At 69.6% G+C, this 55436-nt stretch carries 53 protein-coding genes and 1 pseudogene (1 of these 54 running past the window's edge); 26 read left to right on the top strand and 28 right to left on the bottom strand.

Annotated features, from left to right (window positions below; genetic code table 11):
• Positions 1–580 carry the 3' portion of a putative glycolipid-binding domain-containing protein gene (locus tag DIE12_RS11100; protein WP_124521172.1) on the top strand. Its footprint begins 5 nt before the window's first position, so only the last 580 of its 585 coding nucleotides appear in the window; the start codon falls outside the window, past its left edge; its stop codon occupies positions 578–580.
• A 20-nt stretch (positions 581–600) separates the two neighbouring features.
• Here the strand turns inward: DIE12_RS11100 and DIE12_RS11095 are convergent, their stop codons facing one another.
• Positions 601–1593: a sulfonate ABC transporter substrate-binding protein gene (locus tag DIE12_RS11095; RefSeq protein ID WP_124488387.1), complete on the bottom strand. Its 993-nt coding sequence runs from the start codon at positions 1591–1593 to the stop codon at positions 601–603.
• A gap of 207 nt (positions 1594–1800) precedes the next feature.
• The gene (locus DIE12_RS11090; RefSeq protein ID WP_124488388.1) at positions 1801–2208 is read right to left on the bottom strand and encodes a DUF427 domain-containing protein; all 408 of its coding nucleotides are present in this window, start codon (positions 2206–2208) and stop codon (positions 1801–1803) included.
• 360 nt (positions 2209–2568) lie between these two features.
• Here DIE12_RS11090 and DIE12_RS11085 point away from each other — a divergent pair, with 360 nt between their 5' ends.
• Positions 2569–4230, top strand: coding sequence for an ABC transporter substrate-binding protein (locus tag DIE12_RS11085; protein ID WP_124521170.1), 1662 nt, complete (start codon positions 2569–2571; stop codon positions 4228–4230).
• Positions 4231–4272: 42 nt separating this feature from the next.
• Here the strand turns inward: DIE12_RS11085 and DIE12_RS11080 are convergent, their stop codons facing one another.
• The 6 genes from DIE12_RS11080 to DIE12_RS11055 all read right to left on the bottom strand — a co-directional run bounded on the left by DIE12_RS11080 (position 4273) and on the right by DIE12_RS11055 (position 10182).
• A complete protein-coding gene (locus tag DIE12_RS11080) occupies positions 4273–5220 on the bottom strand; it encodes a TauD/TfdA family dioxygenase (protein ID WP_124521168.1) in 948 nt (315 codons plus the stop codon).
• Positions 5221–5389: 169 nt separating this feature from the next.
• Positions 5390–6346 carry a TauD/TfdA family dioxygenase gene (locus DIE12_RS11075; protein ID WP_044843861.1) on the bottom strand — a complete coding sequence of 319 codons (957 nt, stop codon included), beginning with the start codon at positions 6344–6346 and terminating at the stop codon, positions 5390–5392.
• Between the two features lie 162 nt (positions 6347–6508).
• Positions 6509–7360 (bottom strand): ABC transporter ATP-binding protein, encoded by an 852-nt coding sequence (locus DIE12_RS11070; RefSeq protein ID WP_124488391.1) that lies wholly within the window; start codon positions 7358–7360, stop codon positions 6509–6511.
• 35 nt (positions 7361–7395) lie between these two features.
• A complete protein-coding gene (locus tag DIE12_RS11065; RefSeq protein ID WP_124521166.1) occupies positions 7396–8220 on the bottom strand; it encodes an ABC transporter permease in 825 nt (274 codons plus the stop codon).
• A gap of 24 nt (positions 8221–8244) precedes the next feature.
• Positions 8245–9084 carry an ABC transporter permease gene (locus tag DIE12_RS11060; protein ID WP_124521164.1) on the bottom strand — a complete coding sequence of 280 codons (840 nt, stop codon included), beginning with the start codon at positions 9082–9084 and terminating at the stop codon, positions 8245–8247.
• Positions 9085–9099: 15 nt separating this feature from the next.
• Positions 9100–10182 (bottom strand): ABC transporter substrate-binding protein, encoded by a 1083-nt coding sequence (locus DIE12_RS11055; RefSeq protein WP_124488394.1) that lies wholly within the window; start codon positions 10180–10182, stop codon positions 9100–9102.
• A 116-nt stretch (positions 10183–10298) separates the two neighbouring features.
• Here DIE12_RS11055 and DIE12_RS11050 point away from each other — a divergent pair, with 116 nt between their 5' ends.
• From DIE12_RS11050 to DIE12_RS10990, 13 genes are all read left to right on the top strand, one after another.
• Complete coding sequence (locus DIE12_RS11050) at positions 10299–10640, top strand: hypothetical protein (RefSeq protein WP_124521162.1); 342 nt, start codon at positions 10299–10301, stop codon at positions 10638–10640.
• Positions 10641–10991: 351 nt separating this feature from the next.
• Positions 10992–11174 carry a Flp family type IVb pilin gene (locus DIE12_RS11045; RefSeq protein WP_044843866.1) on the top strand — a complete coding sequence of 61 codons (183 nt, stop codon included), beginning with the start codon at positions 10992–10994 and terminating at the stop codon, positions 11172–11174.
• Positions 11175–11262: 88 nt separating this feature from the next.
• Positions 11263–11742, top strand: a complete 480-nt coding sequence (locus tag DIE12_RS11040; protein WP_124521160.1) for a prepilin peptidase — start codon at positions 11263–11265, stop codon at positions 11740–11742.
• A gap of 19 nt (positions 11743–11761) precedes the next feature.
• Complete coding sequence (gene cpaB, locus DIE12_RS11035) at positions 11762–12793, top strand: Flp pilus assembly protein CpaB (protein WP_124521158.1); 1032 nt, start codon at positions 11762–11764, stop codon at positions 12791–12793.
• Positions 12794–12846: 53 nt separating this feature from the next.
• Positions 12847–14226: a type II and III secretion system protein family protein gene (locus tag DIE12_RS11030; protein ID WP_124521156.1), complete on the top strand. Its 1380-nt coding sequence runs from the start codon at positions 12847–12849 to the stop codon at positions 14224–14226.
• Positions 14227–14240: 14 nt separating this feature from the next.
• The gene (locus tag DIE12_RS11025; protein ID WP_044843870.1) at positions 14241–14624 is read left to right on the top strand and encodes a CpaD family pilus assembly lipoprotein; all 384 of its coding nucleotides are present in this window, start codon (positions 14241–14243) and stop codon (positions 14622–14624) included.
• Positions 14625–14646: 22 nt separating this feature from the next.
• On the top strand, positions 14647–15870 hold the full coding sequence (locus tag DIE12_RS11020) for an AAA family ATPase (RefSeq protein ID WP_124521154.1): 1224 nt from the start codon (positions 14647–14649) through the stop codon (positions 15868–15870).
• Positions 15867–17279: a CpaF family protein gene (locus DIE12_RS11015; protein WP_124521152.1), complete on the top strand. Its 1413-nt coding sequence runs from the start codon at positions 15867–15869 to the stop codon at positions 17277–17279. The genes DIE12_RS11020 and DIE12_RS11015 overlap by 4 nt, the downstream gene beginning before the upstream one ends.
• On the top strand, positions 17276–18253 hold the full coding sequence (locus DIE12_RS11010; RefSeq protein WP_124488401.1) for a type II secretion system F family protein: 978 nt from the start codon (positions 17276–17278) through the stop codon (positions 18251–18253). Before DIE12_RS11015 ends, DIE12_RS11010 begins: the two co-directional genes overlap by 4 nt.
• Complete coding sequence (locus DIE12_RS11005; RefSeq protein ID WP_124521150.1) at positions 18250–19194, top strand: type II secretion system F family protein; 945 nt, start codon at positions 18250–18252, stop codon at positions 19192–19194. The genes DIE12_RS11010 and DIE12_RS11005 overlap by 4 nt, the downstream gene beginning before the upstream one ends.
• Positions 19191–20048, top strand: a complete 858-nt coding sequence (locus DIE12_RS11000) for a lipopolysaccharide assembly protein LapB (RefSeq protein ID WP_124521148.1) — start codon at positions 19191–19193, stop codon at positions 20046–20048. Before DIE12_RS11005 ends, DIE12_RS11000 begins: the two co-directional genes overlap by 4 nt.
• Positions 20045–20473, top strand: coding sequence for a TadE/TadG family type IV pilus assembly protein (locus DIE12_RS10995; RefSeq protein WP_044843875.1), 429 nt, complete (start codon positions 20045–20047; stop codon positions 20471–20473). The genes DIE12_RS11000 and DIE12_RS10995 overlap by 4 nt, the downstream gene beginning before the upstream one ends.
• A complete protein-coding gene (locus tag DIE12_RS10990; RefSeq protein WP_124521146.1) occupies positions 20466–21506 on the top strand; it encodes a TadG family pilus assembly protein in 1041 nt (346 codons plus the stop codon). Before DIE12_RS10995 ends, DIE12_RS10990 begins: the two co-directional genes overlap by 8 nt.
• Here DIE12_RS10990 and DIE12_RS10985 read toward each other — a convergent pair.
• Both DIE12_RS10985 and DIE12_RS10980 read right to left on the bottom strand, forming a co-directional pair.
• Positions 21470–22732: a glycosyltransferase family 87 protein gene (locus DIE12_RS10985; RefSeq protein WP_260429011.1), complete on the bottom strand. Its 1263-nt coding sequence runs from the start codon at positions 22730–22732 to the stop codon at positions 21470–21472. The two genes, DIE12_RS10990 and DIE12_RS10985, sit on opposite strands and share 37 nt — an antisense overlap.
• A 16-nt stretch (positions 22733–22748) precedes the next feature.
• Positions 22749–23825 (bottom strand): glycosyltransferase family 2 protein, encoded by a 1077-nt coding sequence (locus DIE12_RS10980; protein WP_124521144.1) that lies wholly within the window; start codon positions 23823–23825, stop codon positions 22749–22751.
• A gap of 289 nt (positions 23826–24114) precedes the next feature.
• Here DIE12_RS10980 and DIE12_RS10975 point away from each other — a divergent pair, with 289 nt between their 5' ends.
• Entirely contained in the window at positions 24115–24489 is a 375-nt protein-coding gene (locus DIE12_RS10975; RefSeq protein ID WP_044843879.1) for a phage protein NinX family protein, read from the top strand.
• A 30-nt stretch (positions 24490–24519) separates the two neighbouring features.
• On the opposite strand, the gene DIE12_RS10970 is transcribed toward DIE12_RS10975, so the two are convergent.
• Positions 24520–25509, bottom strand: a complete 990-nt coding sequence (locus DIE12_RS10970; RefSeq protein WP_124488406.1) for an ABC transporter substrate-binding protein — start codon at positions 25507–25509, stop codon at positions 24520–24522.
• A 131-nt stretch (positions 25510–25640) separates the two neighbouring features.
• On the bottom strand, positions 25641–26519 hold the full coding sequence (locus DIE12_RS10965; protein ID WP_124521142.1) for a LysR family transcriptional regulator: 879 nt from the start codon (positions 26517–26519) through the stop codon (positions 25641–25643).
• Positions 26520–26619: 100 nt separating this feature from the next.
• Between DIE12_RS10965 and DIE12_RS10960 the strand changes: the two genes are divergently transcribed.
• On the top strand, positions 26620–28188 hold the full coding sequence (locus tag DIE12_RS10960) for an MFS transporter (RefSeq protein WP_124521140.1): 1569 nt from the start codon (positions 26620–26622) through the stop codon (positions 28186–28188).
• Between the two features lie 90 nt (positions 28189–28278).
• Here the strand turns inward: DIE12_RS10960 and DIE12_RS10955 are convergent, their stop codons facing one another.
• From DIE12_RS10955 to DIE12_RS10945, 3 genes are read right to left on the bottom strand one after another with little or no spacing between them, the layout of a single operon-like run.
• On the bottom strand, positions 28279–29451 hold the full coding sequence (locus DIE12_RS10955; RefSeq protein WP_124521138.1) for a LysR family transcriptional regulator: 1173 nt from the start codon (positions 29449–29451) through the stop codon (positions 28279–28281).
• Between the two features lie 24 nt (positions 29452–29475).
• Positions 29476–30204: an aspartate/glutamate racemase family protein gene (locus DIE12_RS10950; RefSeq protein ID WP_124521136.1), complete on the bottom strand. Its 729-nt coding sequence runs from the start codon at positions 30202–30204 to the stop codon at positions 29476–29478.
• A gap of 22 nt (positions 30205–30226) precedes the next feature.
• Positions 30227–31759: an NCS1 family nucleobase:cation symporter-1 gene (locus DIE12_RS10945; protein ID WP_124521134.1), complete on the bottom strand. Its 1533-nt coding sequence runs from the start codon at positions 31757–31759 to the stop codon at positions 30227–30229.
• A gap of 255 nt (positions 31760–32014) precedes the next feature.
• Between DIE12_RS10945 and DIE12_RS10935 the strand changes: the two genes are divergently transcribed.
• Together DIE12_RS10935 and DIE12_RS10930 are read left to right on the top strand one after the other, a co-directional pair.
• Positions 32015–32287 carry a hypothetical protein gene (locus DIE12_RS10935; protein ID WP_124551202.1) on the top strand — a complete coding sequence of 91 codons (273 nt, stop codon included), beginning with the start codon at positions 32015–32017 and terminating at the stop codon, positions 32285–32287.
• Positions 32288–32480: 193 nt separating this feature from the next.
• On the top strand, positions 32481–33047 hold the full coding sequence (locus DIE12_RS10930; protein ID WP_124521130.1) for a DUF3005 domain-containing protein: 567 nt from the start codon (positions 32481–32483) through the stop codon (positions 33045–33047).
• 60 nt (positions 33048–33107) lie between these two features.
• Here the strand turns inward: DIE12_RS10930 and DIE12_RS10925 are convergent, their stop codons facing one another.
• Both DIE12_RS10925 and DIE12_RS10920 read right to left on the bottom strand, forming a co-directional pair.
• Positions 33108–33872: a DUF4397 domain-containing protein gene (locus tag DIE12_RS10925; RefSeq protein WP_124521128.1), complete on the bottom strand. Its 765-nt coding sequence runs from the start codon at positions 33870–33872 to the stop codon at positions 33108–33110.
• A gap of 454 nt (positions 33873–34326) precedes the next feature.
• Positions 34327–35634 (bottom strand): MFS transporter, encoded by a 1308-nt coding sequence (locus DIE12_RS10920; protein ID WP_124521126.1) that lies wholly within the window; start codon positions 35632–35634, stop codon positions 34327–34329.
• A 535-nt stretch (positions 35635–36169) separates the two neighbouring features.
• On the opposite strand from DIE12_RS10920, the gene DIE12_RS10915 reads away from it, so the two are divergent.
• Positions 36170–36616: a MarR family winged helix-turn-helix transcriptional regulator gene (locus DIE12_RS10915; protein WP_124488416.1), complete on the top strand. Its 447-nt coding sequence runs from the start codon at positions 36170–36172 to the stop codon at positions 36614–36616.
• A 36-nt stretch (positions 36617–36652) separates the two neighbouring features.
• Here DIE12_RS10915 and DIE12_RS10910 read toward each other — a convergent pair whose 3' ends face one another.
• The 5 genes from DIE12_RS10910 to DIE12_RS10890 all read right to left on the bottom strand — a co-directional run bounded on the left by DIE12_RS10910 (position 36653) and on the right by DIE12_RS10890 (position 42518).
• Positions 36653–38935: a molybdopterin cofactor-binding domain-containing protein gene (locus DIE12_RS10910; protein ID WP_124521124.1), complete on the bottom strand. Its 2283-nt coding sequence runs from the start codon at positions 38933–38935 to the stop codon at positions 36653–36655.
• Positions 38936–39160: 225 nt separating this feature from the next.
• Entirely contained in the window at positions 39161–39808 is a 648-nt protein-coding gene (locus DIE12_RS10905; RefSeq protein ID WP_044843890.1) for an isochorismatase family protein, read from the bottom strand.
• A 19-nt stretch (positions 39809–39827) separates the two neighbouring features.
• Complete coding sequence (locus DIE12_RS10900; protein WP_124521122.1) at positions 39828–40868, bottom strand: 2,5-dihydroxypyridine 5,6-dioxygenase; 1041 nt, start codon at positions 40866–40868, stop codon at positions 39828–39830.
• Between the two features lie 40 nt (positions 40869–40908).
• The gene (locus tag DIE12_RS10895) at positions 40909–41739 is read right to left on the bottom strand and encodes an alpha/beta fold hydrolase (RefSeq protein WP_124488419.1); all 831 of its coding nucleotides are present in this window, start codon (positions 41737–41739) and stop codon (positions 40909–40911) included.
• A 26-nt stretch (positions 41740–41765) separates the two neighbouring features.
• Positions 41766–42518, bottom strand: a complete 753-nt coding sequence (locus DIE12_RS10890; RefSeq protein WP_044843893.1) for an Asp/Glu racemase — start codon at positions 42516–42518, stop codon at positions 41766–41768.
• Between the two features lie 298 nt (positions 42519–42816).
• Here DIE12_RS10890 and DIE12_RS10885 point away from each other — a divergent pair, with 298 nt between their 5' ends.
• The 4 genes from DIE12_RS10885 to DIE12_RS10870 all read left to right on the top strand — a co-directional run bounded on the left by DIE12_RS10885 (position 42817) and on the right by DIE12_RS10870 (position 47693).
• Positions 42817–43980, top strand: a complete 1164-nt coding sequence (locus DIE12_RS10885) for an FAD-dependent monooxygenase (RefSeq protein ID WP_044843894.1) — start codon at positions 42817–42819, stop codon at positions 43978–43980.
• 183 nt (positions 43981–44163) lie between these two features.
• Positions 44164–44670: a (2Fe-2S)-binding protein gene (locus tag DIE12_RS10880; RefSeq protein WP_044843895.1), complete on the top strand. Its 507-nt coding sequence runs from the start codon at positions 44164–44166 to the stop codon at positions 44668–44670.
• A complete protein-coding gene (locus DIE12_RS10875) occupies positions 44660–47119 on the top strand; it encodes a c-type cytochrome (RefSeq protein ID WP_124521119.1) in 2460 nt (819 codons plus the stop codon). The genes DIE12_RS10880 and DIE12_RS10875 overlap by 11 nt, the downstream gene beginning before the upstream one ends.
• A gap of 241 nt (positions 47120–47360) precedes the next feature.
• Positions 47361–47693: a hypothetical protein gene (locus tag DIE12_RS10870; RefSeq protein ID WP_044843897.1), complete on the top strand. Its 333-nt coding sequence runs from the start codon at positions 47361–47363 to the stop codon at positions 47691–47693.
• Between the two features lie 106 nt (positions 47694–47799).
• Here the strand turns inward: DIE12_RS10870 and mmsB are convergent, their stop codons facing one another.
• The 3 genes from mmsB to DIE12_RS10855 all read right to left on the bottom strand — a co-directional run bounded on the left by mmsB (position 47800) and on the right by DIE12_RS10855 (position 51675).
• Complete coding sequence (gene mmsB, locus DIE12_RS10865) at positions 47800–48690, bottom strand: 3-hydroxyisobutyrate dehydrogenase (protein ID WP_124521117.1); 891 nt, start codon at positions 48688–48690, stop codon at positions 47800–47802.
• 16 nt (positions 48691–48706) lie between these two features.
• On the bottom strand, positions 48707–50233 hold the full coding sequence (locus DIE12_RS10860; RefSeq protein WP_124521115.1) for a CoA-acylating methylmalonate-semialdehyde dehydrogenase: 1527 nt from the start codon (positions 50231–50233) through the stop codon (positions 48707–48709).
• 122 nt (positions 50234–50355) lie between these two features.
• Positions 50356–51675 carry an MFS transporter gene (locus DIE12_RS10855; RefSeq protein WP_044843900.1) on the bottom strand — a complete coding sequence of 440 codons (1320 nt, stop codon included), beginning with the start codon at positions 51673–51675 and terminating at the stop codon, positions 50356–50358.
• Between the two features lie 156 nt (positions 51676–51831).
• Between DIE12_RS10855 and DIE12_RS10850 the strand changes: the two genes are divergently transcribed.
• On the top strand, positions 51832–52791 hold the full coding sequence (locus tag DIE12_RS10850) for a LysR family transcriptional regulator (RefSeq protein ID WP_124521113.1): 960 nt from the start codon (positions 51832–51834) through the stop codon (positions 52789–52791).
• Positions 52792–52936: 145 nt separating this feature from the next.
• On the opposite strand, the gene DIE12_RS10845 is transcribed toward DIE12_RS10850, so the two are convergent.
• Both DIE12_RS10845 and DIE12_RS10840 read right to left on the bottom strand, forming a co-directional pair.
• Positions 52937–53845 (bottom strand): hypothetical protein, encoded by a 909-nt coding sequence (locus DIE12_RS10845; RefSeq protein ID WP_124521111.1) that lies wholly within the window; start codon positions 53843–53845, stop codon positions 52937–52939.
• A gap of 47 nt (positions 53846–53892) precedes the next feature.
• Positions 53893–54615 carry a haloacid dehalogenase type II gene (locus tag DIE12_RS10840; RefSeq protein ID WP_124488427.1) on the bottom strand — a complete coding sequence of 241 codons (723 nt, stop codon included), beginning with the start codon at positions 54613–54615 and terminating at the stop codon, positions 53893–53895.
• 321 nt (positions 54616–54936) lie between these two features.
• Between DIE12_RS10840 and DIE12_RS10835 the strand changes: the two genes are divergently transcribed.
• The gene (locus tag DIE12_RS10835; RefSeq protein WP_124521109.1) at positions 54937–55164 is read left to right on the top strand and encodes a hypothetical protein; all 228 of its coding nucleotides are present in this window, start codon (positions 54937–54939) and stop codon (positions 55162–55164) included.
• A gap of 122 nt (positions 55165–55286) precedes the next feature.
• Here DIE12_RS10835 and DIE12_RS10830 read toward each other — a convergent pair.
• Positions 55287–55436 (bottom strand): annotated as a pseudogene (locus DIE12_RS10830) (hydrolase); the annotation flags it as partial.

Below are 55436 nucleotides of genomic sequence, written 5' to 3'. Positions count from 1 at the left end.
ACAACGGGACGAAGCGGCGCGCACGCGCTGCGTCGCATGGCAGATCGCGCAGACCTGGCAGGCGGCCGAATGGTGCCGGCTCGCCGAGACGCGTGCGGGCATCGACCTGTCGGGAGCAGTGGCGGGCGCGCTCGACGGCACGCCGTTTCGCGTCGACTATGCGATCGTATGCGGCGCCGACTGGCTGACGCGCTCGGTGCGCGTGACATACTGGCTCGGCGCAGCGCCGCCCCGGCAACTCGCGATCGAATGCGACGCGGGGCACTGGACGATCGACGGTGACGCAGCGCCGGCCCTCGCGGGCGCGACCGACATCGATCTCGGCTTCAGTCCGTCGACCAATACGCTGCCGATCCGGCGTCTCGGGCTGGCGGTCGGCGCATCGGCCGTCATTCGTACCGCGTGGCTGCGTTTTCCGTCGTTCGAGATCGTGCGCGGCGAGCAGCGCTATGCGCGCACGGCGGAGCACGTGTACCGCTACGAGAGCGGCGCGTATGCGGCCGATATCGCGGTCGACGACGCGGGTCTCGTCACCGATTACGACGAATGGCGGCGGATCGGCGCGACGCGTTCGCCGTAACGCGTCGCGGCAGCGGTGCGTCAGCGCGCGTTGGCGACGGTCACCTTGCCGGGAATCAGCTTCAGCGTGCTGAACGCGTCGGCGATGCCCTGCTGGTACGCCAGCGTCGCATCGGTGACGGGCTGCACGCCGTAGCCGGCACGCTTGAGCGCGACTTCGAGCGTCGGCGCATCGAGGCCGACGAGCGGCGACAGTTGCGCGGCGACTTCCGGAACATGGTCGCGCCCCCAGCGATCGACCGCGTCGACTTCCTCGAGCAGCGTGCGCAGCACCTGCGGCTGCGCGGCCGCATACTTGCGGGCGGCGAGGTAGTACTGCGTGTTGCGCACGAGCCCGTCGCCGTCCGCGATCACGCGTGCGCCGAGCTGCCGTTCGGCCGCGGCCAGGTACGGATCCCAGATCACCCACGCGTCGACGTTGCGCTGCACGAACGCGGCGCGCGCGTCGGCGGGCGTCAGGTAGATCGGCTGGATGTCGGCATACGTGAGGCCCGCATGCTCCAGCGCCTTCACGAGCAGGTAGTGGACGTTCGAACCCTTGTTGAACGCGACCTTCTTGCCGCGCAGCTGCGCGACGGTGCGGATCGGCGAATCGGGCAGCACGACGATCGCCTCGCCGTGCGGCGCGGGCGGTTCGTTGCCGATATAGACGAAATCGACGCCCGCGGCCTGCGCGAAGATCGGCGGCGTTTCGCCGACCGTGCCGACGTCGATCGCGCCGGCGTTCAGCCCCTCGAGCAATTGCGGACCGGCCGGGAATTCGAGCCACTGGACCGCCACGCCCTGGCTTGCGAGCCGCTTCTCGAGCGTGCCGCGCGCCTTGAGTATGACGAAGTTGCCGTATTTCTGGAAACCGATGCGCAGCCGCTTGTCGCTGCCCTGAGCCAGTGCAGGCATGCCCGCGAGCGGGCCGAGCGCGAGCCCGGCCAGTCCGGCGGCCGCGCCGTGCAGCCACTGGCGGCGGCGCGGGTTTGCCGGGGTCGTTTCAAGATCTGCGTGCGGTAGGTCGTTCATCGAGGCGTCCTGCTGGCGGGTTCACGGGTCGCGCGGGCTGTCGGCGCGACCGGCACGGGACGCAGCCGGATGCGGTCGATGCGCGCGGCCGGCCGCGCCCGCGCCGGATGGACGACGATACGGCCGCGCGGGCTGGCGGCCAACCAACGAATCCGCATATGCAAATCAGCGGGCGGACAATACGTGAACGCCGGCGCGGCGCCGCGCTCAATCGGTGCCGAGCGGGCTTTCCTCGATCGCGTCGACGCGATCCGGATAGAACGCGAGGTGCGCGCGGATCGATTCGACGGCCGGGTTCGGATGCTCGTACGTCCACACCGCGTTGGTCGAGCGTGCGCCGCCGGCGGGAATCGAGTAGTACGCGCAATCGCCCTTGTACGGGCAGTACGTCGCATGGTCGGTGCGTTGCAGCAGCGCCATGTCGGCATCCTCGCGCGGAACGTACAGCACGGCCGGATAGCTGGCTTCGCGCAGCGCGAGCGCACGGCGCGTATCGGCGACGATCTTGCCGGCCACCTTGACCACGACGCGCGACGGGTGCGGTTCGATCGTGATCGGATGATCGGGGCCCGGCGACTTCACGGGACGAGAGGGCGTAGCGGGGTTGAGCGACATCGTGGGTCCTCCAGGAAGGGGCGGCGCGCCGGCAGGCACGCCGCGCCGGAACGCGTGCGCCGGGCGTATCCCCGCGCACCGCTGCCGGCGTTGACCAACCGATACGATGCGCCCATTCCGGAGAACCTGCAGGGGGCCGGAAGGATGGACCGCGAACGGCGTCGATGCGCGACGCGGGGCGGGCCGCTGCAGCGGCATTCGCACGCATGTCCACGGTGCTCGCGCGGACGTTTCCATGCGGTGGCAGCGGGATGCATCCGCGGCGATAAGCAACGCGGAATTAATTGGTAAGCGATCGGCGGGCGGCGCGCGAAGATCGGCGGTCGTCATTCGCATGACAGTCCTTCCCTGACCGCCACCATGAAGATTCCATTCGTTTCATCGGCCGCGCATCGTGCGCGGCACACCTCCGTTGCCGTTGCAGTGCTGCGCGGCGTGGCCGCATCGCTGCTGCTCGCCGGCACGGTCACGCACGCGTTCGCGGCGCCGGCCGGCAAGACGCTCGTGTACTGCACCGAAGGCAGCCCGGCCGGCTTCGATCCGGGCCAGCACACGACCAGCACCGATTTCGACGCGAGCACGTACACGGTCTACAACGGGCTCGTGCAGTTCAAGCGCGGCACGCTCGATCTCGTGCCGTCGCTCGCAACGAGCTGGGACGTGTCGCCCGACCAGCGCGTCTACACGTTCCACCTGCGGCGCGGCGTGAAGTTCCAGACGACCGCGTGGTTCACGCCGACGCGTCCGTTCCAGGCGGACGACGTCGTGTTCACGTTCCGCCGGATGCTCGATCCCGACGATCCGTTCCGCAAGGCCTACCCGGTCAGTTTCCCGTACTTCAGCGATCTCGGGTTCGACCGCAACATCGAGCGCATCGAAAAGCTCGACGACGATACGGTGCGCTTCGTGCTGAAGCAGCCCGACGTCGTGTTCGTGCGCAATCTCGCGATGGCGTTCGCGTCGATCCTGTCGGCCGAATATGCGTCGCAGTTGACGGCGCGCCATCGCGAAGCCGACATCAACCAGCTCCCGGTCGGCACGGGGCCGTTCCAGCTGCGCGCGTACCAGAAGGACGCCGTGATCCGCTACGACGCGAATCCCGACTACTGGAAGCCGGACGACGTGAAGCTCGCGCATCTCGTGTTCGCGATCACGCCCGATCCGGCCGCGCGCCTGCAGAAGCTCACGGCCGGCGAGTGCCAGGTGTCGGTGTTCCCGCGGCCGGCCGATCTCGAAACGGTGCGGCGGGATCCGAAGCTGACGCTGTTTTCGGGGACGGGCTTCAACGTCGGCTTCGTCGCGTACAACACGCAGCATCCGCCGCTCGATCGCGTCGACGTGCGGCGCGCGCTCGACATCGCGATCGACAAGACGGCGATCATCAAGACCGTGTTCAACGGCGATGCGACGATCGCGACGAACCCGATGCCGCCCGCGCAATGGTCGTACAACCCGCGCCTGAAGGATGCGCCGCGCGATCCTGCCGCCGCGAAGGCGCTGCTCGCGCAGGCGGGATTCCCGAACGGCTTCGACCTGACGCTGTGGGCGATGCCGGTGCAGCGCCCGTACAACCCGAACGCGCAGCTGATGGCGCAACTGATCCAGCAGGACTGGGCGAAGATCGGCGTGCGCGCGAAGATCGTCAGCTACGAGTGGGGCGAATACAACCGCCGCGCGAAACGCGACGGGCAGCACGACGCGATCCTGTATGGCTGGTCGGGCGACAACGGCGACCCCGACAACTGGCTCGGCACGCTGCTCGGCTGCGAGGCGGTGCACGGCAGCAATCTCGCGAAATGGTGCAACGCGGATTTCGAGCGGCTCGTCAGCGCGGCGCGCACGAACTCGGACGTCGCGAAACGCACGTCGCTCTACGAGCAGGCACAGGTCGTCTTCAAGGATCAGGTGCCGTTCACGCCGATCGCGACGTCGATCGTGTCGCTGCCGATCTCGAAGCGCGTGCACGGGCTGACGTTCTCGCCGCTCGGCGGGCACCGGTTCGACGGCGTGTGGCTGGATTGAGGCAGGAAGCCGGCGCGGGTGCGCCGGCTGTCGACACGGCGGTCAGTTCAGCGCGACCGCGGCCGCTGCCTCGACCGGCGAGCCCTCGAGCGCGACGGACGCCCGGCCGTCGGGGCCGACCGGCACGTCGCCGATGAGCGTCGTGCGGTAGAGCTGGCGATCGAAGTCGAGATCGAAGATGTCGACCGGCGCGAGATGCGCGGTCGCGCGGTTGTCCCAGAACGCGATGCTGCGCGGCTCCCACTTGAAGCGGATCGTGAATTCCGGCCGTGTCACGTGTTCCCACAGCAGTTCGAGCAGGGCCTGGCTCTCGCGCGGCGTGAGCCCGACGATCGACTTCAGGAAACTCGGGCTCACGTACAGCGCGCGTTCGCCGGTCTCCGGATGCACGCGCACCAGCGGATGCTCGGTCACGAGCGGGCGGCGCTCGACGGCTTCGTCGAATGCGCCGGTCGCGCGTGCACCGGGCGGCGGCGTGAAGCGATGGATGCCGCGCAAGCCGTCGACGAAGCCGCGCAGCGGTGCGGACAGCGTTTCATAGGCGCGCACGAGGTTGGTCCAGTGCGTGTCACCGCCGTACGGCGGAATCGTCACGCCGCGCAGGATCGACGCCCACGGCGGATTGACGGCGGCCGTCACGTCGGTGTGCCAGCCCGTCCACGGCCGGCGTACCGGCTCGCCTTCGAAGCGCGTCGCCTTGCGATGCTTCGCGATCGAATAGACGGCCGGATGACCGTCGACGTGGCCGAACACCGGGTGGCCGACGGTCGGCTCGCCGAACTGCGCGGAGAACGCGACATGCTGCTCGTGCGTGAGGAACTGCTCGCGGAAGAAGATCACGCGCCATTTCAGCAGTGCGGCGCGAATCGCGGCGATCTGCGGCGTGGTCAGCGGCTGGGTGAGGTCGATGCCGCGGATCTCCGCGCCGATGTGGGCGGACAGCGGGATCACGTCGACCGGCTCGGCGGCGGGTACGGGTAGGGCGCTCATGCGACGCTCCTGGCGGAAGTGAACGGGGCGGACGGACGGCGACATCGTTGCGCATGCAAGCGTCGGCCCGGTGGCGGGAAGGTCATGGTCGGATCCTCCGGTCGGGAAGGCGGGAATGCAGGGTGGCGCCGGCACGGTGGCGACCGAAGCCGCCACCGTGCGGGGAACGTCATTGCAGCGTCGCGCCGGGCCCCTTCAGCACGACGCTGCGGCGGCCGTCGATGCCGACCGGCACGTCGCCGTGAACGGTCGCGCGACGCACGACGCGGCGTGCATCGCCGTAGTCGTTGATCGCGTAGTGCTGCGTCGCGCGGTTGTCCCAGATCGCGACGTCGCCTTGCTGCCAGTTCCAGCGCACGGTGTTCTCGAGGCGCGTCACGTGTTCGTGCAGCACCTGCAGCAGATGGGCGGAATCCTGCGACGACAGCCCCTTGATTTTCTGCACGAAGTGTCCGAGCACGAGCGTGCGCTCGCCGGTCTCCGGATGCACGCGCACGACCGGATGTTCGGTTTCGTAGACGGTCGACGTGAACACTTCGCGGTAGCGCTTCAGTTGCGTGTCGTCGGCATGCACGTGCGTCGACGCGTAGTCGTACGCGTTCGTGTGCACCGCCCACAGCGTGTCGGCGAGCGCGCGCAGCGACTCGGGAAGATGCGTGTATGCGGCCGCCGTGTTGGCCCACACGGTGTCGCCGCCGAACGGCGGAATCACGACCGCGCGCAGGATCGACACCTTCGGGTACGCGTCGACGAACGTCACGTCGGTGTGCCACGAATTGGCGCGCGCGCCGTGCGCGGAATCGAGTTCGAGCAGGTGCGCGCTGCCGTCGACGGAGGGCACGGTCGGGTGGGCGACCGTCTCGCCGAAGCGGCGCGCGAAGGCTTCCTGCGCGGTGTCGTCGAGATGGCCCTGGTTGCGGAAGAACAGCACCTTGTGGCGCAGCAGCGCGGCCTGGATCGCGTCGAACGTCGCGTCGTCGAGCGTGCCCGACAGCCGGACACCGGCGATTTCGGCGCCGATCCGGCCGGCGACCTGGCGAAGCTGAAGCGGGACGGCGGCCGTGCGCGGCGCGGCGGCGTGCGAAGCATGCGATGACGGGTGAGCGGCGTGCTGGACTTCGGACATCGGGAGTCTCCTGGGTCGGGTCGATCGAGTCTCCATTCAAGCAGGGACCGCGCGGAACCGGAACCGATGAATCGTCACAACCTTAGTGCGCGCCGTGATGATCGATATGTGTCGGCATGCTGAGCGTTTCGGGCACGGCATCGGGCCCGCCGCGTGAGCGCATCACCACGCGAGCCGCCATGCGCCGATCCGGTGCGCATCGAGCGCCTCGTCACGGTTTGCCCGGCTGCCGCTGCCGCCGTTGCCGGGCGGTTCGAGATCGTCGAAATCGGCGAGCACCGCGTCGCGCAGCCGCGCGAATTCCGGCGAGTCGCGCCGGCGCGGGCGCGGCAACGCGACGTCGAGGATGCGCTCGATGCGTCCCGGACGCGGCGCCATCGTGACGACGCGATCGCCGAGATACACGGCTTCGTCGACGTCGTGCGTGACCAGCACCATCGTGATGCGTTCCTGTTCCCAGATGCGCAGCAGTTCGTTCTGCATCCGCGCGCGCGTCTGTGCATCGAGTGCGCCGAACGGTTCGTCGAGCAGCAGCACGCGCGGGCGATTCACGAGGCCGCGCGCGATCGCGACGCGTTGCGCCATGCCGCCCGACAGCTGGTTCGGGTACGCATGCTCGAAGCCGTTCAGCCCGACGAGCGCGATGTGCTCGGCTACCGCGCGCCGCCTGGCCGGCGCGTCGAGCGGCGCATTACGCAGTGCGGCCTCGATGTTCTGCGCAACCGTCAGCCACGGGAACAGCCGGTGATCCTGGAACACGATCCCGCGCTGCAGCGACGTGTCGCGCACCGTTTCGTCGCCGGCGCGGATTTCGCCCGCGTAGTCGGTATCGAGCCCGGCGATCAGGCGCAGCAAAGTCGACTTGCCGCAGCCGCTCGCGCCGACGATCGTGACGAACTCGCCGGCACGCACGTGCAGCGACACGTCGTCGAGCACGGCGAGCGATGCGCCGCGTTGCGCATAGCGTTTGCTCACGTGGAGGATATCGAGCGAATCGGAAGCGAGAGTCGTCATGGCGGAAAGGGAAGCAACGGGAAGGAAGAGGGCGATCAGCGGCGCAGCTCGCCGCGCCGGGCCAGCACCTTGCGCTCGATCGCACGCGCGACCGCGTTCAGCGCCCAGCCGGTCACGCCGACGACGATGATCCCGAACAGCACGAGATCCATCCGGAACTGCTCGCTGCCGTCGATCAGCGTGTTGCCGATCCCGGCGCCCGCGACGAGCAGGTACTCGGCGCCGAGCGTCGCGAGCCACGAGTAGATGAGGCCGAGATACAGCCCGGTGAAGATCGACGGCAGCGCGGCGGGCAGGATCACGTGGCGCACGAGCTGAAGCCGCGAATAACGCAGCGCGCGGGCCACGTCGACGTACGTGCGCGGTACCGCATGAATGCCGTCGCACGTATGCGCGGCGACCGGCAGCAGCGCGGCGAGCGACAGGAACACGACCTTGGCGACGTCGCCGAGGCCGAACCAGACGGAAATCAGCGGAATCCACGCGAACAGCGAGATCTGCTTGAACGTGTCGAAGCTCGGGCCGACCATGCGCGCGGCGACGCGCGACAGCCCGAGCGCGGTGCCGAGCAGCAGGCCGCCGGTCGCGCCGATCGCGAAGCCGCACGCTTCGCGCGCGAGCGATGCCGACAATGCACGTGCCAGCGCGCCGCTGGTCGTCTGGGTCCACGCTGTGTGCAGCACGTCGGCCGGGCCGACCAGCAGCCCGCTTTTGACGAGGTGCGCGGACGACACGGCCCACCAGAGCGCGAGCGTGGCGAGCGGCAGGACGAAACCGCGCCAGTCGGGCACGGGAAAGCGACGGGCGATCCTGACGGCGGGCGATGGGGCGTCCGATGCGGACGTGGCGTCAAGCGGCATAGGAGGAGAATCCTTGAATCGGGTTCAACCGCGGAATGCGGACGGCACGCCGCGGCGCAGCCGTGCTTCGAGCGCGTCGAGCAGCCGATTGATCGTGAGGCCGACCGCGCCGACCACGATCACCGCCGCCATCACGAGATCGAGCTGGAACAGCTGGCGCCCGTACACGATCAGGTAGCCGAGCCCTTCCGACGACGCGACGAGTTCGACGACGACGAGCGCGAGCCACGATTTCGTGAATGCGAGCCGCACGCCGGTCGCGAGCGTCGGAATCGCGGCCGGCAGCACGACGTGGACGATGCGCTGGCGGCGCGTATAGCCGAACACGCGCGCGGCTTCATCGAGCGCGGGCGGCGCGTGGCGGAACCCCTGCAGCGTGCTCATCGTCACGGGGACGAGCGCCGCATGCGCGATCAGCAGGTACTTCAGCGGCTCGCCGACGCCGACGAGCAGCAGCAGGAACGGCAGCCAGCCGAGCACGGGAATCTGCACGAGCGCATTGAAGCCGGGCAGCACGTAGGCTTCGAGCGTGCGCGACAGGCCGAGCGCCGCGCCGGTCGCGAAACCGAGCAGCGTGCCGGCCGCGAAGCCGACCAGCACGCGCTGCAGGCTGATCAGCGTGTGGCGCGCGAGATCGCCGCTGGCCGCGAGCTCGGCGAGCGAGTCGGCGACGTGTGCGGGCGGCGGCAGGATCTGCGGTGCGATCCAGCCGCGCGCGCTACCGATGGTCCACAACACGAACAGCAGCGCGGGCAGCGCCCACGGCGCGAGCAGCCACGCCACGCGCTTCGCGGCCGCCGCGCGGGACGGCGCGGCGCGCGCGTGCGGGTCGGACGACGGAATCGGGATCGCGGTGTCGCTCATCGGGGCGGGTCCGGGTTAGGAGAGGGGCTTGCCGGCCGCGTCGTAGCGCGGCCAGTAGTGCTCGAGGTGCTGCGCGCGCAACGCGTTGTCGAGGTACTTCGGCTCGAACCAGCCGTCGACGTCGACCGGCTGGCGGATCAGTTTCAGCTTCAGCGCGTCCTGGGCGACGGCCTTGTAGCGCGCGACGAGGAACGGATCGATCAGCGGCGACAGGCGGTCCTTCAGGCGCTGGTTCGCGTAGTCGGCCTGCCACGACGCATACGGCACGCCGCTTTTTTCCCACAGCCTGAACAGCGCATCGCGGTTCGCTTCGTCGGACGACCATTGCGCACCCTTGACCAGCGCGTTGACGACGCGTTGCACGATGTCCGGATGCGCGTGCTCGAAGTCGTCGAGCACGAGCAGGTGGGTCTGCCGCGTGTATTGCGGGCCGTCGTTCTGCGATTCGTAGATGATTTTCGCGAGGCCCGCGTCGCGCAGTTTGTACAACTGATAGTCGCCCACCGACGCGTCGATGCCCTTCGACGCGAGCGCGGCGAGCGAACTCGCGGAGTCGAGGTTGATCACGCGCAGGTCGCGTTCGCCGAGGCCGTTCTTCGCGAGCGCGTTGTCGGCGACGAGCTGCAGGTTCGTGCCGCGGAAGATCGACACGCGGCGGTCCTTCAGGTCGGTGATCGAGCGGATACCGGAGTCGGGCGGCACCGCGATCTTGACGCCCGAGCGCACGCTCGCGGCGAGCAGCAGGCGCGTCCTGATGCCGTTCGAGCGCGCGAGCACGGCCGGCAGGTCGCCCTGGTAGGCGAAGTCGAGCGCCTTGTTGGCGATCGCCTCGTTGACGGCCGGGCCCGCGCCCTTGAAGAACAGCCACTGCACCTTGATGCCGTCGGCCGCGAATTCCTTTTCGACGAGTTGCTGCAACTGCGCGGTGGCCGCGCTCGACCCGCCGAAGGTCGGCGGATCGCCGGTGCCCTGCTGCGCGACGCCGATGCGGATCGTGGCGGGCTTGTCGGCGTGCGCGGCGGCAGCGGGCAACGCAACGAGGGACGCGATCAGCAGCGATCGCAGCAGGCGCAGTGGAGACGGGAATCGGTCGATCATGGTGCGTTGGATGGTGAGGACTCGAAATCGGGCCGGCGGGTGTCGAACCATTCTGGAGGACGCCTCGGGCGCGGGACAAGCAACGATTTGAACTATGCTTATCGCCGCGTTTCGGGTTGGCAAATCATGCATGGCGCCGATTGGAAATGGCGAGGCGGGCGAGCGCGGCGTGCGGATCGCGCACGCCGATCGGCGGCGAATCGAGCGTCGGTGACAGCGGCGCCAATCCGGATCGGGCAATGCGATCGGGTGCGCAAAATTTTCCGGATCATGTCGGCGCGCACGAAAAAGATGCCGGGAAACGCACGCGCGGGTCCGTTTCAGGTTCGAACAGGAAAATCACGCGGCATATCGGAAAACTGAATAAAAATCATCGAATTGCAACGGCGTCGGCAACGATGCATCCCGGTATTAACATTCTTACTGCACGCCACGCCGGGCTTGTTGCATCATGCTGAAAAGCGGCAAATAGCATGCGCGAATTTCATCGCTGAAGTGCACCGCCCATAAATACACTCTGACGCTAAATAATTTGAAATCGCCAAAAAAATTGTCTATACCCTAGACGAATCAGTGTGAATTGCATTGTGCCAATGCAGCTATGCAACAAGCGCGCGGAGTAGCGGCGGATTCCATTGCCGACCACCGCGCGTTGCAGCGATCGAATGGATTCCGGGGGATGCGCATGGCCCGACGACAGGGCTGCCGCATGAGTCGTGAATGGGCGAAAACGCCGTGCGTGCCACCGAAGCAGCGCCGCTTCTTTTCACTCAACGGTCGATCACCGACCCCGTCACACGGAGGTTGTCATGCTGCAATACGTCAAGACCTTGCTGCGCGATGAACGCGGCGTCAGCTCGCTCGAGTACGCGGTTCTGGCCGGCATCGTCGTGGTCGCACTGGCGGCGGTCGGGGTGATCCTCAGCAGTACATCCGGCGGCTTGCCGGCCGTGTTCACCGCGCTGATCAACAAGGTCACGGCGCTGATCTGATCTCCTGAACCCGCGCGCCGCCGACGAACACACGGATCCGCAGCGGTACGACGTATCCAGCCGGGGCGCGCCGACGGACGGCTCTCCGATGCTCTTTCTCGTACAGTCGGCGGCGACGCTCGTGCTGGTGTCGCTCGCGACGCAGGATGTGTGCGCGCGGCACCTCTCCAATCGCGCGGTGCTGGCGTTCGCGATGCTGTATTTCGTTGCGGCGGCACTCGCGCGCGAAGGGCTCGCGCACCTCGCCGGTCACGTGGCGACCGCCGCGGCGATGCTGCTGCTGTTCGCCGGCCTGCGTCACGCGGGCTGGATCGCCGGCGGCGACGTGAAGCTCGCGGCGGCGGTATTCCTGTGGGCCGGCCCGGCGCTCGCGTTCCCGGTGTTGACGATCGTCGGTGCGAGCGGCGCCGCGTGCGGCGTCGCCGCGCTCGCGGCCGTCGCATGGCAGCGTCGCGCCGCGCCGGCGCGTACGATCGCGACGCGCGGTGTGCCGTACGGGATCGCGCTCGCGCTCGGCGGGGCGCTGGCCGTCTGGGCGCCGTTCCCTCACGCGGTTTCGCTTGCCTAGACCGGGGACGCACGCCGCCATGCCCAAACCTCTGCGAATGACCGTGCTGATCATCGCTGCCGCGATCGGCGCGTTCATCCTGCGCCAGCTGTATGTCGCCGCGTCGACGCCGCCGGTGCCCGGCGAAGCGGCCGAGGTGCGCGTGCGCGTCGCGGCGGCGGACCTGCCCGAAGGGCTGCTGCTGCGCGACAACGATCTCGCGTGGAAGCGCATGCCGCGCACGCAGGTGCCGGGCGGTGCGTTCGTCGAGTCGCAACCGGGCGCGGACCTGAAAGGCGCGCTGCTGCGCAATCGCGTCGACGCCGGCGCGCCGATCCGTGCGGACAACGTGATTCCGGGCGCCGCGCCGGATTTTCTCGCGGCCGCGCTGCAGCCCGGCATGCGCGCGATCTCGGTGCCGGTCGACGACGTGTCGGGCAACGCGGGGCTGATCCAGCCGGGCGACTTCGTCGACGTGGTGCTCACGCAGGAGATCGGCGGTTCCGCGACGTCGCCCGGCACGTTCGAAGCGGAGACGGTCGTGCGGCGTGCGCGCGTGCTCGCGGTCGGCTCGGAATTCCAGCGTGCGAAGACGCCTGCGAGTGCGCCGGACGTGCCGGCCCGCGCGCGCACGGTCACGCTCGAGGTCGCGCCGCGCACCGCGCAGGTCGTGCTGGTCGCGACGCGCCTCGGCTCGCTGTCGCTGTCGCTGCGCAGCTTCGCGACGAGCGATCGCCGGCAGGCGGCGGGCGGCGACGAAGCGGAGCCCGATACGCCGCCGGTGTGGGCCGGCGACGTGTCGCGCGCGGCGCGCCGTGCGCAGCCGGCGCAGCCGGCGAGAACGGACGCCGACACGCGGCCGGCGCCGCAGGGCAATACGGTCGTGATCTATCGCGGCTCGTCGGTCGACGACGGGTCGCGCGGCACCGGCACAGGCACGCCGGGCTTGCCGCCGCTGCCGTCCGGTTGGATGGGCACGCTGGTTGCACCGGCGGCGCCCGCGGCACCCCCGGGCGGCAATGTCGCCGCGGATGCGACGGCGCAGGTGCCACGGATCGCGGCGCCGCAGTGAGCAGTGACGATTCGGGCCGGCCGCCCGGCGGCCGGCATTTGACGGGAACACGCATGGTGCGCATGGTTCGTTGGATGGCTTTCTGGTGCCTGGCCTGCATCGTCGCGCCGGGCGTCGCACTCGCGCAGCGCGCGAGCGCGGCGGACGCCGGCGCGGCGTTGTCGATCGCGACCGGCAAGGGCGAGATGCTGTCGCTGGCCGAACCCGCGACCGCGATGTTCGTCGCGGACCCGAGCATCGCGGACATCCAGGTGCCGTCGCCGCGCACCGTGTTCGTGTTCGGCAAGAAGGCCGGCACCACCACGCTGATCGCGCTCGGCGCGAACCATCGGCCGATCCTGCGCCGCACGGTGATCGTGCAGGTCGACACCGCGTCGCTGCAGGCGGTGCTCGACAGCCGCTTTCCGCAATTGAAGCTGTCGGTGTCCGGCGCGCCGGGCTCGCTGATGGTGTCGGGCAAGGTGCCGAGCGCGGCCGACGCGGACGCCGTGATGCAGTCGCTCGCGCCTTACGTCAACGACAAGGAAAAGATCGTCAACCGGCTCACGCTGTCGCGCCCGATCCAGGTGAACCTGCGCGTGCGCGTGACCGAGGTGAGCCGCAACGTCACGCAGCAGCTCGGCATCAACTGGAGCTCGCTCGGCTCGGCCGGCAACTTCTTCGGCGGCTTGCTCAGCGGCCGCACGCTGTTCGATCCGACGACCAAGGTGTTCAACCTGTCGCCGACCGGTGCGTATTCGGTGCTCGGCGGCTTCCGCGCGGGGCGCTGGTCGATCGACGTCGTGCTCGACGCGCTCGATCAGGAAGGCCTGATCACGATGCTCGCGGAGCCGAATCTCACCGCGATGTCCGGGCAGACCGCGAGCTTTCTCGCCGGCGGCGAAATTCCGATTCCGGTCGCGCAGGCCGGCAACACCGGCGCGATCACGGTCGAGTTCAAGCCGTTCGGCGTGTCGCTCGACTTCACGCCGACCGTGCTCGCCGACAACCGGATCAGCCTGAAGGTGCGCCCGGAGGTGAGCGAGGTCGATTCGAACAACAGCGTGACGACCGGCAGCGTCAGGGTGCCGGGACTCTCGGTGCGGCGCGTCGAGACGACGGTCGAGCTGTCGAGCGGGCAGAGCTTCGCGATCGGCGGGCTGCTGCAGAGCCAGACGGCGGATACCGTGGCGCAGGTGCCGGGGCTCGGCCGGCTGCCGATCATCGGCCGGCTGTTTTCGTCGAAGAACTTCCAGGACAACAAGACCGAGGTCGTCGTGATCGTGACGCCGTACATCGTGCAGCCGACCGGCCCCGGCCAGCTCGAGCAGGCGCTCGACACCGTCGCGCGGCCGAGCAGCGATCTCGAGTTCGCGATCCAGCGCAATCTCGGGCTCGACCTGCTGACGGGCGATACGCCGCGCCTCGTCGGCGCCGCGGGCTTCGTGTACTGACCGGAGGAGCGCGCATGCGAGTTCGAACCATCGTCGCCGCCTTGCCGCCACTGGTGCTTGCGGGCTGCTTCTCGGCGCCGCCGCCGCTCAACCTGCCCGATGCGCGCGCGATCGGCTTCGACGGCGTGCACGCGGTGCCGCCCGACTGCGCGAAGCTGATGCAGCCGTCGCATCTCGTCGATGCGGGGTTCGGGCGGCCCGGCGTGCCGTTCGGCTGCGCGACCTACACGAATCTCGCGACGATGCTCGCGCGGCCGGAAGACCTGGTCGCGCCCGTGCCGTACGGCGGCGCCGATGCGCAAGTCGCCGCCGACGCGGTGCGCCGCTACGTCGAGGATCGCGTGAAGCAGCCGGCTCCGGACAAGACGCTGACGACGACCGGCTCGCCCGGCCACTGACCCGCTCCCGATGCCCATCGCGATGCCGCCCATGAACGTCCTCGATCGCCAGAATGCCAAGCGCGCCGCCGCAGCCGGTGCGGCGGATCTCATCGCGGTCGTGTCCGATGCCGGCAGCGAAGACGTGATTCGCCGCGTCGCCCAGGACTTGTCGATCACGCGCGCCCACGTGCAGCCGGGCAACTGCGACGACGCGATCCGGCTGCTGCAGCAGCACGAGCGCTCGCCGCGCCAGCTGATCGTCGACGTGTCGGATTCGGTGCTGCCGGTGTCCGACCTGATGCGCCTCGCCGACGTGTGCGATCCGTCCGTGAGGGTGGTCGCGATCGGCACGCAGAACGACGTCGGGCTGTTCCGCAACCTGCTCGGCATCGGTGTGCAGGACTACATCGTGAAGCCGCTGACCGTCGAGTTGATGCGGCGCGCGTTGACCGCGACGGAATCGGTCGTGCAGGTGCGCACCGGCAAGATCGTCAGCTTCGTCGGCGCGCGCGGCGGCGTCGGCACGACGACGGTCGCGGTGAGTCTCGCGCGCTGCCTGGCGGGCGAGAAGCGCCGCCGCGTGGCATACGTCGACCTGAACCTGCACGGCGGCGGCGCGAACTCGATGCTCGGGCTGTCGAGCAACAACGGGCTGATCGAACTGCTGAACATGGAACAGCGTCCCGACGACGCGTTGTTCGACCGCATGTTCGTCACGAAGGGCGACCGCCTGCACGTGCTCTCGGCCGAACTGGCGTATGGCGACGACGCGCCGCTGCGCGACGAGGCGATCGCGTCGCTCGTCGAGATGCTGAAGGACCGCTTCCATTACGTGCTGTTCGACGTGGGCAACCGCGCCGGCAAACTGTTCGAGGATGCGCTGACGGTGTCCGATCTCGTCTATATCGTCGCCGACCGCTCGGTGCATGCCGCGTACGAAGCCGCCCGGCTTGCGCGCTTCGTGAGGGAGCTGCCCGGCGAGCGGCTGCTGTCGATGATGCTGAACAACCCGCTCGAGCCGGTCAAGGGGCGCGTCGCGCCGGCCGACTTCGAGGACGCATTCGGCGGCGTGCGGCTGCGCGAGCTGCCGCACGAGCCGCAGACGCTCGCGGTCGCCGAGAACCTCGGCGAGCCGATCGAAGGCACGAAACGCCGCGGCTTCCTGGACGAGATCCGGCTGCTCGCGAACGGCATCACCGGCGAATCGATGGCCGTCGCGCAGCCGTGGTACGCGCGCTTCGTGAAATGGAGGAAAGGATCGTGACGTTCGGTACCCGCAAACGGTCGACGCCTGCGCCCGGGCCGGCGGCTTCTCCCGCCGCGCCGCCCGACGGCGCACCGGTGCCGGGCCCGGCAGCGAGCCAGGCGCCCGCATCCGCGCGCGGGCTTGCGGTGGCCGATACCCACGAGGCGCTGATTCGTTCCGGCAAGTTCGACGCGATTCGCACCGCGGTGTTCTCGTCGATGAACATGTCGGCGGCGCTGATGAAGACGCGCGACGAAGTGCGCGCGGGCATCGAGCAGGTGGCCGCGCACACGGTCGAGCGCGAGCGCCTGAAGATCACGGCGGGCGAGCAGGTGCTGATCGTCGACGCGATCCTGAACGACATGTTCGGCGTCGGGCCGATCGAGCCGCTGCTCGCCGACGACACCGTCTCCGACATCCTCGTGAACGGCCCCGACCAGGTGTACGTCGAGCGCGCGGGCCGGCTCGAACTCACGCCGCTGAAGTTTCGCGACAACGCGCACGTGACGAGCGTCGCGCAGCGGATCGCGGCGGCGGTCGGGCGCCGCGTCGACGAGAGCAGCCCGATGGTCGACGCGCGTCTTGCCGACGGCAGCCGCGTGAACGTGGTCCTGCCGCCGATCGCGATGCGCGGCGCGTCGATCTCGATCCGCAAGTTCGCGAAGCGCGACATCACGCTCGCGCGGATGGCGCATCAGGGCAACATCTCGCACGGGATGCTGCAGGTGCTGAAGATCGCGTGCGCGTGCCGGCTGAACATCGTGATCTCCGGCGGCACCGGTTCGGGCAAGACGACGCTGCTCAACGCGCTGTCGCAACACATCGAGGAGCACGAGCGGATCGTGACGATCGAGGATGCGGCCGAGCTGCAACTGCTGCAGCCGCACGTCGTCAGTCTCGAGACGCGGCCGGAGAATACGGAAGGGCTCGGCGGGATCTCGCAGCGCGACCTCGTGCGCAACGCGCTGCGGATGCGGCCCGACCGCATCATCCTCGGCGAAATCCGCGGCGCGGAAGCGTTCGACGTGCTGCAGGCGATGAATACCGGGCACGACGGCTCGATGACGACGATCCATGCGAACTCGCCGCGCGACGCGATCAGCCGGCTCGAAAGCATGGTGATGATGGCGAACGCGAACCTGCAGCTGCTGTCGATCCGCCGCCAGATCGCGAGCGCCGTGCACCTGTTCGTGCAGGTCGAGCGGATGCGCGACGGCGTGCGCCGCGTGACCCGGATCACCGAGATCGTCGGAATGGAAGGCGAGGTGGTGATCACGCAGGACCTGTTCGCGTTCCGCCAGGAAGGCGATACGACGCGGGACGTGGTGAAAGGCGTGTTCGAGGCGTCGTCGCTGCGGCCGGCGTTCGCGCCGCGCGCCGCGTACTACGGCGTCGAGGACGCGCTCACCGAGGTCTTCCGGCAATGAGCACCGCGGACCTGCTCGCGCTCGGCGCATTCGTCGTGATCCTCGCGGCGGGCCTCGCGCTGTCCGCGTGGCTGGACCGTGCGCGCCACACGCCGGAGCAGCGCATTCGCGAGCGGATGCGGCACCTTGCACCGTCGCTGGCGGGTCGGGAAGCCGGTGCGGCCGCGGCACCCGGCATCGCGCTGTTCAACCTGCCGCGGCGGCAAAGCCGCGCGCGCGCGTGGCTGCAGCGCTACGTGACGCGCGTGCGGGCGGTTGGCGGCGAACGCGGGATGCGGATCGTCGTCGCCGGCACGATTGCCGGCGCGATTGCCGCGATCGTGGTGGTGCAACTCGTCGCGTTGCCGCACGCGCTCCATCCGCTGATCTACGTCGGGCTGCCGCTGGTGGCGATGCGCGCCAGCTATCGCGCGCTGGTCGAGCGGTTCCGGCTGCGTTTTCTCGAAGCGTTCCCGGACGCGATCGACCTGATCGTGCGGGCGGTGCGCGCGGGCATTCCGGTCACGCAGGCGATCAGCACGGTGGGCGACAGCGCGGCGGAGCCGGTGCGCTCGACCTTCCGCTCGATGGGCGACAGCCTGCGCGTCGGCGCGGATCTGAAGGACGTGCTGACGCACGCGGCAGACCGGCTGATGATCGCGGATTTCTCGTTCTTCACCGTCTACCTGCTGCTGCAGCGCGAGACCGGCGGCAGCCTCGGCGAGACGCTCGACGAGCTGTCGAGCATCATCCGCACGCGCCGCGACATACGCCTGAAAACGCGCGCGTTGACCGCCGAGGGGCGGATCACGACGAAGATCATTTCGGCGGTGCCGTTCGTGATGATCGGCGCGCTGTTCCTCGTGAACCGCGCGTACGTGATGCTGCTGTTCGACACGCATGCCGGACGCGTGATGCTGACGATCGCCGCGGTGCTGCTGACGATCGGACTGCTGACGATTCACAAGATCTCGAAACTGGATACCGCGCGATGACGATGTCGATGCTGGCCGCCCGCGGCCTCGAACTGTTGCTGCTGCTCGCGTGCGTCGCGGCGGCGCTCGCGACGCCCGGCGGCGGCACGCGCCGGCGAATCGCGGAGCGCGTGCAGCAGGCGGCCGGGCAACGTCCGCTTTCGCTGGTGGCGGGGCGGCTGCAGCCGGGCGAGGTACGTCAGGACCTGACGCGGCGGCTCGCGCAACTCGGCGAGCGGTTGCCCGTGCTCGACCCGATGCAGCGTGTGAAGCTCGCGCTGCAGCTGACGCGCGCGGGCTTTCGCGAGCGGCGTGCGGTGTCGTCGATGATCGGCATCAAGCTGAGCTGCGGCGTGCTGCTCGCGGGCGTCGCGATCGTGTTCAGCCCGTACATTCCGCGCTTCGGCGAATACGTCGTGATCCGGGCGCTGGCGATGGTCGCCGCGTTCGTGATCGGCGTGATCGTGCCGGAATACGTGCTCGGCGCAATGATCCGGCGGCGCCGGCGGATCATCGCCGCGTGCTTTCCGGACGCCCTCGACCTGCTGGTGATCTGCACGATGGCCGGCAACAGCCTCGTATCGGGCGTGCGGCGCGTCGCGCGCGAACTCGAGCGCATCTGCCCGCCGCTCGCCGACGAGCTGACGGTATGCGCGGACGAGCTGACGCTGAGCGGCAACGTATCCGAAGCGCTCACGCATTTCGCGACGCGCGTCGACTTTGCGTCGGCGCGCTCGCTTGCCACGACGCTCACGCAATCGCAGCGCTTCGGCACGCCGATCACGCAGGCGCTGCGAACGCTGTCGCGCAGCGAGCGCACCGAGCAGATCGTCGCGCTCGAGGAGCAGGCCGCGAAGCTCGCGCCGAAGATCACGCTGCCGATGATGCTGTTCATCCTGCCGACGGTCGGCCTGATCGCGGCGGGCCCGGCGGCGATTCGCCTGCTCGAGGTGTTCAAATGACACGATCCGTGATCCGTGCGTTCGCATTCGCGGCGGTGTTGCCGGTGCTGGCCGGCGGCTGCGCGCCGGGCATCCAGACGCGGCCGGCGCTGTCGCACAAGAGCGACGACCCGCAGGCCGAACTGCGCATTGCCGACAGCGCGCTCGCCGGCGGCAACGTCGATCTCGCGTCGACGCTGTACGAGAAGGTGCTCGCCCGGCATCCCGATTCGCTCCCGGCGCGCCTCGGGCTGGGCGACGTCAGCTACCGCGCGGGCGATCTGGAGCGCGCGCGGATTCTCTACGAGCAGGCACGACAGCAGGCACCCGCGGAACCCGGGCCGCAGGTCGGGCTCGCGCGCGTCGCGTTGCGGCAGCGCCGGCTCGACGAGGCCGCCCAGCGCTACCGCGAGCTGCTGGCCGCGCAGCCGAACCTGCCGCTTGCGGCGGAAGGGCTCGGCACGGTGCTCGACCTGCAGGGCCGCCATGAAGACGCGCAGGCCGTATACCGCGATGCGCTGCGCGTGCATCCGGATGCGAAGGGCTTGCGCGTCGACCTCGGGCTGTCGCTCGTGCTGAGCAACCGGCCGCGCGAAGGCGTGAACGTGCTGCTCGACGTGGCCGGGCTACCCGATGCGCCGTGGCAGGCGCGCCAGAACCTCGCGTTCGCGTATGGCGTGCTCGGCAACACCGATTCGGCGAAGAAGCTGTTGTCGGCGGATCTGCCCGCATCGGCGGTGGCCGACAATTTGCGCGTCTACGAGGCAGTGCGCGCGCAGCTTGCGGCGCGCCCGGCGCCCGCCGCCGCACGACCGTCGACGGGGGCCGCGCTCGACCCGCACGCGCTGCCGCCCGCCGCGGGGGCGGCAAGATGACACGCCAGGCGATGGGCGTCCGTCACGCGCGCGGCGTCGTATCCCTCGAGTTCGTGCTGATGCTGCCGTTCCTGCTGATGGTGCTGATCGGCATCATCGACACGAGCCTGCTGCTGTGCGACAAGGCCGTCATCACGAACGCGAGCCGCGAGGCCGCGCGCGCGGGCGTCGTGCTGCGCGTGCCGATGCTGACCCCGACACAGATCGCCAACGTCGCATCGACCTACACGCAGAACAGCCTCATCACCGGCGGCACCGCGACGACGCCGACCATCACCGTGACGCAGGCGAACGGCACGACGGCCGGCACCGCGCTGACGGTCACGGTGACCTACACGTATTCGGGGCTGGTGCTGGGGTCGGCATTCAGCGCGCTCACCGGCCCGGTGACGATCTCGGCCAGCTCGGTGATGCTCTATGAATGACGCAGCCGGCACGCCATGCATCGGCGCCACGCGCGAGCGCGGCTCCGTCGCGCTGTTCTTCCTGCTGTTCCTGATTCCGCTGCTGTCGTTCGGCGCGCTGGCAATCGACATCGCGTGGGTGGCCACGGTGCGCAACCAGTTGCAGAACGCCGCCGACGCGGCCGCGCTCGCGGCGGCCGACGCGATGATGTCGCCCACGGGCGGCGCGCTGAACTGGTCGCAGGCCGCGCCGGCGGCGAACGGCGTGATCGCGCAGAATGCGGCGGCAGGCGCGCCGCTCGCGACCGGCACGGTGACGACCGGGTACTGGAACGTGACGCGCAACCCCGCATCGATGCAGCCGACGACCATCACGCCCGGCCAATACGACGTGCCGGCGGTTCAGGTCACCGTGTCGCGCGCGCCGGGCGTGAACGGCGGCTCGATTCCGCTGCTGCTCGGCGGGCTGCTCGGCATTCCGGGCGCGTCCGGCAGCGCGACCGCGATCGCGGTGCTCGCCGCGCCGGGCGGGGTGGCGGCGGGCGGGCTCTTTCCGGTCGCGATCGACCAGTGCGTGTACAACCAGTACTGGAACACGTTGACCAACCAGCCGCTGATCAATCCGCTGACCAACCTGCCGTACGAATTCTCGATCACGAACGGCCAGACCTACGGCACGCTGTGCATGGGCGGCCAGTGGACGTCGTTCCTGTCGACCGCGACCGACACGACGACGATGGGCGGCCTGATGGTGACCGGCAACCCGACGACGCTCAATATCGGCGACAGCATCTATCTCGCGACCGGCGTGAAGGCGACGCTCTACACGTCGGTGCCGGTCGGCACGACGGTCGTGCTGCCGGTCGTCACGCAGACGGCGAGCAGCACCTACGTGCCGATCGTCGCGTTCGCGGCGTTCCGTATCGACGTGTCGCTCGGCGGCACGTACAAGTACATCCAGGGGCACTTCGTCGCCGGCGTGAAGATGACCGGCGTCGCGACGGGCGTCGGGCCGTACTACGGCGTGTACGTGCCGCCGCGGCTCGCGTTGTGAGCATCGTGCCGCGCGCGGCGCAGCAGCACGAGCAGCGCGAAGAGCGTCACGGCCGGGCCGATCTGCGGCAGCAGCAGCCACGGGTTCAGGTATTCGGCGACCGGCAGCGCCCATATCAGCGCGATCGCGGCCTGTTCGCCGCGCAGCCAGCCGTCGCGCCAGCCGATCGACAGCATGCAGGCGATCGCGATGGCGAGCCACGCAAGTTCGTAGTGCCACACGTACGGGTTCGCCACGAGCGTCGCGACCGCCAGCACGGCGGCGCGCACGCGGGTATCGCGCGATTGCGTCCATGCGATGCACGCGGCGGCGATCGCGATTGCCGCAATACACGCTTGCGCGGCATAGGCGGCACCGAGCGGCACGCCCGCAAGCCGGAACGCCGCGAACGGCGTCGGCGACGCGAGCCAGAACACGACACCGTGTTCGAGGACGATCGATCGCGCGAGTCCGGTGCTCGCGACGAACAGGCGCAGCGACTCGATGCCGCAGACCAGGACGCTCAGCGCGACGAACGTGCCGGTGGCGAGCGCGGCCCATGCGATCGTGCGCCATGCGCGCACGGCGACCAGCACGAACGGGAACAGCAGCGCCATCTGCGGCTTGACCGACAGCAGGCCGATGCAGAGGCCCGCCCAGATCGGCCGCCGTTCGGCCCAGTGGACGGCCAGCGCCGCGCACGATGCGGTCAGGAACGCGTTTTGTCCGAGCGTCGCTGTGACGAACACGCAAGGCGCGGCGGCCAGCGCGAGCGGGCCGACGCGCGATGCGCCCGGAATCGTGCCGAGACGCGAAACGCGCCACGCGACGAGGCCGAGCACGACGACGCCGATCGTGACGAACACCGGGTAACCGAGCGCGAAGGGCAGTAGCGCCAGCGGGGTCACGAGCAGCAAATAGGTGGGCGGGTACAGCCACGGGGCGAAGACGTCGCGGCGAAGATGCGTGAACAGGCCGGTCGTCAGCCGCGAGAAGGCGGAGAAGTCGTACGCCTGCGCCGGCGAGCCGTGCAGCATCACGTACGAGGCCGACCAGAACACCGAGAAGTCGGCACCGGGGCGTGCCCCGATGCTCCCGGCCCCGTGACGAACGACGGTCGTCCAGATCGTGACGAACAGTGCGTCGAGCACGAGCATCAACACGCTGTACACGACGACGCGCCGCGGCGTGAGCCACGCGCGCACGGGCCGCTCCGCCGAGCGCATCGATTCGCGGGGAATGTCCAATTGCGGCGGTCCGGTTCTACTTGAACGACGCTTTGCGGGCGGCGGCGCCGGCGACCGCCGGCATCGCTGCCCTGCGGCGGGCCGCGGGCGCGCGCTTCAGCGGAAACTGCAGCAGCTTCGATGCCGGCTGGGCGGCGGCATCGCGCTCGGCACGGTAGCGCCGCCTCACGAGATAGACGGGGCGCTGCTTGGACTCGTGATAGATCCGACCGAGGTATTCGCCGATCACGCCGATACCGATCAACTGGATGCCGCCGACGAACAGCACGACGGAAATCAGCGACGGGTAGCCGTGCACCGGATTGCCGTACAGCAGCGTGCGCACCACGATGAAGGCGCCATACGCGAGGGACAGCATCGCGAACGTGAGACCGACGTAGGTCCACACGCGCAGCGGCACGGTGCTGAAGCTCGTGATGCCCTCGAGCGCGAAGTTCCAGCGTCGCCATCCGGAGAACTTCGAGCGGCCGCCGCTGCGCGGCGCACGCGTGTATTCGACGATAGCGGTGCGAAAGCCGACCCACGCGAACAGCCCCTTCATGAACCGCCGCCGCTCCGGCAGCGCGCGCAGCGCTTCGACGACCTCGCGATCCATCAGGCGGAAATCGCCGACGTTTTCCGGCATTTCGACTTCGGACAGCGCGTTGTGTACGCGATAGTAGAGCGCCGCCGCCGCGCGCTGCAGGTATGGGTCGCACATGCGGTCGGTGCGTTTCGCGGCGACGACTTCGGCACCGGCGCGCCAGTGTTCGATCATCGCGGGAATCAGGGCGGGAGGGTCCTGCAGGTCGGCGTCGATCAGGATCACCGCGGCGCCGGCGGCCTCGTCGAGGCCCGCGGTGAGCGCGGCTTCCTTGCCGAAGCGGCGTGTGAGATCCACGACGTGTACGCGCGCGTCGCGGGCGGCGATCGCGAGCAGCCGGTCGAGCGTGCGATCGCGGCTGCCGTCGTTGATGCAGACGATCTCGAAGCGGACCCCGGCGACCGACTCGAGAACGGGCAGCGTTTCGGCAAAGAACGCGTCGATCGTTTCCTCTTCGTCATGAAACGGCACGACGAGCGATATCAGCGGTTTCCTGGCGTGCGTGGACATGCTGCGGTCTCCCGAGAGATCCGGCCTGCGCTGCACCGTATGGTTCCGGTTGTCGTCCGCCGAACAGGCCCGGCCCGGTTCGGCGTGAATGCGGTTCCGGGGTGCGTGTCCACCGCCGCCCGGACGATACGAGTTGCGTTCATTGTACGCAGGAATCGCCGATTCGTAACACGTATCGGCGGTTTCGCACGACGGGCGCGCTTGCCGGGCAACGCACCGGTCGCGGCGTGGCCGGCGCATCGCGCGCGGCAGCGCTAGGATGGCGTTTTCACGGCCGCGGGAGGGCGCGATGCAGGTTCACGATCTGGTCGGTGCGCCGCTCGATTTCTGGGTGGCGATGGCGGAAGCACTCGGCGCGCCGCGCGTCGACGCCGCGGGATGCACGGTCCTGCGCGAACCGGGCGGCACGCCGGTGCCGTACGCGCCGTCGTCGTCGTGGGTAGACGGCGGGCCGCTCGTCGAGCGTTTGCCGTTCGGCGCGTTCGAGCGCGACGGCGGGCACGGTGCGTGGCGCGCGGTGCTGCATCGGGCAGTGCCGGCGGCCGGCGAGCGCTGCACGTTCAACCAGTCGGGCCCGACGCTGCTGGTCGCCGCGATGCGCACGCTGGTTGCGTCGACGTTCGGCGATGACGTGCCGGATCTCGACATGGCGAAGGCGCGTTGAACGCCCGCACAGGCGACGACGTGCAGCCGGTTACGCGGCCGACAGGTTGCGCACCGCGATCGACGCGACGTCGACGCGCTTCGGCAGGATCGCGTCCGCGGCCGCGCGATCGGCGACGCGCTGCAGCACGTCGATGTCCGCGTCGGTGACACCGCGCTGCGCGAGCGCCGCCCGGCGCGCGATGTCGGCGGCCGCCTCGCGCGGCAGGCGCGTGAGCGACGCATAGACGGTCGCGTAATCGGCGGGATGCGCGAGCGCCCACTGGCCGGCTCGGGTGAGCCGCGCGAGCACGTCCGACAGCGCCGCGCGCTTCGCGCGATCGTCGAGCGTGTCGACCGGCGACGTGAGGAACGCGAGCCCGGAATTGATCCCGCTGCCGTCGCGCACGATGCGCGCACCGCGCCGGACCACGTTGCCGTAATACGGATCGAAGGTCGCCCAGATACCGATCTGCCTGGCCTCGAACGCGGCGAACGCGTCGACCGGCAGCACGAAGCGCACGTCGACGTCGCCAGGCGCGAGGCCGTGTTCGCGCAGCGCGCCGTAGAGCTGGTATTGCGAGATGCTGCCGCGCGCCGACGACACGACGACGGTGCGCCCCTTCAGGTCGGCGACGGTGCGCACCGGCGAATCGGGCTGCACGACGATGCCGAGCGATGTCGGCGAGCCGACGCGCGTGGCCACGATCCGCAGCGCCGGATCGCCGAGCGCGGCCGTCAACACCGGCAGGTCGCCGGCCGGCGCGAGGTCGATCGCACCCGCGCGCTGTGCTTCGAACAGCGGCGCGGCGCCCTGGAAATTCGCCCAGCGAAACCGGTACGGCACGCCGTCGAGCACGCGCGCGGCTTCGGCCAGCGCGCGCAGGCCGCCGGCCTGGTCGCCGAGCACCAGCGTCACGTTGGACAGGTCGGGGCCGGCCGCGCGGACGGGCCGTGCGGCGGCGCCGGCAAGCGGTGCGGCGGCCAGGGCGGCCACGCGCAGCAGTGCGCGGCGGCGGGCCGGGGCGGGGGGCGAAGTCATCGGCGGCAGGTCCTCGGTGATCCGCGCGAGAGGCCGCGCGGCTGCCGGGCAGATTACGGAATCGGTTTCGCGCCGGCAAACATCGAATCGCGAAATGCTTATTCGCGCGTCCGTTATCGGCGAGACAGGCGCTAGCCCGCGGCAGGAACGGCGCGCAGGAACGCGCGTACCGCGGGCGCCTTCTCGAAGCGCCGGTACGCGAGCGCGAGTTCGGACATGATCGGCTTGCCGGCGATCGGCCGGTACACGACGCCCGGCAACGACACGCAGCCGGCGAGCGCGTCCGGGATCACGGCGACCCAGCCGTTTACCGATACGCACGCGAGCACCGCGAGCAACCCGCCCGGCCGCGCGGCGATCACCGGCGCGAAGCGGCCGCGGCGTGCGACTTCGAGCGTGCCGCGCTCCTGTTCCGGCACGGCGAAGCGCGCGTCGGCGAGATCGGCGGCACGCACGGCGGTCATCGCCGCATAACGCGAATCGGCCGGCACCGCCGCGACGAATACGTCGCGCTGCAGCGTGACGATCCGCAGCCCGCCCGGCAGCGGCAACGGCGGGCGCACGTACGCGAGGTCGAGCCGGCCCGCGTCGAGCTGTTTCGCGACGTCGTCCATCGGTACCTCGCGCAGGTTCAGCTCGATGCGCGGATGCGCGGCGCGGAACGCGCCGACCGTGCGCTGCAGCGTGCCCGAATAGACGGCCGACGACACGTAGCCGATCTCGATCCGGCCGAGTTCGCCGCGCTCGGCGAGCGTCGCGAGTTCGCGGCCGCGCTGCAGATGCTCGACCGCCGCGCGCGCCTCGGCGAGAAACGCAATGCCTGCCGCCGTCAGCGAAACCTCGCGGCGCGAGCGCTGGAACAGCCGCACGCCGAGCAGCCGCTCGGCCTCCTGGATCTGCCGCGTGAGCGCGGGCGGCGCCATGTCGAGCGCGTCGGCCGCGCGCGCGAAATGCAGGTGCTGCGCGACGCTCAGGAACGCGCGCACGTGACGGAATTCGAGCGGATTCATGATTGCAATTTTCGTTAATGAAACTGCATCGGTATGTCAATGACGGGTAATACCGGGCAAGCCTAGCATACGGCTCGTTCCTCTTGTTCCGGAGCCGTCGATGTCCCAGTCTTCTCCCGCCCCGCGCGCAGGCGCGCCTGCCGCCGAGCGCACGGGCACCCGCCTGCCGGCCGCCGCGACGCTCGCGGTCGCGTCGGCGACGTGCTCGCTGATCGTGCTCGACACGAACGTCGTCGCCGTGTCGCTGCCGAGCATCGCGCGCGGCTTCCATGCGAGTTTCGCCGACATCGAATGGGTCGTGAGCGCCTACATGACCGCGTTCGCCGCATGCCTGCTGCCGGCCGGCGGGCTGGCGGACCGCTTCGGACGCAAACGCATGCTCGGCGCGGGGCTCGCGCTCTTTTCGCTCGCGTCGCTCGGGTGCGGGATCGCGCCGTCGGCCGGCTGGCTGATCGCCGCGCGCGCGGCAAAGGGCGGCGGGGCCGCGCTGTTGCTGACGGCCGCGCTCGCGGTGATCGCGAACCGCTTTCCGGACGGACGCGAACGGGCGCGTGCGTGGGCGATCTGGGGGATGTGCATGGGGATCGCGACGGCCGTCGCGCCGCTGGTCGGCGGCGCGATCACGCAGTGGATCGGCTGGCGCTGGGTGTTCCTGCTGAACCTGCCGGTGTGCGCGCTGCTCGCGGCCGGCGCGCGCGTCGCGATCGACGAGTCGCGCGATCCGCACGCGAAACGGGTGGATGCCGCCGGCAGCCTGCTGTTCGGCGCGGCGCTCGCCTGCGCGATTGCGGCGCTGATCGGCGCGCCGTCGCATGGCTGGCTGTCGGCCGCGACGCTCGGCCGGTTCGCGCTGGCCGCCGCGCTGCTGGCCGCGTTCATCGGCGCGGAGCGCTGGCAGGCGCGGCCCATGATCGATCTGGCGCTGTTCCGCCAGCCGCGTTTCGTCGGTGCCGTGCTCGCGATGTTCGGTTATGCGGCGTGCGCGCAGGTGATGATGACGTTCCTGCCGCTGTACCTGCAGAACGCGTTCGGGATGTCCGCGATCGACGCGGGGCTCGGGATGCTGCCGTTCGCGTTCGCGATGATCGCAGGGCCGTCGCTCGGCGGCCTGCTCGCCGCGCGCGTATCGTCCGGCGGCGTGCTGGCGGGCGGGCTCGCACTGATCGGCGCGGGCAATCTCGCGACCGCGGCGCTGACGGCCGGCGGCGACTACCGGCTCGTCGCGCTCGGCATGTTCGTGACCGGCTGCGGCGCGGGCATCATGAACGGCGACACGCAGAAGGCGATCATGGCGTGCGTGCCGCCGGGCCGTACCGGAATGGCGTCGGGCATCAGCACGACCACGCGTTTCTCGGCGATCGTGACGGCCGTCGGCGTGCTCGGCGCGGTGCTGGCCGCGAGCACGCACGCGCACCTCGACCGGCTGCTGTCCGCCGCGCCGGGCATGCGCGCGTTCGTCGACGCGCCGTTCATGTCGAGCCTGCTGGCCGGCGATCTTGCGCAGGCGCTCGCGCACGTGCCGCCGTCGGCCGCGCGCCAGCTTGCCGATGCGGCACCCGCGGCCTTCGCGAGCGGATTCGCCGCGGCGCTGACGGTCAGCGGCGTGCTCGCGCTTGCCGTCGCCGTCATCGCATACAAGTTGCTTGCGCAACCGATGCGCGACGCGTGATGCGTGCGGCGGGCGTTCATGCCTCGCTCGTTGCACGCGACGATACGGAGCCGCCGGGCTTGCGCGTTCAGGTTGTCGTCGGCGATCGATTCAGCGCGACTTCGTCGCGACGCGATGAACGCGCGCCGCGCGCGCGACACGCGGCCGTTGCGATGCACCGCAATGCGTCGCCTGCCGGCGGCGCGTGCGTCGGGTCGGTTCCGGCGGGGCGTCGGCGATCGGCACATTCGCCCGCGCATCCGCATCCGCATTCGCGGCAACCGCCGCGACGGCCGGCTGCGCGGCCTCCGCGTCGAGCCAGCCGCGCGTCGCCTCCGCGATCAGCCCGCGCAGCCAGCGCACGCCGTCGACGCAGGCGCCCGACTCGTTCCACGTCATCCGGTACACGATTGCGGGCGGCTCGGCCGGCAGCGCCACCGCGCCGAGCGGCAGCAGCTTCGCGTAGTGGCGCGCGAGCCGGTACGTGGTGGTGAGGATCAGGTCGGAGCGCACGAGCGCATGCGCGGCGAGTTCGAAGTGCGGCAGCGTGACGACGATCCGCCGCTGCAGGCCGACGCGTTCGAGCTGCCGGTCGATCGCGCCGGACGCTTCGAGCCACGACGGTGTCGGGCACAGTTGCGCGGCGCGCGCGAATTCGGCGGCCGTCATCGCGCCGCGCCGTGCGAGCGGATGCGTGGCGCGCATCAGGCACACGACGCGATCGTCGAACAGGTCGTCCTGCCGGAACCGCGACAGGCGGGCAGGGCGATTGTCGATCACGACGTCGAGCTCGCCGTCGGCGAGCGCGCGTTCGTCGTCGTAGCCGTCGCCGAGCGGATGGAACACGAGCTGCGCGTTCGGCGCGCGTTCGCGGAACAACGCGACGAGCTTCGGCACGAACAGCACGTTCAGGTAGTCGGGGCAACCGATCCGGTAGGTACGCACCGACGTGCGCGCGTCGAAGGTCGGCTGCTGGATGCGGATGAAGTCGATCACGCGCAGCGCGTTGCGCAGCGGCTCGATCAGCCGCGCGCCGAACTCGGTCGGCACCATGCCGTAGCGGCTGCGCACCAGCAGCGGATCGCCGAGCAGCGTGCGCAGCCGCTTGAGCGCGGCGCTCGTCGCCGGCTGCGACATGTTCAGCCGCACGGCCGCGCGCGACACGGTGCGCTCGGTGAGCAGCACGAGCAGGATGCGCATCAGGCGCGCGTCCAGACCGTCGAGCGCACTCCTTGCGTCGGACGCATCGAGGGACAGGCCGTTCGGCGCCGGTGCGTCCCGCATGTCGCTACGCGTTCCCGCGGCCCGTCATTTGACGAAGGTGCCCGGCCAGCCGACGATCCGCTTCGGGCGCGGCGGCGCATAGGTGCGGACCTTCGACGTCTTCAGCTTCAGGCGCACCAGCGATTCCGCGAGCGCGACCGCGGCCGACACGCCGTCGACGACGGGCACGCCCGTGCATTCCTCGATCTGCCGGTCGAGGCCGGCCATCCCGCCGCAGCCGAGGCAGATCACTTCCGCGCGATCGTCCTTCACCGCGCGCGCGGCCTGGTCGACGATCGACTCGATCGCGCGGGCCGGGTTCTCCTCGAGCTCGAGCACCGCGAGACCGCTCGCGCGCACCGACGCGCAGCGCGCGTCGAGCCCGGCGAGCTTCAGGCGATCCTCGATCAGCGGCACCGTGCGGTCGAGCGTCGTGACGACCGAGTAGCGGTGGCCGAGCAGCATCGCGATGCTCGCGGCCGCTTCGGTGATGTCGACGACCGGCACCGTCAGCAGTTCCTGCAGCCCTTCGCGGCCGTGTTCGCCGTAGCCGGCCTGGATCACCGCGTCGTACGGCTCGTCGTAGCTCAACACGCGGTCCATCACGGCGATCGCCGCGAGGTAGCTCTCGAAGTTGCCTTCGACCGATTCCGCGCCGAAGCGCGGCGTCAGCCCGACGATCTCCGTGCCCGGCGACGCAGCGGCCCGCGCCTGCGCGGCGATGGCGTCGGTGATCGACGCGGTCGTGTTGACGTTGACTACCAGGATTCTCATCGGTGCACTCCGTATGCTGCGTTCAGTGTCGGGCGCAGGCGACCGCGATGGGTTCGCCCGAGCGCTCGTCGTATTGCCGTTCGCGATCGGCCGTCAGCCAGTACACGCTGCCCGCGATGGCCGCGCCGAGCAGCCAGGAGAACGGCGTCATCGCGCTGAAGGCCGGCACGACGGCGAGCGTGATCGAGATCAGCGCGGACGGCACGAGCGCCGCGAGCGCCTTGCGGTTCACGCCGCGCGTGTAGAAATAGGCGCCGGTCGGCGCTTCGGTATATAGGTCCGGCACGTTCACGCGCTGCTTGCGCACGAGCCAGTAGTCGACCGTGATGATCCCGTACAGCGGGCCGAGCAGCGCGCCGAGGCCGGACAGGAAGTAGACGATCACGATCGGGCTGTTGTACAGGTTCCACGGCAGGATCAGCACCGCGACCGTCGCGCTGATCAGGCCCGCGCGGCGGAACGTCAGGCGGTGCGGCGCGAGGCTCGTCAGCACGAAGGCCGGCGCGACGAAGTTCGCCATGATGTTGACCGCGACCGTCACGATCAGGAATGCGAGGCAACCGAGCACGAGGAACAGCTTGTTCGGCACCGTCGCGATGATTTCCGTCGGGCTGTGGATGATCTGGCCGTTCAGCTTGAACTGCGCGCCCGCGAGCACGAAGCTGATCGTCGCGAACACCAGGATGTTCACCGGCAGGCCCCAGAAGTTGCCGACCCGCACCGTCTTCGCGCTCGGCGACGCGCGCGCGAAATCGCAGAAGTTGAGCACCAGCGTGCCGTAGATTGCAAGCCACAGCGCGCCGCCCGCGAACACCTCGGTCCACATCTTCAGGCCGGTCATCGGCTTGCCGATCGACATCGCGAGATGGCCGCCGGTGCGGCTGAACATCCATGCGGCGAGCGACAGCGTCGTGACGAGGATGATCGGGCCGGCGAGCCCTTCGTACTTGCGGACCATCTCCATCCCGTAGGTGAGGATGCCGATCTGCACCAGCCAGATCGCGACGAACGTCACCCAGCCGAGCGTCGACAGCCCGCAGATCGCGTTCTCGTCGAACGCGGCGAGGCCCGGCCAGATCGCGGTGAGCAGCACGCGCAGCACGACCGACGCGAGGTAGGTCTGGATGCCGAACCATGCGATCGCGATCACCGCGCGGATCATCGCGGGCAACAGCGCGCCGTAGATGCCGAAGCTCATCCGGCTGATCACCGGGAACGGCACGCCGGTCTTCTGGCCCATGTAGCCGGTGAGGTTCATGAAGCCGTACACGAGCACCGCGCCGATCGCGAGCGACGCGAGCATCTGCCAGCCCGACAGGCCGAGCGCGAACAGCCCGATCGCGAACGAGTAGTTCGCGATGTTGTGCACGTCGTTGGTCCACAGCGCGAAGATGCTGTAGCGGCCCCAGGTGCGGCCCTCCGCCTTGGTCGGCGCGAGGTCGGGGTTGTGCAGCCGGGGGCTCAGCGCGGGGTCGCGCGCGGCCGTATCGGTTCGCTGCAATGCGTCGTGCGCGCCGAGCACGATGCCCGCACGGTGGGTGGCTTCCAGTTGCACGCTCGTCTCCTTCCATGTGCGGGGCGCGAACCGGCAGCGTGTGCACGCAGCGCAGGCCCGGCCGCCGTGGACGTTATGTCTCGGATTTGTTCGCGAGTATGGGTGGCCGTCGCGGCGATGGGAAATTAAATATTCGGCTGGGGGGCATTTGAAAAATGAATGGGGCCGGGTCGCCGGCGGTGGCGATGGAGGAGATGGACGGCACGCGCATTGCTCGCCACAGGTCTCCATCCAGTCGACATCAGCGGAGGTGTCATGCAGCGATATTCCATTCGTCACGTATCGCGGGTCGTCTTCGCCGGCATCCTGATTGCCGGCCTGGCGGTGGGTGCGGGTTGCCAGAAGAAGAGCGAGAGCGACACCACTACCGGCGGGAGCTCAACCGGCTCCACCAGCAGCATGGCGCCGGCGCCGTCCACCGCGCCGTCGGGCATGCCGGGCAGCGGCACGGCCGGCAGCGGCATGACCGGCGGTCCGGCGAGCATGCCGGGCGCGGCGTCCGCGCCCGCGGGCGCAAGCGGCGGCTGACCGTCGGCGCGGGCGGCATGCGCGGGCCCGTCGCCCGCGTGCCGCCGGGACGGCTGTCGGCGCGGCGCGCGTGTCGCAGGGCACGCGTGGGCGGCGCCGCGCGCGTGAAAGATTTGCAACGACCGTTGTAGCGATTCCCGGACCGGCGCCGGCTGCATCCCGCCGGCGCACGCCGTCCGGAACAGGAGGTGCGATGCACAACGCGGAATCGAACCCAACCCCGAAACAGCAGCGCGAACAGATCGCGAAGAGCCCGGTGCAGACGCCAGCGGCCGGCGACATGCCCGATGCGGCGACCCAGGCCGCCGAGGTCGCCGAAGCCGCCGAGGTCACGAAGCGGGCGCTGACCCCTGAGGCCGTCGCGGCGAAGACGCCGACCGGCCTGCCGCCGATCGACGTCGGCGCGCATGCGGTCGACAGCGGCGATCCGGTGCGTCGCGCCAGCGGCAGGATCGTGACGCTCGACAACGCGAACATGGCGATGACCGACAACACGGTCGACGTCGACGGCAAGGGCATGGAGGCGCGCAGCGGCGCGACCGAGTGGCACGACAACGTGATCTATTCGAATGCGTCGCTCGACGACGCGGTCGAGACGCCCGACGAAGGGCTCGGCGGCATCGACAGCCGGCCGGGCGGCAACGTGCCGCAGATTGCGACGCGGCCGGGCTGGCGCGTCCGGCATATCGGCGATGTCGATGTCGAGCACGGCGACGGTACGCGGGTCGAGCACGTGATCCGTCTCGAGCGGACCGACTGACGACGTAGCGAGAGCTGCCGGGCGGACCGCCGGCCCGCGGTCCGCCGAAGCCGCTATCCGTTATTGCGGGCCGAGTTCCTGTGCGGACGTGTCCGCATCGTTGCCCTGCGCGACGAGCACGTGAATGTCGTTCGGCGTCACGTCGCCGATGCCGCCCGCCGGAATCGTCACCAGCAACCAGTCGGCGTTGTTGTTGATCGCGACCGGCGCGGTCTTCAGGATCGGCGCCTTGCTGCCGGCCGTCGTGACGATCACCTGGTAGGTTCCGCCGTTCAGGTAGATGGAATCCTGTGTGGATGCCGGCACGGCGTTCTGATACGCGGCGCCCGCCAGCGTCGGGCTTTGCGTGTTGATGTCGGTGCCCGGCGGCACGACGTACACGTCGACGTTCTGCGTGTTCGGCGACGCGTTGAAGCTGCGCACGCGCGCCTTGTCGGACAGCAGCTTCTTGTCGAACGGATCGTCGATCAGCGAAATCGCCGACGAGGTGCTCGGCAATGCGATGGTCGTGTAGTGGTGACCGTTCGCCGCGCCGAACGACTGCGACGCGACGGTCGTGGTCGTTCCCGATACGTCGTAACTGGCGGTCTGCGTGCCCGTATCGATGTCGTGATAACGGGTCACGCCCTTGTACGCGACACCCGACGCATCGAGCTTCGCGTTCAGGTAGTAGTCGAGATTCGGGCCGGCCGGCACCGCGTTGATGAAGCGCGCCTGCGGCTTCGAGATGCCGAGCACGGTACCGACGTCGTTGCTGTCTCCGCCGCACGCCGTGAGTACGGAAATGACCGAGCACAGGGCCACTATCGTTCGTATGGATTTCATGTCGTCCTCTCGTTCAGGGGGAATCCTGCTTGCGATGCGGGATCGCCGCGCGAGGACTCGCGCGGTGCGCAGCGCCGGGTTGAAGGAAGGATTGCCGTCCGCCCGAGGGGCGGGCGCGTTGATCTCGCAAACGACGTGCCTGCACGGCGGGACACGCGTACGCGCCGGTGTGGCGCGAAGCTGCGCGGGGAGGCAGTGGCATGCCCGTGCGCGAACGCGCGCGCGAGGCGACGTGTTTGTAAAAAGGCAGTGCGGCACGTCGGGAGGCGACCTGTGCGCGGGTGCGGCGCCCAGGAAAGCTGTTCAAGCCGTCAGCCGGGGGCGCTGCGACGAATGCGGAAGGGCGAGAGGGGGGCAGCGCGCGTATCGTTGGGCACGCATCGATACGTGGAGAGTCGTGCGAATTGTGCGAATCGCGCGCGACGACCTCGGGTCGCCGCGCGCATGGAGCGCATCAGCGGTTCACGAGCTTTGCAGGATACGCGAGCGCGAGCGCGCATCCGACCAGCATGCATGCGGCGAAGCCGTACAGCCCCGCGCTTTGCGAATGGAACGTATCGCGCAGCCAGCCGATGAAGTAGGTGCTGCCGAAGCCGCCGAGGTTCGCGATCGAGCACGCGAACGCGATCCCGCCGGCGGCGGCCGAGCCCTTCAGGAACGTGGACGGCAGCGCCCAGACGACCGGCATCGCGGCGGCCGCGCCCGCGTTGATCAGCGAGAACAGCAGCACGGTCGCGAGCGTGCCGTGCGACGACGCGGCGGCGAATGCGAGCGCGACGGCCGACACCAGGAACGGCACGACGATATGCCAGCGGCGCTCGCGCGCACGGTCGGAGCTCGCGCCGCAATACAGCGTCGCGAGCACGGCCGCGGCATTCGGGATCACCATCAGCCAGCCGATGTGATACGCGTCCTTCACGCCGGTGTCGCGCAGGATCGTCGGCAGCCAGAAGCTCACCGCATACAGCCCGAGCAGCACGCACAGGTCGATGAGGCCGAGTGCCCACACCTTCGGATCGGAGAACGCGCGGCCGAGCGCGTGGCTCTTGTTGCCGGACGGATCGGCGTCGAGGTTCGCGCGCAGCATGCGCTGCTCGTCCGCGTTCAGCCAGCGCGCGCTCTCGATGCTGTTGGGCAGCCAGCGCAGCACCGCGAAGCCGAGCAGCACCGACGGCAATGCTTCGAGCAGGAACAGCCACTGCCAGCCGCCGAGCGCGTGCACGCCGTCGAACGCACGCATGATCCAGCCGGAAATCGGGCTGCCGATCATGCTCGACAGCGGCAGCCCGACCATGAACAGCGCGACGATGCGTGCGCGGCGCGCATCGGGATACCACTGGGTCAGGTACAGCAGCACGCCGGGCAGGAAGCCGGCTTCGGCGGCGCCGAGCAGGAAGCGCACGACGTAGAACTGCATCGGCGTATGCACGAACATCGTCGCGCCCGACAGCAGGCCCCACGTGATCATGATCCGTGCGATCCACAGCTTCGCGCCGACGCGCTGCAGCACCAGATTGCTCGGGACTTCGAACAGGATGTAGCCGCCGAAGAACAGGCCGGCGCCAAGCCCGTACACGGTGTCGCTGAACTTCAGCGCGTCGAGCATCTGCAGCTTCGCGAGCCCGATGTTGATGCGGTCGAGATAGGCCGCGAAATAGCACAGGCAGAACAGCGTGATCAGGCGCAGCGTGACCTTGCGGTAGAGCGCGCCGTGCAGCGTGTCGTCGGCGGAGACGGCGGCGCTCGGGTGTGCGGTAGACATGGGATTGCCCCTGTTCGAATGTGACGGATGAAGTGGGTGGCCGTTCGACGCGAGCGAAGGTTCGCCGCGCGCTGGAGTCTGTATAGCACGCCAATTACATAGCGTACACACTAGAAAATACGGAATCGCGTAGGCATGAAAGTGAACGCGCCGGGATCGATCGTTAAACCAGATAAACCCGGAATTTTTCGGGGATTAATCTGGAAATGTGCACATATCAACATGGTTTTTTTCATCCTGAGGCATGCACGAAATTCGTGCGTATACGCTCAAAAGTGGAGTGTGTGCACGCCAGTGCTTCGGCGTTCGGAGCGCGCGCGTCCGGCAGCCCGCCGGATCGCGCGAGCCGCGGGCGTTGCAGCGTCGATGTCCGCGAGCAGGCCGATATGGTCGGGCGCTTGTCGGGCGCGACGCGGGTCGGGCGCCACGAACCCTGACGCACCGCAACGAAGCAGCGGCCGCGTGACCGGATGCACCGATTTGAGGGTGTACACTGCTTGCCTTTCCCATTCATGCCGCGCGAGCCTTCATCTTCATGGCGTCTTCCAAGGATTCCTACGACTTTCACGACCAGGTCGGGCACCTGCTGCGCCGTGCCTATCAGCGGCACGTCGCGATCTTCCAGGAAGCGATCCCCGATTCGGACCTGACCGCCGCGCAGTTCGTCGCGCTGTGCGCGGTCAAGGAAAAGCAGGCGTGTTCGCTGAACGACATCGTGAAGGCGACGGCGATCGACCAGGCGACCATTCGCGGCGTCGTCGAGCGGTTGAAGACGCGCGCGCTGATCGAGGTGCTGCCCGACCCGAACGACGGCCGCAAGCTGATCGTGCGCGCGACCGCGGCGGGCCTCGCGCTGATCGACCGCACGGTGCCGTTCGCGCGGCAGGTGACCGAGCGCACGTACGGGCCGCTCAATCCGGGCGAACGCGTCGCATTGCAGTACCTGCTGCGCAAGATGATGGAGGCCGACGGCGACGCGTGACGCGCGGCGCCGTCCGGCCCTCGACGCAAACCGGCCTCATGCGGCGCTTGCTGCGACACTCGCTTCGGTAGCCGGAAGCCGGCCGGCCTCGCGCAGCGCGGCGCGCACCGTCTCGGGCGTGAACGGCGGCGCGTAGAAGCGCACGCCGGTCGCATCGAACAGCGCATTCGCGACGGCGGCGGGCCCCGGCACCGACGCCGATTCGCCCGCGCCGAGCGGCGGCTCGCCTTGCCGCGGCATCAGCACCACGTCGACGTCCGGCACTTCGTCGAACGTCAGGATCGGATAGCTCGCCCATTCGCGCGACGCGACCTTGCCGTCGGCAAACCGCACGCGTTCCTTCAGCGTGCGGCTCAATACCTGGATCACGTTGCCGTGGATCTGGTGGCGCACGCCGTCGGGGTTGATCATCGTGCCGGTGTCCTGGCCGACCGTCACGCGTTCGATGCGGATCTCGCCCGACACGCGATCGACGCTCAGGTCGACGATCCATGCGGACCAGGCCGCGCCGAAACCGGGGAAGCGGCTGTGGACGTAGCGTGCGTAGGCGACGCCGCGTCCGCGGACGACGCGCGCTGCTGCCGCTTCATTTCCGCGATCCACGCGCCGCGGCGTCCAGCCCGCGCGATCGGCGACGGCCTGCAGCAGTTCGGTCGCGCGCGTGTCCTTGAGATGGCGCAGCCGGAACGCGAGCGGATCGATGCCGGCCAGCGTCGCGCATTCGTCGACGAACGCGTCGTGCGCGAACGAGTTCGGCAATGCCGACACGCCGCGCAGCCACGAGGCGCGCACGAGCGGCGCGAGATCCTCGCAGACGAAGCGGCGGTCCGGGCTTTCATACGGCGACACGGCGGTGCGGTCGCCCATTTCGAACACGCGCGGTTCGGGCGCGATCGCGCCGGTCAGGAGCGTCGCGAGCAGCGGCGCGTCGTTCGACGGATAGCGCGTCGTGAAGTCGTAGCCGAGCAGGCGGCCGTCGCGCGTCACGGTGCCCGTCACCTGCATCAGCTGCCCGGCGCCCTTCGGTTCCCACAGATGCTCGTCCGCGCGCGACAGCTGCACGCGCACCGGGCGGCCGACCGCGCGCGACAGCAGCAGCGCGTCGCCGCAGACGTCGTCCGCGCCGTTGCGGCCGTAGCAGCCGGCCGCTTCCATCCGCACGATGTCGATATCGGCTTCGTCGCGCGCCACGAGCGTCGCGAGGTCGTAGCGCAGCGATACGGGGTTCTGGGTGCCGGACCATACGGTGATCCGGCCGTCGCCGGGTGCGCGATAGTCGGCGAGCGCGCACGACGGGCCGATCGAGCCGTGCATCTGGAACGGCCACGCATAGGTGCGCGACAGCGTGATCGTGCCGGGTTGCGCGCGTGCCGCGTCGACGTCGCCTTCGTCGAGCAGCAACCGGCGTTGCGCGGGCGCGGCGGCGATCGCGGCCGCGGGCGTGTCGAGCGGCGGCAGCGCAGGGTGCGGGCGCCACGCGACGCGCAGCTGGCGTGCCGCGCGGATCGCGTGTTCCTCGCGCTCGGCGACGACGCCGACGAAGTCGCCAAGCGCGACGACCGCCACGAGCCCGGGCACGTCGGCGACCGACGCGCGATCGACGTCCACCAGCGACGTGCCGACGAACGCGCCGCTGTCGTGGCCCGCATACGGCGGCCGCACGACGCGGCCGTGCAGCATGCCCGGCACGCGCATGTCGTGCACGAACGTGAGCTGGCCGGTGGCCTTCGCAGGCAGGTCGACGCGCGGCGACGACCGGCCGACGATCCGGTAGCGGGCGGGATCCTTCGTGCGGGCGTTCAGGTCGAGCGTGAGCGCGATGCGGCGCGCCGCGACGAGCGCGGCGAACGTTGCTGTGTGCCCGCCGGCCGGTGCGGCGATCGTGCCGTCGTCGATGCTCAGTTGCGCGGGGTCGACACCGAAGCGCTCGGCGGCCAGCGCCAGCAGCGCGTGGCGTGCCTGCGCGGCCGCGCAGCGCAGCGGCGTCGCGGAAATCTGGATCGTCGCGCTCGCGATGGTCGGACCCTGGTTCGGCGTCGCGGCCGTGTCGCCGAGCACCATCGTCACGCGCGCGGCCGGCACGTCGAGCTCCTCCGCCACGATCTGCGCGAGCGACGTGCGGATGCCGGTGCCGAGGTCGACGTGGCCGTTGAACGCGAGGATGCGTCCGTCGTCGAGGATCGCGACGAACACCTCGGGCAGCGCCGGCACGTACGACGACAGGCTGCCCGGCTGGCCGGGCGCCGGCTTGGGCGGCGGCGCGGGCGGCCGGATCACGGTCAGGCAGCCGTCGCGCGCAAGCAGTTCGGAGCGGTTCACGGTTCAGGTGTCCTGTCGGGGGAGGGCGCGACCGGCGGCCGGTCGCAGCGCCTGCGGCGGCGGCGCTGCTGCCGCGTGCCGCGCACGGGGCGACGGCCCGGGCGTGCGCGATGGCGCACGCGGTCAATCTAGGCCGACAAAAGCGCAGCGTCAATCGCGCGCCGGCGCGGGCACGGCTGCCGTTCGTACCACCCGTGCCGCACTGCCCGCGATCGGCGCGGCGGCTCAGCGTGCGTGCACGGCATCGATCGCCGCGATCGCATCGTCGAGCGGCATCACGGCCGCGTATTTCTGCTGCATGTCGAACAGGTTCGCGTCGTGCGGCGCGATCGCGCGATCGCCGACGCAATCGGCGAGCACGAGCGGGCGGAACCCGTGCGACATCGCGTCGACCACGCTCGCGCGCACGCAGCCGCTCGTCACCGCGCCCGCGACGAGCAGCGTCTGCACCGCGCGCTGCGCGAGCCACGGCGCGAGCTGCGTGCCGAAGAACGCCGACGGCACGGTCTTGCGCACGACGAGTTCGCCGGCGGCGGGCGTGAGTTCGGGCACGATCGCGCTGTTCGGATGGTGCTCGGTCAGCGTCGCCATGCCGGGCACCTTCAGCGAGAACACGTTGTCGTCGCTGCCGTCGTCCGCGTACACGATGCGGCTGTGCGCGACCGGCCAGCCGCGTGCGCGCGCGAGCGCGAGCGCCCGCGTCGTGCGCGCGATCGCCGGCGCGATGTTGCCGCCGCCGAACGTCGCGGGATCGGCGAAGCCGACCACGAAGTCGACGATCAGCAGCCCGATGTTGCCGTGCGGCGGCAGCGGCGTGCCGAAACCCTGCTGGCGGTAGACGTTTGCTTCGGCGTGGCGGGAAAGATCGGTCATGGTGTCGGGCACTCGTCGGTCAGGCGGGTTGATCGGCCACGCGGCCTTCGCGCACGACGGTTTCGCCGTCGAGCTCGACCGTGCAGCGGCGCAGCGGGATGTCGATGTGGCAGGTGGTCGTGCGGGCGCCGCCGCCTTCGTTGTTCGGGCCGAGCGAGAACAGGAAGTTGCCTTCGAACGCGCGCGCATCCATCCCGATCGTCGCCTCGCGGTCGTACAGGCCGAGCGTCGACCAGCGCGCGCGCGGCTGCAGCCCCCAGCCGATGTGCGAGATCGCATAGCCTTCCGGGTCCGCGAAGGTTTCCATGTAGTCGCGCAGCAGGTCGGCATCGACGCCGCCTTCGATGCGCGTCGCATAACCGCCTTCGACGGTCAGCGCGATCGGCTCGCTCACGTAATGTTTCTGCGGCAGCAGGATGTCGCCGCGATCGATCACGATCGTGCCGCGCGCGGTACGGTCGTTCGGGTAGGTCAGCGCGAAGCCGCTCGGCCAGTGGTCCCAGCGGCCCGGCGCGTCGACGAAGCCGTATTCGGCGGTCGGCGGGAAATCGCCGAGCGGGCACGCGAGCGCCGTGCCGGCCGCCGAGGTCACGCGCATCTCGCGCGCGGCGGCGATTTTCTTCGCGGCGCCGAGCACGCGCGTGCGGTCGGCCAGTGTCGGCACCATCCGCACCAGCACTTCGGGCGGCTCGACCGCGAGCAGGATCTTCGTGCCGGATTTCAGGATGTCGTGCTGCTCGGGCGAGAACAGCAGCGTCATCAGGTCGAGCACGAGGTCGCTCTCGCGCAATGCGGCGATCGCGGCGCGGTTGCCGGTCAGCGGCGTCGTGCCGAGATACGCGAGCGGGTCGCGGCTGAACGCCTTCTCGCCGTTCACCGGCGGCAGGTCGAGCCGGTTGACGATCGCGCCCATCGATTGCGTCGCGATCAGCGCGCACGACAGCGTCTGCGGATGAGTGGCCGCGCTCGTCAGGATCGTGACGGTCTGGCCCGGTTCGAGGCGCGACAGCGTGAGCACCTGCTTCCACGCGTCGATCAGTTGATAGTCGCTGACTGGCATCGTCGGCTCCGGTAATGGCGTGAAGGGAAGGGGGGAGAAATCAGGCCGCGAGCGGCGCGCCGAGGAAGTTGCCGAACGCCGCGTAGAAGCCCGCCGCGTTGTCCCACGGGATCATGTGGCCGGCATCGGGCACGCGCACGTGCCGCATCGACGGCGTCGCACGCTGCAGTTCGGCGACGTCGTCGTCGCGCACCACGTCGCCGCGCTCGGCCGTGATCAGCAGCGACGGCACGGCCAGTTGCGCGGCATCCGCGTGGAAGTCGTCGGTGTGGAAACCTTCGTACGACGTGCGCACCGCGCGCTCGTCGCAGGTATGCAGCCACTCGGCGCGCAGTTGCAGCTCGGCGTCGGTCCAGGTCGGGCAGAACGCGCGCATCCCTTCGGCGTCGGTGCCGGCGCGCGCGAGCGCCATCGAGTCGATGTACCACGGCAGCTTGCCCGGATAGTCGCGGCGGTTCGGGCCCGACACCGGCGGATCGACGAGCACGACCGATTCGAGCCCGCGGACGCCGCGCCGCGCCGCGCGCGCGGCGATCCGCGCGCCCATCGAATGGCCGACCAGGCTCGTGCGCGGCAGGCCGAGCGCGGCGACGAACGCCGCGACGTCATCGGCTTGCGCATCGAGGCCGTAGTCGAGCGACGGCGACGCGTCGGACAGCCCGCGGCCGCGCACGTCGAGCACATAGGTGTCGAACGCCGCGCCGAACACCTCGCCGACGAAGCCCCAGGTGATCGCGGGGCTCGTGATGCCGGGAATCAGCACGATCGCGGGGCGCGACGCGCGCGCGCCCGTGGCGCCGCCGTAGCGCAGGTAGTGCTGGCGGATGCCGTTGGCGCGGACGTTCGCGCCGTACAGGAAAGTCGAGGACATGGCGATGCTCCGAAGTAGCGGGGCGCTCAATACGCGCCGGACAGCAGCGCGCCGGCGCCGGGCACGATCGGTTCGAGATCGAGTTCGCGCAGCATCGCGTAGGTCGTCGCGATCGCGGCCGTGATCACGGGCTTGCCCGTCATCGCCTCGACCTTCGCGACGGCCGGCAGCGACGGCATCTGCACGCACGCGGACAGCACGATCGCATCGGCGTCCTGGTACGGCAGCGTCTTCACGATGTCGGGCAGGCGCGCCGGGTCGTGGCGGCCGACGTCGAGGTTGTCGGGGATCTCGAGCGCGCGATACGCGATCACGTCGTAGCCTTCGTTGCGGATGTAGTCGACCACGAGCTCGGTCAGCGGCAGCATGTACGGCGCGACCACCACGATGCGCTTCGCGCCGATCACCTTCAGCGCATCGACGAGCGCGCCCGCGCTCGTCAGCACCGGCGCCTGCGCGCCGTTGTCGGCCGTGTGCTTCGTGAGGCGGGCCTGCGACACGCGGTGATAGCCGTGGCCCATCGCCATGATCGCGACGAGGCACGCGTAGCCGAGCACGTCGACGCGCGCATCGCTCAGTTCCACCGCGCAGCGGTCGGACTCGGCGTCCATCGCCGCGAGTTCTTCCTTGACGACCTTCTTCATCCGCATCCGGCTCGAGTGATACGTGAAGCGCTCGGGCCGGATCGCCTCGCGCAACCGCAGCATCGCGGGAATCTCGGTTTCCATCGTCGTGTTGGAACTCGGCACGATCTGGCCGATGCGGTAGGTCTTGCTCATGACGGGAGGCTCCGTGTCGGTAAGGGTGGGGCGGCACGCTGGCGCGGGATCGCCTGGTTTCGGGGAAAGTCTAGTGTGTACATTTGAAAATGACAATGGGTCAAAATGATTCCTTTCAGGCGTGGATCGTTTATTTTCGGATGTATATGAGGTTTTATTGGTGTTTTCCCGGATGGGACGGCCACCAGAAATAATCCCCTTGTCTTGAATAAATTGAGTGTGTACGCTACATAAACGCCATTCAATCCGCCCGTTCTCGTGCCGCGTCCGGCGCCGGGCTCACGATCAGGAGATCCGCATGAGCAAACCCCGTATCGCAATCATCGGCGCCGGTCTCGGCGGCACGGCCGCCGCGGCGCTGCTGCAGCGCGGCGGCTACGACGTCGCGCTGTACGAGCAGGCGCCGGCGTTCTCGCGCCTCGGCGCGGGCATCCATCTCGGCCCGAACGTGATGAAGATCATGCGGCGCATCGGCTGCGAGGACGCGCTGGAGACGATGGGTTCGCATCCGGATTGCTGGTACAGCCGCGACTGGCAGACGGCCGACGTGCTGTCGCGGATTCCGCTCGGCGACTACGCGCGCAGGACCTACGGCGCGAGCTACCTGACCGTGCATCGCGGCGATTTCCACGCGCTGATGACGCAGGCGGTGACGCCCGGCACGATCCGCTTCGGCAAGCGGCTCGCGGCGGTGGAGGACACGGGTGACGCGGTGCGCCTGACGTTTGCCGACGGCAGCGTCGAGACGGCCGACATCGTGATCGGCGCGGACGGCGTGAACTCGCGGATCCGCGAGCATCTGCTCGGCGCGGAGCCGCCGCGCTATACGGGCTACGTCGCGCATCGCGCGGTGTTCCCGGCCTCGCTGCTCGGCAACAAGCCGTACGACATGTGCGTGAAATGGTGGTCGGAGGATCGCCACATGATGGTCTACTACGTGACGGAGAAGCGCGACGAGTACTACTACGTGACCGGCGTGCCGCAGGCCGAGTGGCCGGAAGGCGTGTCGATGGTCGACAGCAGCCGCGATGAAATGCGCGAGGCGTTCGCCGGCTTCCACGCCGACATCCAGCATCTGATCGACGTGTCGCCGTCGATCACGAAGTGGCCGCTGCTCGAGCGCGACCCGCTGCCGTTGTGGAGCCGCGGCCGTCTCGTGCTGCTCGGCGACGCATGCCATCCGATGAAGCCGCACATGGCGCAGGGCGCGGCGATGGCGATCGAGGATGCGGCGATGCTCGCGCGCTGCCTCGACGAAGTCGGCATCGGCGATTACGCGGGTGCGTTCGCGCTGTACGAGGCGAACCGCGCGGCACGCGCGTCGAAGGTGCAGCTCGTGTCGCACAACAACACGTGGCTGCGCACCAACGAGGATCCGTCGTGGGTGTTCGGCTACGACGTGTTCGACGTGCCGCTGGTGTCGCCGTCGCCGTCGCGCGGCAACGTGGCGGCCGTCGCCTGACGCGCATGCGGTGTCCGCGCCGGATGCCGCGCCGCCGTATCGGTGATCGATGCGGCGGTACGCATTTCGGCGTGTTATACGTGAGCGCTGCGCGCGACGCCGGCCCGTCGCGAGCCGGCGGCCGTGCCCGCTGCCGGCCCCAACACGGCCTGCCGGCCCGCGCCCCGCATTCCGGATCCCTTCATGTCCCATCCCGCTTCCCCGTCGCGGCCGCTCGCGTTTCGCGTGAACGGCACGCCGCACACGTTCGACGCTGCCGCGCCCGACGCGCCGCTGCTGCTGGTCCTGCGCAACGACTGCGCGCTCAACGGCCCGAAGTACGGCTGCGGATTCGGGCAGTGCGGCGCGTGTACGGTGCTGGTCGACGCTCAGGCGACGCGCGCGTGCGTCGTGCCGGCGGCCGCCGCGCATGGGCGCGACGTGACGACGCTCGAAGGGCTCGGCTCGCGCGACGCGCCGCATCCGATCCAGCGCGCGTTCATCGACGAGCAGGCCGCGCAGTGCGGCTATTGCCTGAACGGAATGATCATGAGCACGAAGGCGCTGCTCGACCGTAATCCGTCACCGGACGATGCGGCGATCCGCGACGCGCTGCGCTTCAATCTTTGTCGCTGCGGCACGCATCTGGAGATCATCCGCGCGGTGCATCGGGCCGCGCGCTATCTGCGGGACGACGGCGATGAAGCATGACCTGAGCGTGCCCGCGCAGCCCGAAGCCGATGCGAGCGATGTGCGGCGCGATGAAGCGGCGGCCGGTTCGGCGCGGCGTGCGGACGACGCGGCGCGCATGCACCGCGCACACTACGAATGGCCGATCGGCGATGCGCGTGCGCACGCGTCGTTCGAGCTCGAAACGCGGACCGCTGCCGATGGGCGGATGACGACGTGGCGCTATCGCGCGAAGGCCGGCACGACACCGGATGCGCGGCGCGCGGCGGCGCAGGGCGGGGCATCGGCTCGGTCGTCGCCGTTCGTCTATCGACATGCGCAGACGTCGATCGAGATGGCCGACATCCACCACGCGATTCCCGGCCACGCGCACGCATTCGCGCGCGAGTCGTTCGTCGACGAACTGGCCGGTGCGCTGCGGCGCGATCCGGTCGCATTGCGCCTGCAGCATCTCGATGCGTCGCGCGATGCCGGGCCGCGCGAGATCATCCGGATGGTCAGCGAACGCGCGGCGTGGGGCGAACCGGCCACGGGCCGTGCCCATACAGCGGCGCAGGACCGCCTCAGTGGGCGCGGCTTTGCATTCGATGGTGCGGGCGTGCTCGAGGCGCCGTCCGCAGGCGAAAACCCGCACGCGGACGCGGGCCGCGACAACGGCCGCGACAGCGATCCGCACTGGTCCGCCTGGGTCGTCGATCTAGACGTCGATCGCGCGACGGGTGACGTCGCGGTGCGCCGCGTCGTCGCCGGGCAGGGCGCGGGCGAGCCCGGGCAGGCGTCGATGGCGGGCTTGCCCGCGTGGCAGATCGAAGCGGCGATTTCGCGCGTGATGGGCGCGCGGCTGTCCGCACGGCCGGCGCATGACGAGACCGGCGGCGATGTCGCGCCGGATGCGATCGCACATGAACTCGTCGCGTTCGACGACGCAGAGCCGGGAGTCGGTCGCGCCCGGTCGCTGTCGACATACGACGCGCAACGGATCGAACAGGCGGTGGCGCCGGCGGCGGCCGCGATCGCGAACGCGCTGCATGACGCGACGGGCGTGCGTTTTCGCGCGCCGCCGTTCGACGCCGCGCGGATTCGCGACGCGCTGGCCCGGCCGGAGCCGGCCGATGTCGGCGAGCGCCGTTCCGGCGCGCCGCGCCGCGCGTCATCGCGCTGGCGCCGCTGGCTGGCCGGTGGCGGCGCGGGCGGGGTCGTCGGCGGGCTGATCGGGCTGGCCTGCGCGATCCTGCCGGGCCCGGCGCCGATCGCCCTGGTCGCACCCGGCGGCGCGGACGGCACGATGTGGAGCGCGGCGACGCTCGAACGCGGCCGCCTGATCGCGCTCGCCGGCGATTGCGCGGTCTGCCATACCGCGCCGGGCGGCGCGGCCAATGCGGGCGGTCTCGCGCTCGACACGCCGTTCGGCACGATCTACACGACCAACATCACGCCCGATCCGGAAACCGGCATCGGCGCATGGTCGTATCCGGCGTTCGCGCGCGCGATGCGCGAAGGCATCGGGCGCGACGGCTCGCATTTGTATCCGGCGTTTCCGTACACCGCGTTCGCGAAGCTGAGCGAGCCCGACCTGCTCGCGCTGTATGCATACCTGATGTCGCAGCCGCCGGTGAAGCATGCGCCGCCGAAGACGAAGCTGCCGTTCCCGCTCGACCAGCGGCGCCTCGTCGCCGGATGGAACTGGCTGTTTCACGACGCGCGGGCGTTCGTGCCGGATCCGGCGCGCTCCGCGTCGTGGAATCGCGGCAAGTATCTGGTCGACGGCGCCGGGCACTGCGGCGCGTGCCATACGCCGCGCAACGCGCTCGGCGCGGAACGGGGCGGCCGCGCATATCTGGCCGGCGGCGAGGCCGAGGGATGGGTCGCGCCGCCGCTCGTCGCGTCGCCGGCGTCGCCGGTGCCGTGGACCGAAGGCGCGCTGTTCGACTACCTGCGCACGGGCTTCTCCGCGCAGCACGGCGTCGCGGCCGGGCCGATGGCGCCGGTCGTCGCGGGGCTCGCGGCGCTGCCCGAATCGGACGTCCGGGCGATCGCGCATTATCTGGCGTCGCTGTCGCCGCCCGTCGATGCCGCGGTGGCCGTCGACGCGGCGACCCGCCATGCACGCGGTGCGGAAGCGGTCGCGACGCTCGGCCTCGAGAGCGGCCGGCGCGCGTTCGATGCCGCGTGCGCGGTCTGTCACGCGGAGACGGGCGGGGTCGGGCATTTCGGCGTGCGTCCGCTGATGGGGCTCAACACGAGCGTCAGCCAGGCTGCGCCCGACAACCTGCTGCGCGTGCTGCACGACGGGATCGACCATCCAGCCACCGACGGGCTCGGCTACATGCCCGGCTTCCGCGACGCGTTCGACGACCGGCAGATGGCCGAGCTCGCCGCATACATCCGCGCGCGCTATGCGCCCGGCCAACCGGCGTGGCGAAGCCTGGAGGAGGCTTCGGCGAGAATCCGGCAGGCGCGTGCGCACTGACCGGCGCGCCGGCCGATGCCGGTCGCCGGGCAGAAACCGTGCGTCGGCCGAGAAGCCGGGAAAAGCGACACGCTGCGCAACGACGGGCGTGACGCGGGCCGCAAATCTTGCCGGCAGCACCCCATCGTTTAACCATTCGAAACAATGTGTTCACTGAAAAGGGCATGATCTCCGGCGATCGGGTAGGCATACTGTCGACTATGTTGCTCAATGCCGTCGAATCGACGCGCGCTTGCCCCCCATGTCCATTGCTCTATCTTTTCGATCCCTGCGAGGGTTGACCATCGCGGCCGTTGCATGCTTGCTCGCCGCATGTTCGACCGCTTCCGACGTGACCACGACGTCGAATCCGAACGTCTTCACCGTGACGACGCGCACGCTCGGCGTGTCGACGACGTGGGCCGACGCCCATGCGAAAGCTGTCGACGAAGCGACCAACTACTGCACGCAGCGCGGCATGCGCGCGAGCCTGAAGCAGGAGTCGGTGACCGGCGGCCGCCGCGTCGACGCGCGCTCCGAACTCGCGTTCGAGTGCCATCCGACCTTCGAGACCGCGTCGAACCCGCGCGGATAAGCGCCGCGCCGCCCGCGCGGCCGTAACCTCCGCACTGCTCCGGATGTGAACCGACCCGCGATGCCGTTGACGGGCAGCGCGGGCCGTCGCACGTCCGCCGGCCGCGTTACGCGGGCTGCGCCTCGTACAGCTTCACGCACGCGGAGAAGTCGAGCGTGCCGAGCCCGTGCTGGCTCATCGACTGATAGAGCTGCTGCGCGAGCGCGCCCATCCACACCGGCTGCCGTGCGCTGCGCGCGGCTTCGGTCGCCAGCCCGAGATCCTTCAGCATCAGGTTCGCGGCGAAACCGCCCGAGTAGCCGCGTGCGGCGGGTGCCGCGTCGTTCACGCCCGGATACGGGTTGTAGCTGTCCGAACTCCAGCAGCGGCCGGTCGACGTGTTGATGATGCCGGCCAGCACGGCCGGATCGATGCCGAGCGCGGCGCCGAGCGCCATCGCTTCGGCCACGCCCATCATCGAGATGCCGAGCAGCAGGTTGTTGCAGATCTTCGCGATCTGCCCGGTGCCCGTGCCGCCGCAATGCACGACGTTCTTCCCCATGTCGAGCAGTACCGGGCGGATGCGCTCGAACAGCGCGCCTTGCGCGCCGACCATGAAGGTCAGCGTGCCGGCCTGCGCGCCGCCGGTGCCGCCCGACACCGGCGCGTCGGCGAACGGGAAGTCGCGCTGCGCGGCGGCGTCGGCCACCGCGCGCACGGTGCCCGGATCGATCGTGCTGCAGTCGACCAACGTCGCGCCGGCACGCGCGCCGGCCAGCACGCCGTCGTCGCCGAGGTAGACCGCGCGCACGTGCTGCGCGGCCGGCAGCATCGTGATCACCAGCGACGCGCGGGCGGCCGCGTCACGCGGCGACGCGGCCGCCGTCGCGCCCGCGCGCACCGCCGCGTCGACCGCGTTCGCGTCGAGGTCGAACACCGTCAGCGCGTGGCCGGCCTTGAGCAGGTTGGCGGCCATCGGGCCGCCCATGTTGCCGAGTCCGATGAATGCGATTTCCATGTGCAGGCTTCCTTGATCAGCGCAGCGCGATCGTCGTGTTCACGCCGCCGGTCGTCGCGTCGTCGTCGAACCAGCGCGCGGTGACCGTCTTCGTCTGCGTGTAGAACTGCACGACCTGCTTGCCGTACGGGCCGAGATCGCCGAGCTTCGAGCCGCGCGAGCCGGTGAAGCTGAAGTAGGGGACCGGCACCGGGATCGGGATGTTGATGCCGACCTGGCCGATGTCGATCTCGCTCTGGAACTTGCGCGCGGCCGCGCCGCTCTGCGTGAACAGGCCGACGCCGTTGCCCATCGGGTTGCGGTTGACCAGCGCGATCGCGTCGTCGAGCGTGTCGGCTTCGAGCACGACCACCACCGGCCCGAAGATTTCTTCCTGATAGATCGACATGTCGGTCGTCACGTTCGAGAAGATCGTCGGGCCGACGAAGTTGCCCTGCTCGTAGCCGGGCACCTTCACGTCGCGGCCGTCGAGCAGCAGCGTCGCGCCTTCCTTCACGCCCGCGTCGATCAGCGACAGGATGCGGGCCTTCGCCGCCTTCGACACGACCGGACCGACGTCCGTGCCGGCTTCGGCGCCGGCGTTGACCTTCAGCGCCTTCGCCTTCTCGACCAGCTCGGGCAGCCAGTCGCGCGCCTGGCCGACCAGCACGACGACCGACGTCGCCATGCAGCGCTGGCCGGCCGCGCCGAAGCCTGCGCCGACCAGCGCGTTGATCGACTGCTCGCGGTGCGCATCGGGCAGCACGACCGCGTGGTTCTTCGCGCCCATCATCGACTGCACGCGCTTGCCGTGCTGGCTGCCGAGGTTGTACACGTGCGTGCCGACGCGCGTCGAGCCGACGAACGAGATCGCCTTGATGTCCGGGTGCGTGCACAGACGGTCGACCGCGGTCTTGCCGCCGTGCACGACGTTCAGCACGCCCTGCGGCACGCCGGCCTCGATCGCGAGTTCGACGAGCTGCATCGTCGACAGCGGATCCTGTTCGGACGGTTTCAGCACGAACGTGTTGCCGCACACGATCGCCATCGGGAACATCCACAGCGGGATCATGCCGGGGAAGTTGAACGGCGTGATGCCCGCGCACACGCCGATCGGCTGGCGCAGCGTGTAGGTGTCGACGCCGCCCGCGACGTTCTCCGCGAATTCGCCTTGCTGCAGCGTGCCGATCGAGCACGCATGCTCGACCACTTCAAGGCCGCGGAAGATGTCGCCCTGTGCGTCGGGCAGCGTCTTGCCCTGCTCGGCCGTCAGCGTGTGCGCGATCCGTTCGAGATTGCGGCGCACCAGGTCCTGGAACTTCAGCATGATGCGCAGCCGCGCGCCGATCGGCGTCGTCTTCCAGGTCTGGAACGCGCGTTGCGCGGACGCGATCGCGGCATCGACCTCGTCGAGCGTCGCGTACGGCACGCGGCCGATCACTTCCTGCGTCGCGGGGTTGACGATGTCGCCCCATTCGGCGCTTTGCGATTCGACGAACGCGCCGTCGATCAGCAGCTTGGCGGTGGGCAGGGCGAGGGTGGTCTGGGGAACTGCGGCGTTCATGGAACTCTCCGGGAAACGGTGATGCGAAGAAAACACGTGGGCTGCGTCCGTCGCGCGTGCGGCCACGGCGGACGGCAGGTCGAACTGAAATCGGGGCGATGCGGATCGCTGCGGGCCGATGCTTACGCACGCGCCGGACGCATCAACGCGGTACACGCGAGCGCGAACACGCCGAAGCCGACGAGGTACGCGATCACGTAGTGCGGCTGGCCGCCGCCGGCCTTGAGCAGCGACGTCGCGATCATCGGCGCGAAGCCGCCGCCGATCACGCCGGCGAGCTGCACCGACAGCGAGATGCCGCTGTAGCGGATTTCCGCCGGGAACTGCTGCGCGAACAGCAGCGACTCCGGCGCATACAGGATCGGGAACACGATGCCGAGGCCGAGCACGATCGCCCACCATGCGGTCGACGTCTGCTGCGTGCCGAGCATCAGGAAGAACGGCGCCGCGAACAGGCACATCAGCACGAGGCCGATCGCGAACATCCGGCGCTGGCCGATGCGGTCGCTGAGATGCCCGCACAGCGGCATCGTGACGAGCGACAACGCCGCGCCGGCCGTGATCGCGTGCAGCATCTCGGCCTTCGGCAGATGCAGCTGCTGCGTCGCATACGCGAGCGCGAACGTGACGACCATGTAGAACCAGGTGTTCTCCGCGGCGCGTGCGCCGACGATCGTCAGCACCTCGCGCGGATGGCGGCGCAGCGCGGCCGTCACCGGCGACTTCTCGGCCTTGCCCTGGCGCTGCATCTTCTCGAAGTCCGGCGACTCGGGCACCTTCGCGCGGATGAACCAGCCGAGGCCGACCAGCGCGATGCTCGCGAGGAACGGCACGCGCCAGCCCCACGACAGCATGTCGGCTTCCGGCAGCGCGGCCACCGCGGCCATCGCGACCGACGACAGGATCAGCCCGAGCCCGACGCCCGTCTGCGGCAGGCTGCCGAACAGCCCCTTGCGGCCCTTCGGCGCGTGCTCGACGGCCATCAGCACCGCGCCGCCCCATTCGCCGCCGACCGCCATCCCCTGCAGGAAGCGCATCGCGATCAGCAGCGCGGCGGCCCAGTAGCCGATGCGGTCGTACGACGGGATCAGCCCGATGATCATGCTCGGCACGCCCATCAGCAGCAGCGTGATCATCAGCATCGACTTGCGGCCGATGCGGTCGCCGAAGTGGCCGAACACGATGCCGCCCATCGGCCGGCCGATGAAGCCGACCGCGAACGTGCCGAACGCGGCGAGCGTGCCGACGACGGGGTCCAGCGACGGGAAGAAGATGCGGTTGAACACGAGCGCGGCGGCCGTGCCGTAGAGGAAGAAGTCGTACCACTCGATCGTGGTGCCGGCCATGCTGGCCCAGCCGGCCAGCAGGTAGTGCCGCGCGGTGCGGGCGGGCGCCGGCGTCGCGATGGCTGCATGCTCATCGAGGGTGGATCGCGTCTGCATGGTGTCTCCGTATTTATTGCCCGCGGCTCATGGTCCGCAGGTCACGGTCGAGTATAGTTATGCGCGGATCCATGATGTACCGACAAGAAAGCCGGTTGGATGTGCATTTATGCATATCGGCACCCGGCCCCGAGACACCTGCTTTTTTTCCCGCCGATGCGACACGCCACCGAGCCGGTTTCCGGCAACCTGAACTGGGACGACCTGCGCTTCTTCCTCGAAGTCGCCCGCACGCAGCGCGCGAGCGGGGCCGCGAAGCGGCTCGGGGTCGACTACACGACCGTCGCGCGGCGCATTCGCGCACTCGAGGCCGCGATGGGTACGCTTTTGTTCGACAAGTCGCGCTCGGGCGGCTTCACGCTGACCGCCGAGGGGCAGCGGCTCGTCGCGTATGCGGACGCGATGGAGACGACCGTGCAGTCCGCGTGCGACCAGGTCGCGAACACCGGCGAGGCGCTGTCGGGCCACGTGCGGATCGGGTCGACCGAAGGGTTCGGCTGCTTTTTCCTCGCGCCGCAGCTCGCGCGGTTTCGCGTCGCGCACCCGCATGTGACGGTCGACCTGCTGCCGGTCCCGCATTTCGTCAACCTGCCGAAGCGCGAGGCCGACCTCGCGATCACGCTCGAGCGGCCCGAACGCGGGCCTTACGTGGTCACGAAGCTGTGCGACTACCAGTTGCGGCTCTATGCGACGCGCGACTATCTGGCGAGTCATCCGCCGATCGCCTGCACCGACGATCTCGCGCGGCATGCGTTCATCAGTTACGTCGACGATCTCGCGTTCAGCAGCGAACTGCTGTACCTGGAGCGCGCGGTGCCCGGCGCGACGGCCGGGCTACGCACGACGAGCGTGATCGCGCAGGTGTTCGCGGCGCTGCAGGGCGGCGCGCTCGCGATCCTGCCGTGCTTCATGGCGGCCACGCAGCCGGCGCTGGTGCCGGTGCTGCCGGACGACGTGGTGGTCACGCGGTGCTTCTGGCTGACGTGTCGCGAGGATCTGCGCAAGCTGCGGCGCGTGACGGCGCTGTGGGATTACCTGCGCGCGGCGGCGGACGCGAACCGGGCGTTGTTGATGGGGGAGTCGGAGCGGCTCCGGTTCGTCGGGGATCCGGAATAGCGGGGCTGGAGGCGGCGGTGATTTGCGCAGCGGGCGGGTCGGGGTTCACGCGGTTCCAGGTGCACCGCGTTGCGGCACACCCGCGGCGGCGTCACGCGAGCGCGGCGAAGGGGCCGCCGCCAGGCAGCCGGCCGCCTGGGCGTGCCTAGGCGTAATAGATTCGCCCGACGTCCGTGTCGCGTAATCGCCCGGTGCGTTCGGCGTCGTCGAGCGCATCGCCGAAATCGCGCGTGCACAGGTCCGGTCGGCCCAATGCAGTGAGGATGCGCGACACGCGCCACGCGGGCAGCCAGTCCGCCCATGCAAGGCGCACGCCGATGAGCAGTGCCAGCATGACGCCCAATGCGAACGGTCCGCCGAGCAGCGTGAGAACGACGAGCGTCGGATCGGAAAATCCGCTGTCGCTGGTCCAGATGCCCAGCAGCATGAGCGGGATCAGGAAACAGGTCATGCCGATGAACATCCATTTCCACGCAAGCCAGAGCGTATGCGTCAGCCCGGCCAACCCGGTGTCGCCGCACGTGTGATCCATGACCATGTGGCGGCGGTCCGGAGACGACAGCGCAAGCAGGCGGCCTCGGCGATCGACCACGGCAACGACGTCGTCGCCGACGTCGAAGCACTGTCCGCCGAGGAAGCCGCGGTACGTGTCACCGCCGATTTCGATTTCGACCGGGAGCTTCGCGAACAGGATCCTGCCGTTTTTCCCGACGGTGACGTAGGCGTTTTCCGATGCAAAGGTCTTGCTGCCGCGGATATTCGCATACGACCATGTCGCCGGATGCTCGACCTTGTCGGCCGCGGCGTTCAAGCTGGCCAGGGCGAGGTCTTCGTCGGCTTGCTGAACCACCAGCGCATTGGCGGCGGCACCGTTGCCGGTGAGCGCCGCGGCAATCGGCACCACGTAGTGCGTGAACCGGTAGCCGAGCGATTTCTTCCGGGCTTCGGGATCGACGGGCGGCATCTGATGGCGCGCAGCGTCCTCCCGATCGGGACGCTCCAGAAAGCGCATCGCGGTGAGCTTGCCTGCTACCAGACGCAGGGATGACGACATAGGCCGGGGCTGAATGTGGTCGGAGTGCGGAGTCTAGCAGCCGGCACTCAACCCGGACAACCGAGCCGATCCGCGAGTTCGTTCAGGTCCTTGACGTCGAAGTCCCACGCGTCGTCGGCTTTCAGGTCGGTCGTCTGGTTCGGCCCGTGTTCGGTCGGCCGCAGCACGAACGCGGTGGCGAGCCCGAGTCGCCGCGCGGCGGCCAGATCGCCATTGTGCGCGGCAACCAGGCACAGCTCGGCCGGCTCGAGACCGAGGATCTCGACCGCTTCGGTATAGACCCTCGGCGACGGCTTGTACGCGTGCGCGACTTCGGCGCCGAGAATCGCGTCCCACGGCAGGCCGCCGTGCTTCGCGACGTCGACCATCAGCCGGATGTTGCCGTTCGACAGCGGCGCGATCACGTAGCGCCGCTTCAGCCGCTGCAGCGCCGAGACGGAGTCGGGCCACGGATCGAGCCGGTGCCACGCGAGGTTGAGCGCGTCGATCTCCGAGTCGGGCACGCCGTCGATACCATAGCGGTCGAGCGTGCGCACCAGGTTCTCGCGGTGCAGCACGTCGAGCCGCACGTAGCGCCTGCGCCCGCTGCGGATTTCCTCCATCGACGGCGCATATTCGCGGCGCCACGTATCGGCGAATTCGAACGGATCGCGATCCGGCGCGTGGCGCGCCAGGAACGTGGCGGCTTCGCGCGCGACGCCGTTTCTCCAGTCGACGATCGTTCCGAACACGTCGAAAACGAGCGCCTTGATGTCTGCAGGGTTCGTCATGGGATTTTCGTGAAGGTCGGTCGAGGGGGACGCGACGCGCGCCGTGGCGGCAGCGTGCGACGCCGGTTCGAATGACATTGAATCACGTATCCGCGAACACGGCTGGCGGCGTCGCGGCGATGGCGGCGCGCGGTGCGGCATCGAGGGTGCGTGAGAGTGCATGAGGGCGAGGCGGAGCTGGGAAAACCGGTATCGCACGGCCCGTCACGGGCCTTCGGCCATGACCTTCGGCACATTCCTGCCCGCGTGCGCGGCGCCTACGCTGGGCAGGTCGCCGGCGCGTGCCGGCGGCGTTCCCCAACCAACCGACAAGGACATGCCATGCCGACCATTTCAGTCTACGGGTTCAATTCGGACAGCGGCCCGAGCGCGTTCGGCGCGCAAGCCACGCGCGACAACCTCAACGAGGACCATCCGACGTGGGCCGTGACGCTGGCCTACACCGCGAGCACCACGACGGCCGTCTTCACGTCGACCACGGCGTCCGACGCGGATCTCAGGGCCGCGCTGGAGGCGGCGTATCCGCCGGCAAGCTACCACGTGGTTTAGGTATCGCGGGTGCCCGCCCGGGCCGGCCCGGGCGGGGTAGTTCATGTGGCGCAACGCGCGCCGGCGGCTGCGACGCGGGCCGGGTTCGCGCCGCGAGCGCGGCGCTTGCGGACGTGCGGCAATCAGCTCTTGTCGTACGAGAACTGGATGCCCGCGGTGCCGCCGGTTTCGATGAACAGGTTGATGAACGCGGGGACGGTTGCGCTGCGCGCCCAGTCGCGCTGCAGTTCGCAGAACAGCTGCGCGACGCTGATCATCTGGCCGCCGGCCTG

The sequence above is a fragment of the Burkholderia sp. Bp9015 genome, from assembly GCF_003853505.1.
Taxonomy (GTDB): Bacteria; Pseudomonadota; Gammaproteobacteria; order Burkholderiales; family Burkholderiaceae; genus Burkholderia.
The sequence above is the reverse complement of the archived record's forward strand: the minus strand, read 5'-3'. Positions and strand labels throughout refer to the sequence as shown.

Bases quoted from the DNA above. Each gene is read 5' to 3' on its own strand.
- DIE12_RS11095 (WP_124488387.1), bottom strand. From the start codon at position 1,593: ATGAACGACCTACCGCACGCAGATCTTGAAACGACCCCGGCAAACCCG.
- DIE12_RS11090 (WP_124488388.1), bottom strand. From the start codon at position 2,208: ATGTCGCTCAACCCCGCTACGCCCTCTCGTCCCGTGAAGTCGCCGGGC.
- DIE12_RS11085 (WP_124521170.1), top strand. From the start codon at position 2,569: ATGAAGATTCCATTCGTTTCATCGGCCGCGCATCGTGCGCGGCACACC.
- DIE12_RS11080 (WP_124521168.1), bottom strand. From the start codon at position 5,220: ATGAGCGCCCTACCCGTACCCGCCGCCGAGCCGGTCGACGTGATCCCG.
- DIE12_RS11075 (WP_044843861.1), bottom strand. From the start codon at position 6,346: ATGTCCGAAGTCCAGCACGCCGCTCACCCGTCATCGCATGCTTCGCAC.
- DIE12_RS11070 (WP_124488391.1), bottom strand. From the start codon at position 7,360: ATGACGACTCTCGCTTCCGATTCGCTCGATATCCTCCACGTGAGCAAA.
- DIE12_RS11065 (WP_124521166.1), bottom strand. From the start codon at position 8,220: ATGCCGCTTGACGCCACGTCCGCATCGGACGCCCCATCGCCCGCCGTC.
- DIE12_RS11060 (WP_124521164.1), bottom strand. From the start codon at position 9,084: ATGAGCGACACCGCGATCCCGATTCCGTCGTCCGACCCGCACGCGCGC.
- DIE12_RS11055 (WP_124488394.1), bottom strand. From the start codon at position 10,182: ATGATCGACCGATTCCCGTCTCCACTGCGCCTGCTGCGATCGCTGCTG.
- DIE12_RS11045 (WP_044843866.1), top strand. From the start codon at position 10,992: ATGCTGCAATACGTCAAGACCTTGCTGCGCGATGAACGCGGCGTCAGC.
- DIE12_RS11040 (WP_124521160.1), top strand. From the start codon at position 11,263: ATGCTCTTTCTCGTACAGTCGGCGGCGACGCTCGTGCTGGTGTCGCTC.
- cpaB (WP_124521158.1), top strand. From the start codon at position 11,762: ATGCCCAAACCTCTGCGAATGACCGTGCTGATCATCGCTGCCGCGATC.
- DIE12_RS11030 (WP_124521156.1), top strand. From the start codon at position 12,847: ATGGTGCGCATGGTTCGTTGGATGGCTTTCTGGTGCCTGGCCTGCATC.
- DIE12_RS11025 (WP_044843870.1), top strand. From the start codon at position 14,241: ATGCGAGTTCGAACCATCGTCGCCGCCTTGCCGCCACTGGTGCTTGCG.
- DIE12_RS11020 (WP_124521154.1), top strand. From the start codon at position 14,647: ATGCCGCCCATGAACGTCCTCGATCGCCAGAATGCCAAGCGCGCCGCC.
- DIE12_RS11010 (WP_124488401.1), top strand. From the start codon at position 17,276: ATGAGCACCGCGGACCTGCTCGCGCTCGGCGCATTCGTCGTGATCCTC.
- DIE12_RS11005 (WP_124521150.1), top strand. From the start codon at position 18,250: ATGACGATGTCGATGCTGGCCGCCCGCGGCCTCGAACTGTTGCTGCTG.
- DIE12_RS11000 (WP_124521148.1), top strand. From the start codon at position 19,191: ATGACACGATCCGTGATCCGTGCGTTCGCATTCGCGGCGGTGTTGCCG.
- DIE12_RS10995 (WP_044843875.1), top strand. From the start codon at position 20,045: ATGACACGCCAGGCGATGGGCGTCCGTCACGCGCGCGGCGTCGTATCC.
- DIE12_RS10990 (WP_124521146.1), top strand. From the start codon at position 20,466: ATGAATGACGCAGCCGGCACGCCATGCATCGGCGCCACGCGCGAGCGC.
- DIE12_RS10980 (WP_124521144.1), bottom strand. From the start codon at position 23,825: ATGTCCACGCACGCCAGGAAACCGCTGATATCGCTCGTCGTGCCGTTT.
- DIE12_RS10975 (WP_044843879.1), top strand. From the start codon at position 24,115: ATGCAGGTTCACGATCTGGTCGGTGCGCCGCTCGATTTCTGGGTGGCG.
- DIE12_RS10970 (WP_124488406.1), bottom strand. From the start codon at position 25,509: ATGACTTCGCCCCCCGCCCCGGCCCGCCGCCGCGCACTGCTGCGCGTG.
- DIE12_RS10965 (WP_124521142.1), bottom strand. From the start codon at position 26,519: ATGAATCCGCTCGAATTCCGTCACGTGCGCGCGTTCCTGAGCGTCGCG.
- DIE12_RS10960 (WP_124521140.1), top strand. From the start codon at position 26,620: ATGTCCCAGTCTTCTCCCGCCCCGCGCGCAGGCGCGCCTGCCGCCGAG.
- DIE12_RS10955 (WP_124521138.1), bottom strand. From the start codon at position 29,451: ATGCGGGACGCACCGGCGCCGAACGGCCTGTCCCTCGATGCGTCCGAC.
- DIE12_RS10950 (WP_124521136.1), bottom strand. From the start codon at position 30,204: ATGAGAATCCTGGTAGTCAACGTCAACACGACCGCGTCGATCACCGAC.
- DIE12_RS10935 (WP_124551202.1), top strand. From the start codon at position 32,015: ATGCAGCGATATTCCATTCGTCACGTATCGCGGGTCGTCTTCGCCGGC.
- DIE12_RS10930 (WP_124521130.1), top strand. From the start codon at position 32,481: ATGCACAACGCGGAATCGAACCCAACCCCGAAACAGCAGCGCGAACAG.
- DIE12_RS10925 (WP_124521128.1), bottom strand. From the start codon at position 33,872: ATGAAATCCATACGAACGATAGTGGCCCTGTGCTCGGTCATTTCCGTA.
- DIE12_RS10920 (WP_124521126.1), bottom strand. From the start codon at position 35,634: ATGTCTACCGCACACCCGAGCGCCGCCGTCTCCGCCGACGACACGCTG.
- DIE12_RS10915 (WP_124488416.1), top strand. From the start codon at position 36,170: ATGGCGTCTTCCAAGGATTCCTACGACTTTCACGACCAGGTCGGGCAC.
- DIE12_RS10905 (WP_044843890.1), bottom strand. From the start codon at position 39,808: ATGACCGATCTTTCCCGCCACGCCGAAGCAAACGTCTACCGCCAGCAG.
- DIE12_RS10900 (WP_124521122.1), bottom strand. From the start codon at position 40,868: ATGCCAGTCAGCGACTATCAACTGATCGACGCGTGGAAGCAGGTGCTC.
- DIE12_RS10895 (WP_124488419.1), bottom strand. From the start codon at position 41,739: ATGTCCTCGACTTTCCTGTACGGCGCGAACGTCCGCGCCAACGGCATC.
- DIE12_RS10890 (WP_044843893.1), bottom strand. From the start codon at position 42,518: ATGAGCAAGACCTACCGCATCGGCCAGATCGTGCCGAGTTCCAACACG.
- DIE12_RS10885 (WP_044843894.1), top strand. From the start codon at position 42,817: ATGAGCAAACCCCGTATCGCAATCATCGGCGCCGGTCTCGGCGGCACG.
- DIE12_RS10880 (WP_044843895.1), top strand. From the start codon at position 44,164: ATGTCCCATCCCGCTTCCCCGTCGCGGCCGCTCGCGTTTCGCGTGAAC.
- DIE12_RS10875 (WP_124521119.1), top strand. From the start codon at position 44,660: ATGAAGCATGACCTGAGCGTGCCCGCGCAGCCCGAAGCCGATGCGAGC.
- DIE12_RS10870 (WP_044843897.1), top strand. From the start codon at position 47,361: ATGTCCATTGCTCTATCTTTTCGATCCCTGCGAGGGTTGACCATCGCG.
- mmsB (WP_124521117.1), bottom strand. From the start codon at position 48,690: ATGGAAATCGCATTCATCGGACTCGGCAACATGGGCGGCCCGATGGCC.
- DIE12_RS10860 (WP_124521115.1), bottom strand. From the start codon at position 50,233: ATGAACGCCGCAGTTCCCCAGACCACCCTCGCCCTGCCCACCGCCAAG.
- DIE12_RS10855 (WP_044843900.1), bottom strand. From the start codon at position 51,675: ATGCAGACGCGATCCACCCTCGATGAGCATGCAGCCATCGCGACGCCG.
- DIE12_RS10850 (WP_124521113.1), top strand. From the start codon at position 51,832: ATGCGACACGCCACCGAGCCGGTTTCCGGCAACCTGAACTGGGACGAC.
- DIE12_RS10845 (WP_124521111.1), bottom strand. From the start codon at position 53,845: ATGTCGTCATCCCTGCGTCTGGTAGCAGGCAAGCTCACCGCGATGCGC.
- DIE12_RS10840 (WP_124488427.1), bottom strand. From the start codon at position 54,615: ATGACGAACCCTGCAGACATCAAGGCGCTCGTTTTCGACGTGTTCGGA.
- DIE12_RS10835 (WP_124521109.1), top strand. From the start codon at position 54,937: ATGCCGACCATTTCAGTCTACGGGTTCAATTCGGACAGCGGCCCGAGC.